General features: G+C 32.6%; 56 protein-coding genes, 6 pseudogenes, 1 riboswitch and 1 other annotated feature (1 of these 64 only partly in view). Of the genes and pseudogenes, 37 read left to right on the forward strand and 25 right to left on the reverse strand.

Annotated elements, in window-relative coordinates; genetic code table 11:
* Window positions 1–190 precede the first annotated feature (190 nt).
* The 8 genes and pseudogenes from BAU23_RS11490 to BAU23_RS11520 all read left to right on the forward strand — a co-directional run bounded on the left by BAU23_RS11490 (window position 191) and on the right by BAU23_RS11520 (window position 8,507).
* Window positions 191–790: an undecaprenyl-diphosphatase gene (locus BAU23_RS11490; protein ID WP_001011952.1), complete on the forward strand. Its 600-nt coding sequence runs from the start codon at window positions 191–193 to the stop codon at window positions 788–790.
* 237 nt (window positions 791–1,027) lie between these two features.
* Window positions 1,028–3,166: a penicillin-binding protein gene (locus tag BAU23_RS11495; RefSeq protein ID WP_000549367.1), complete on the forward strand. Its 2,139-nt coding sequence runs from the start codon at window positions 1,028–1,030 to the stop codon at window positions 3,164–3,166.
* 186 nt (window positions 3,167–3,352) lie between these two features.
* Window positions 3,353–3,609: a binding site (T-box leader), on the forward strand.
* 65 nt (window positions 3,610–3,674) lie between these two features.
* Window positions 3,675–4,913 (forward strand): MFS transporter, encoded by a 1,239-nt coding sequence (locus BAU23_RS11500; protein WP_000734560.1) that lies wholly within the window; start codon window positions 3,675–3,677, stop codon window positions 4,911–4,913.
* Window positions 4,914–5,021: 108 nt separating this feature from the next.
* Complete coding sequence (locus BAU23_RS11505) at window positions 5,022–6,047, forward strand: serine hydrolase domain-containing protein (RefSeq protein WP_000611146.1); 1,026 nt, start codon at window positions 5,022–5,024, stop codon at window positions 6,045–6,047.
* Window positions 6,048–6,051: 4 nt separating this feature from the next.
* A pseudogene (locus BAU23_RS30175) lies at window positions 6,052–6,248 on the forward strand (GNAT family N-acetyltransferase); the annotation flags it as partial.
* 209 nt (window positions 6,249–6,457) lie between these two features.
* Window positions 6,458–6,925 carry a DUF1453 family protein gene (locus BAU23_RS11510; protein ID WP_000353193.1) on the forward strand — a complete coding sequence of 156 codons (468 nt, stop codon included), beginning with the start codon at window positions 6,458–6,460 and terminating at the stop codon, window positions 6,923–6,925.
* A gap of 79 nt (window positions 6,926–7,004) precedes the next feature.
* Window positions 7,005–7,511 (forward strand): DUF3189 family protein, encoded by a 507-nt coding sequence (locus BAU23_RS11515; protein WP_071734479.1) that lies wholly within the window; start codon window positions 7,005–7,007, stop codon window positions 7,509–7,511.
* Window positions 7,512–7,700: 189 nt separating this feature from the next.
* Window positions 7,701–8,507 carry a DegV family protein gene (locus BAU23_RS11520; protein ID WP_000831936.1) on the forward strand — a complete coding sequence of 269 codons (807 nt, stop codon included), beginning with the start codon at window positions 7,701–7,703 and terminating at the stop codon, window positions 8,505–8,507.
* 75 nt (window positions 8,508–8,582) lie between these two features.
* Here BAU23_RS11520 and BAU23_RS11525 read toward each other — a convergent pair whose 3' ends face one another.
* Window positions 8,583–9,155: a DJ-1/PfpI family protein gene (locus BAU23_RS11525; protein WP_000684427.1), complete on the reverse strand. Its 573-nt coding sequence runs from the start codon at window positions 9,153–9,155 to the stop codon at window positions 8,583–8,585.
* Window positions 9,156–9,273: 118 nt separating this feature from the next.
* Window positions 9,274–9,693 (reverse strand): hypothetical protein, encoded by a 420-nt coding sequence (locus BAU23_RS11530; protein ID WP_071734480.1) that lies wholly within the window; start codon window positions 9,691–9,693, stop codon window positions 9,274–9,276.
* A 333-nt stretch (window positions 9,694–10,026) separates the two neighbouring features.
* Between BAU23_RS11530 and BAU23_RS11535 the strand changes: the two genes are divergently transcribed.
* Window positions 10,027–11,244 carry a methyltransferase domain-containing protein gene (locus tag BAU23_RS11535; RefSeq protein WP_033670435.1) on the forward strand — a complete coding sequence of 406 codons (1,218 nt, stop codon included), beginning with the start codon at window positions 10,027–10,029 and terminating at the stop codon, window positions 11,242–11,244.
* A 121-nt stretch (window positions 11,245–11,365) separates the two neighbouring features.
* Here the strand turns inward: BAU23_RS11535 and BAU23_RS11540 are convergent, their stop codons facing one another.
* Window positions 11,366–12,532, reverse strand: a complete 1,167-nt coding sequence (locus BAU23_RS11540) for an MFS transporter (protein WP_016129563.1) — start codon at window positions 12,530–12,532, stop codon at window positions 11,366–11,368.
* A 58-nt stretch (window positions 12,533–12,590) separates the two neighbouring features.
* Window positions 12,591–12,690, reverse strand: a riboswitch (purine riboswitch).
* Window positions 12,691–13,163: 473 nt separating this feature from the next.
* Between BAU23_RS11540 and BAU23_RS11545 the strand changes: the two genes are divergently transcribed.
* Both BAU23_RS11545 and BAU23_RS11550 read left to right on the forward strand, forming a co-directional pair.
* Entirely contained in the window at window positions 13,164–14,135 is a 972-nt protein-coding gene (locus tag BAU23_RS11545; protein ID WP_002076114.1) for an NAD(P)H-dependent glycerol-3-phosphate dehydrogenase, read from the forward strand.
* A 452-nt stretch (window positions 14,136–14,587) separates the two neighbouring features.
* On the forward strand, window positions 14,588–15,892 hold the full coding sequence (locus BAU23_RS11550; RefSeq protein WP_000445101.1) for an MFS transporter: 1,305 nt from the start codon (window positions 14,588–14,590) through the stop codon (window positions 15,890–15,892).
* Between the two features lie 187 nt (window positions 15,893–16,079).
* Here BAU23_RS11550 and BAU23_RS11555 read toward each other — a convergent pair whose 3' ends face one another.
* Window positions 16,080–16,871 (reverse strand): NmrA family NAD(P)-binding protein, encoded by a 792-nt coding sequence (locus tag BAU23_RS11555; protein ID WP_116733290.1) that lies wholly within the window; start codon window positions 16,869–16,871, stop codon window positions 16,080–16,082.
* Between BAU23_RS11555 and BAU23_RS11560 the strand changes: the two are divergent.
* A pseudogene (locus BAU23_RS11560) lies at window positions 16,839–17,141 on the forward strand (ester cyclase); the annotation flags it as partial. The gene BAU23_RS11555 and the pseudogene BAU23_RS11560 sit on opposite strands and share 33 nt — an antisense overlap.
* Before the next feature lie 195 nt (window positions 17,142–17,336).
* On the opposite strand, the gene BAU23_RS11565 reads toward BAU23_RS11560, so the two are convergent.
* A complete protein-coding gene (locus tag BAU23_RS11565; RefSeq protein ID WP_071734482.1) occupies window positions 17,337–18,035 on the reverse strand; it encodes a hypothetical protein in 699 nt (232 codons plus the stop codon).
* Between the two features lie 507 nt (window positions 18,036–18,542).
* Here BAU23_RS11565 and BAU23_RS11570 point away from each other — a divergent pair.
* Complete coding sequence (locus BAU23_RS11570) at window positions 18,543–19,343, forward strand: GNAT family N-acetyltransferase (RefSeq protein ID WP_071734483.1); 801 nt, start codon at window positions 18,543–18,545, stop codon at window positions 19,341–19,343.
* A gap of 46 nt (window positions 19,344–19,389) precedes the next feature.
* Window positions 19,390–20,265, forward strand: coding sequence for a glycerophosphodiester phosphodiesterase (locus BAU23_RS11575; protein ID WP_000723970.1), 876 nt, complete (start codon window positions 19,390–19,392; stop codon window positions 20,263–20,265).
* Between the two features lie 146 nt (window positions 20,266–20,411).
* Here the strand turns inward: BAU23_RS11575 and BAU23_RS11580 are convergent, their stop codons facing one another.
* Window positions 20,412–20,879 carry a DUF2306 domain-containing protein gene (locus tag BAU23_RS11580; protein WP_000021857.1) on the reverse strand — a complete coding sequence of 156 codons (468 nt, stop codon included), beginning with the start codon at window positions 20,877–20,879 and terminating at the stop codon, window positions 20,412–20,414.
* Between the two features lie 160 nt (window positions 20,880–21,039).
* Here BAU23_RS11580 and BAU23_RS11585 point away from each other — a divergent pair, with 160 nt between their 5' ends.
* Window positions 21,040–21,570 carry a DUF4269 domain-containing protein gene (locus BAU23_RS11585; RefSeq protein ID WP_000495204.1) on the forward strand — a complete coding sequence of 177 codons (531 nt, stop codon included), beginning with the start codon at window positions 21,040–21,042 and terminating at the stop codon, window positions 21,568–21,570.
* A 45-nt stretch (window positions 21,571–21,615) separates the two neighbouring features.
* Here the strand turns inward: BAU23_RS11585 and pdxR are convergent, their stop codons facing one another.
* On the reverse strand, window positions 21,616–23,049 hold the full coding sequence (gene pdxR / locus BAU23_RS11590; protein ID WP_000102200.1) for a MocR-like pyridoxine biosynthesis transcription factor PdxR: 1,434 nt from the start codon (window positions 23,047–23,049) through the stop codon (window positions 21,616–21,618).
* Window positions 23,050–23,205: 156 nt separating this feature from the next.
* Between pdxR and BAU23_RS11595 the strand changes: the two genes are divergently transcribed.
* The 16 genes and pseudogenes from BAU23_RS11595 to BAU23_RS11665 all read left to right on the forward strand — a co-directional run bounded on the left by BAU23_RS11595 (window position 23,206) and on the right by BAU23_RS11665 (window position 35,549).
* On the forward strand, window positions 23,206–24,117 hold the full coding sequence (locus tag BAU23_RS11595) for a DMT family transporter (protein WP_071734484.1): 912 nt from the start codon (window positions 23,206–23,208) through the stop codon (window positions 24,115–24,117).
* Between the two features lie 282 nt (window positions 24,118–24,399).
* On the forward strand, window positions 24,400–25,323 hold the full coding sequence (locus tag BAU23_RS11600) for a nucleoside hydrolase (RefSeq protein ID WP_000416765.1): 924 nt from the start codon (window positions 24,400–24,402) through the stop codon (window positions 25,321–25,323).
* 77 nt (window positions 25,324–25,400) lie between these two features.
* On the forward strand, window positions 25,401–25,865 hold the full coding sequence (locus tag BAU23_RS11605; RefSeq protein WP_001102666.1) for a GNAT family N-acetyltransferase: 465 nt from the start codon (window positions 25,401–25,403) through the stop codon (window positions 25,863–25,865).
* 261 nt (window positions 25,866–26,126) lie between these two features.
* Window positions 26,127–26,696, forward strand: coding sequence for a DUF4256 domain-containing protein (locus BAU23_RS11610; RefSeq protein WP_016129557.1), 570 nt, complete (start codon window positions 26,127–26,129; stop codon window positions 26,694–26,696).
* Between the two features lie 224 nt (window positions 26,697–26,920).
* Window positions 26,921–27,034: pseudogene (locus BAU23_RS30570) on the forward strand (cytochrome C biogenesis protein); the annotation flags it as partial.
* A gap of 35 nt (window positions 27,035–27,069) precedes the next feature.
* Window positions 27,070–27,516, forward strand: a complete 447-nt coding sequence (locus BAU23_RS11615) for an NUDIX domain-containing protein (RefSeq protein ID WP_000836818.1) — start codon at window positions 27,070–27,072, stop codon at window positions 27,514–27,516.
* A gap of 199 nt (window positions 27,517–27,715) precedes the next feature.
* Window positions 27,716–27,976 (forward strand): heterocycloanthracin/sonorensin family bacteriocin, encoded by a 261-nt coding sequence (locus BAU23_RS11620; protein ID WP_001001870.1) that lies wholly within the window; start codon window positions 27,716–27,718, stop codon window positions 27,974–27,976.
* Between the two features lie 111 nt (window positions 27,977–28,087).
* On the forward strand, window positions 28,088–29,116 hold the full coding sequence (locus tag BAU23_RS11625; RefSeq protein WP_000280014.1) for a serine hydrolase domain-containing protein: 1,029 nt from the start codon (window positions 28,088–28,090) through the stop codon (window positions 29,114–29,116).
* Window positions 29,117–29,147: 31 nt separating this feature from the next.
* A complete protein-coding gene (locus tag BAU23_RS30180) occupies window positions 29,148–29,291 on the forward strand; it encodes a hypothetical protein (protein WP_000787556.1) in 144 nt (47 codons plus the stop codon).
* A 281-nt stretch (window positions 29,292–29,572) separates the two neighbouring features.
* Entirely contained in the window at window positions 29,573–30,781 is a 1,209-nt protein-coding gene (locus tag BAU23_RS11635) for an L-lactate MFS transporter (RefSeq protein WP_000814376.1), read from the forward strand.
* A gap of 130 nt (window positions 30,782–30,911) precedes the next feature.
* Window positions 30,912–31,328 carry a GNAT family N-acetyltransferase gene (locus BAU23_RS11640; RefSeq protein ID WP_016129555.1) on the forward strand — a complete coding sequence of 139 codons (417 nt, stop codon included), beginning with the start codon at window positions 30,912–30,914 and terminating at the stop codon, window positions 31,326–31,328.
* A 186-nt stretch (window positions 31,329–31,514) separates the two neighbouring features.
* Window positions 31,515–31,958 (forward strand): NUDIX hydrolase, encoded by a 444-nt coding sequence (locus tag BAU23_RS11645; protein WP_000757617.1) that lies wholly within the window; start codon window positions 31,515–31,517, stop codon window positions 31,956–31,958.
* Window positions 31,959–31,988: 30 nt separating this feature from the next.
* Entirely contained in the window at window positions 31,989–33,119 is a 1,131-nt protein-coding gene (gene dnaN / locus BAU23_RS11650; RefSeq protein WP_016129553.1) for a DNA polymerase III subunit beta, read from the forward strand.
* A gap of 22 nt (window positions 33,120–33,141) precedes the next feature.
* Window positions 33,142–33,678, forward strand: a complete 537-nt coding sequence (locus BAU23_RS11655; protein WP_071734485.1) for an NUDIX hydrolase — start codon at window positions 33,142–33,144, stop codon at window positions 33,676–33,678.
* A 49-nt stretch (window positions 33,679–33,727) separates the two neighbouring features.
* Entirely contained in the window at window positions 33,728–34,648 is a 921-nt protein-coding gene (locus BAU23_RS11660; protein WP_071734486.1) for a hypothetical protein, read from the forward strand.
* 67 nt (window positions 34,649–34,715) lie between these two features.
* Entirely contained in the window at window positions 34,716–35,549 is an 834-nt protein-coding gene (locus tag BAU23_RS11665; RefSeq protein WP_016129552.1) for an alpha/beta fold hydrolase, read from the forward strand.
* Window positions 35,550–35,602: 53 nt separating this feature from the next.
* Here the strand turns inward: BAU23_RS11665 and BAU23_RS11670 are convergent, their stop codons facing one another.
* On the reverse strand, window positions 35,603–36,565 hold the full coding sequence (locus BAU23_RS11670) for an MBL fold metallo-hydrolase (protein WP_000731434.1): 963 nt from the start codon (window positions 36,563–36,565) through the stop codon (window positions 35,603–35,605).
* 296 nt (window positions 36,566–36,861) lie between these two features.
* Between BAU23_RS11670 and BAU23_RS11675 the strand changes: the two are divergent.
* The 4 genes and pseudogenes from BAU23_RS11675 (at window position 36,862) to BAU23_RS11690 (ending at window position 40,132) form a co-directional block, all read left to right on the forward strand.
* Window positions 36,862–37,815 (forward strand): annotated as a pseudogene (locus BAU23_RS11675) (LAGLIDADG family homing endonuclease).
* Window positions 37,816–37,968: 153 nt separating this feature from the next.
* Window positions 37,969–39,051, forward strand: a complete 1,083-nt coding sequence (locus BAU23_RS11680) for a hypothetical protein (RefSeq protein WP_071734488.1) — start codon at window positions 37,969–37,971, stop codon at window positions 39,049–39,051.
* A gap of 58 nt (window positions 39,052–39,109) precedes the next feature.
* Window positions 39,110–39,682 carry a histidine phosphatase family protein gene (locus BAU23_RS11685; RefSeq protein ID WP_016129548.1) on the forward strand — a complete coding sequence of 191 codons (573 nt, stop codon included), beginning with the start codon at window positions 39,110–39,112 and terminating at the stop codon, window positions 39,680–39,682.
* 54 nt (window positions 39,683–39,736) lie between these two features.
* Window positions 39,737–40,132, forward strand: a complete 396-nt coding sequence (locus BAU23_RS11690) for a RidA family protein (protein ID WP_016129547.1) — start codon at window positions 39,737–39,739, stop codon at window positions 40,130–40,132.
* 688 nt (window positions 40,133–40,820) lie between these two features.
* Here the strand turns inward: BAU23_RS11690 and BAU23_RS11695 are convergent.
* The 5 genes and pseudogenes from BAU23_RS11695 to BAU23_RS11720 form a co-directional block, all read right to left on the reverse strand.
* Window positions 40,821–41,519: pseudogene (locus BAU23_RS11695) on the reverse strand (YwqG family protein); the annotation flags it as partial.
* Window positions 41,520–41,597: 78 nt separating this feature from the next.
* Window positions 41,598–43,223: pseudogene (locus BAU23_RS29040) on the reverse strand (DnaJ family domain-containing protein).
* Between the two features lie 93 nt (window positions 43,224–43,316).
* Window positions 43,317–43,682, reverse strand: a complete 366-nt coding sequence (locus BAU23_RS11710; protein WP_016129543.1) for a hypothetical protein — start codon at window positions 43,680–43,682, stop codon at window positions 43,317–43,319.
* Between the two features lie 270 nt (window positions 43,683–43,952).
* On the reverse strand, window positions 43,953–44,324 hold the full coding sequence (locus BAU23_RS11715) for a YxiJ-like family protein (RefSeq protein ID WP_016129542.1): 372 nt from the start codon (window positions 44,322–44,324) through the stop codon (window positions 43,953–43,955).
* 11 nt (window positions 44,325–44,335) lie between these two features.
* Window positions 44,336–45,187, reverse strand: a complete 852-nt coding sequence (locus tag BAU23_RS11720) for a patatin-like phospholipase family protein (protein WP_000789305.1) — start codon at window positions 45,185–45,187, stop codon at window positions 44,336–44,338.
* A gap of 179 nt (window positions 45,188–45,366) precedes the next feature.
* On the opposite strand from BAU23_RS11720, the gene BAU23_RS11725 reads away from it, so the two are divergent.
* Window positions 45,367–45,744 carry a PH domain-containing protein gene (locus BAU23_RS11725; protein WP_000522461.1) on the forward strand — a complete coding sequence of 126 codons (378 nt, stop codon included), beginning with the start codon at window positions 45,367–45,369 and terminating at the stop codon, window positions 45,742–45,744.
* A gap of 121 nt (window positions 45,745–45,865) precedes the next feature.
* Here the strand turns inward: BAU23_RS11725 and BAU23_RS11730 are convergent, their stop codons facing one another.
* From BAU23_RS11730 to BAU23_RS11750, 5 genes are all read right to left on the reverse strand, one after another.
* The gene (locus tag BAU23_RS11730) at window positions 45,866–46,339 is read right to left on the reverse strand and encodes a GNAT family N-acetyltransferase (protein WP_071734490.1); all 474 of its coding nucleotides are present in this window, start codon (window positions 46,337–46,339) and stop codon (window positions 45,866–45,868) included.
* A gap of 1 nt (window position 46,340) precedes the next feature.
* Window positions 46,341–46,862 (reverse strand): YfiT family bacillithiol transferase, encoded by a 522-nt coding sequence (locus BAU23_RS11735; protein ID WP_000999074.1) that lies wholly within the window; start codon window positions 46,860–46,862, stop codon window positions 46,341–46,343.
* A gap of 16 nt (window positions 46,863–46,878) precedes the next feature.
* Window positions 46,879–47,406, reverse strand: a complete 528-nt coding sequence (locus tag BAU23_RS11740) for a GNAT family N-acetyltransferase (protein WP_071734491.1) — start codon at window positions 47,404–47,406, stop codon at window positions 46,879–46,881.
* A gap of 62 nt (window positions 47,407–47,468) precedes the next feature.
* Window positions 47,469–48,791 (reverse strand): FAD-dependent monooxygenase, encoded by a 1,323-nt coding sequence (locus BAU23_RS11745; RefSeq protein ID WP_071734492.1) that lies wholly within the window; start codon window positions 48,789–48,791, stop codon window positions 47,469–47,471.
* An 81-nt stretch (window positions 48,792–48,872) separates the two neighbouring features.
* Entirely contained in the window at window positions 48,873–49,652 is a 780-nt protein-coding gene (locus tag BAU23_RS11750) for an undecaprenyl-diphosphate phosphatase (RefSeq protein WP_001104270.1), read from the reverse strand.
* A 132-nt stretch (window positions 49,653–49,784) separates the two neighbouring features.
* On the opposite strand from BAU23_RS11750, the gene BAU23_RS11755 reads away from it, so the two are divergent.
* The gene (locus BAU23_RS11755) at window positions 49,785–49,991 is read left to right on the forward strand and encodes a hypothetical protein (RefSeq protein WP_000267716.1); all 207 of its coding nucleotides are present in this window, start codon (window positions 49,785–49,787) and stop codon (window positions 49,989–49,991) included.
* A gap of 49 nt (window positions 49,992–50,040) precedes the next feature.
* On the opposite strand, the gene BAU23_RS11760 is transcribed toward BAU23_RS11755, so the two are convergent.
* The 7 genes from BAU23_RS11760 to BAU23_RS11790 all read right to left on the reverse strand — a co-directional run.
* On the reverse strand, window positions 50,041–50,421 hold the full coding sequence (locus BAU23_RS11760) for a nucleotide excision repair endonuclease (RefSeq protein WP_071734493.1): 381 nt from the start codon (window positions 50,419–50,421) through the stop codon (window positions 50,041–50,043).
* A gap of 77 nt (window positions 50,422–50,498) precedes the next feature.
* Complete coding sequence (locus BAU23_RS11765) at window positions 50,499–51,062, reverse strand: GNAT family N-acetyltransferase (RefSeq protein WP_000282959.1); 564 nt, start codon at window positions 51,060–51,062, stop codon at window positions 50,499–50,501.
* Window positions 51,063–51,101: 39 nt separating this feature from the next.
* Entirely contained in the window at window positions 51,102–51,674 is a 573-nt protein-coding gene (locus BAU23_RS11770) for a YybS family protein (protein ID WP_001079054.1), read from the reverse strand.
* Window positions 51,675–51,871: 197 nt separating this feature from the next.
* On the reverse strand, window positions 51,872–53,302 hold the full coding sequence (locus BAU23_RS11775; RefSeq protein ID WP_071734494.1) for a PQQ-dependent sugar dehydrogenase: 1,431 nt from the start codon (window positions 53,300–53,302) through the stop codon (window positions 51,872–51,874).
* Between the two features lie 91 nt (window positions 53,303–53,393).
* The gene (locus tag BAU23_RS11780; RefSeq protein ID WP_071734495.1) at window positions 53,394–55,112 is read right to left on the reverse strand and encodes an alpha-keto acid decarboxylase family protein; all 1,719 of its coding nucleotides are present in this window, start codon (window positions 55,110–55,112) and stop codon (window positions 53,394–53,396) included.
* Between the two features lie 379 nt (window positions 55,113–55,491).
* A complete protein-coding gene (locus BAU23_RS11785) occupies window positions 55,492–57,363 on the reverse strand; it encodes an ABC transporter ATP-binding protein (RefSeq protein ID WP_071734496.1) in 1,872 nt (623 codons plus the stop codon).
* On the reverse strand, window positions 57,360–57,671 hold the 3' end of the coding sequence (locus BAU23_RS11790) for an ABC transporter ATP-binding protein (protein WP_071734497.1). Its footprint extends 1,935 nt past the window's final position; 312 of the gene's 2,247 nt are visible here — the last part of the coding sequence; the start codon falls outside the window, past its right edge; its stop codon occupies window positions 57,360–57,362. Before BAU23_RS11790 ends, BAU23_RS11785 begins: the two co-directional genes overlap by 4 nt.

The following is a 57,671-nucleotide window of genomic DNA, read 5'->3' on the forward strand; positions in this document are numbered from 1 at the left end:
ATGTTTTACAATCTTTATACATACTTAGCTCTTGTAAATAGTTACACGATTGTCAAATGAATAGTAATAAAATGAGAATTAGATGAGAAAAGTTTAAGCCCATTTTCATATTGATGTTGTATACTGTGTAAATCAAGAACACTTGTATCTTTATTTAAAGTACAATGAGTAATAATAAGGAGAGAGTACTATGAATTTCACAGTATTTCAATGGATTAATAACTTTGCTGGATCATCCAAGCTATTAGATACGCTAATGATCGCTATTACAAATAGTGTTCCATATGTAGCTATTCTATTCATGCTTATCCTATGGTTCAATAATGGAAAGAAAGAGAATGCAATTAGAAAACAATATACAGTGTTATATACGACACTTTCAGTCAGTATTGCATTATTAGTAAATGTTCTTATACATGCGGTATATTACCATCCGCGTCCTTTTATAACACATCATGTAAATCAATTAGTACCGCATGCAGCAGATTCATCATTTGTAAGTGATCATTCTGTGCTTGTATTTTCGATTGCTTTCGTATTTATTCTTAGAGGAGAAAACCTTAAATATATCGCGTTAATATGGGCAATATTAGTAGGTGTATCACGCATGTACGTAGGCGTTCATTATCCTCTAGATATACTTGGTGCTGCGTTCTTAACATTTATTACAAGTGGATTAGTAATGCAAAGTGCACGTATATTTGAACCGTTAGCAAGTTTTATTTTTAAAATGTATGCACTAGTAGCAAAACGGGTGCCTTTTTTAGCGAAATATAACCATATAGCTTAATCTGAAGAACCTACAAAAAGTAGGTTCTTTTTATTTGAAATTTCTTAAATTTCACTTACCGTATTTTTTATTTTTAAAAGATAAATTAATAAAAAACAAGTAGTAACATAGCTAGTTTTCTTATAGTTATAGAGGAATTACTAAAAAAACTTCGAAAAATATAGTATCTAATATAATAAAGAACATATCTAGTAACACATCTTTGCATTAATACATTGGAAAAGAAAGGAGATAAATATGCATAAACTTCAAACGAATAAAGGCGCTCGATATATGATGATTGCTTTTATTGTTTTGTTTCTTACTATGCTTTTACGCATATTTTATATTCAAGCGGTAGGAGTCGTGCATGATGTTAATGTAAAGGATCTTGCGAAGGAGCAACAAAACATAAATGGAGTTTTAGAGGCAAATCGCGGGACAATTTATGATCAAAACGGTAAAGTATTAGTCCAAGACTCAACGACATATCGCATCGTTGTAAACTTAAAAGGAAAAGATAAATTAAAAGATAAAGAAGATACTGCACAACGTTTAGCAGATGCGCTTGAAATTGATAAAGAGGAGATCATGAAAAATTTTCATGAAGGACGTACGCAAGTTGAAATTGGTAAAATTGGACGTAACTTATCTAGAGAAGCGAAGGAAGAAATTAAAAATTTGAAAATACCAGGTGTATCGTTTACAACAGAAAAAGCCAGAGTATACCCAAATGAAGATTTCGCCTCGTATATACTTGGTTTTGCAAGACCAGACGATAAAGGTAATGCGGTGGGGAAGTTTGGGCTTGAAGAAAGTTTAGATAAATATTTGCGCTCTACAAATGGTAATGTTTCATATGTAGGTTCACGAAAAGGAATCCCACTTACAAATGATATAGGAAAAGTAGAACCTGCTAAAAATGGGAACAACGTATACCTTACATTAGATAAACAAATTGATAGTTTTTTAGAAGAAGCGATGAATAAAGCTGAGCAACACTATGATCCTTCTATGTTAGTAGGTATTATAGCAGATCCAAAAACCGGGCAAATTTTAGCAATGTCTAGTAAGCCTAGTTATAATCCTAACAAAGGAGACATTGAATATTTTTTAAATGATCCAATTGCGAACGCATATGAGCCAGGGTCCACAATGAAAATATTCACATTAGCTGCCGCAATAAATGAAGGTGTATACAACGGAAAAGAATATTTCCAATCAGGAAAGTACGCAGTTGGTTCAGCAGAAATCAAAGATCATAATGGCGGATATGGATGGGGCTCAATTACATTTGATGAAGGGTTTGAAAGGTCATCAAACGTCGCCTTTTCTATTTTAGAAGACCAATTACTGAAACCAAATAAATTTAAGCAATATATGAATAAATTTGGGTTCAATCAAAAAACAGGTATAGATTTGCCCGGAGAAAGTAAAAATACATTATTGTTAAATACTCAAATTCAACAAGTTACTACTTCTTTCGGCCAAGGATCTACTGTAACTCCTATTCAAATAATACAAGCAGCCACAGCTATAGCAAATGATGGGAAAATGATGCAACCTTATATTGTTGATAAGGTTGTAAATCCAACAAATAAACAAGTTATTATGGAAAATCAACCTAAAGAAATTGGGAATCCGATAAAAAAAGAAACATCAGAAAAGGTTAGGGGCTTAATGGAGCGAGTAATAACTTCATCAAAAGGAACGGGAACGATGTATAAAATTGATGGGTATTCAATTGGCGGTAAAACAGGAACAGCGCAAATCCCTAATCCTGAAAATGGACGATATATGGAAGGGAAAGAAAATTATATTTTTTCTTTCTTAGGGATGGCTCCGATTGATGATCCGCAATTAGTTGTATATTTAGCTATTAAACAACCGAAATTAAAGGGCGATGAGTACGGCGCTCAGCCTCTTTCTGAAATTTTTAAACCAGTTATGAAAAATAGTCTAGAATATTTAAAAGTGAAACCATATACAGAAAAACAAATGACTGATGCAACGAAGCAGGCTGAAATAAAAGTACAAAATTATGTGAACCAATCGATAGATACAATAAAAAATATTATAGAAAAAGAAAAACTTCAGCCAGTATTATTAGGAGAAGGAAAGATAATAAAACAATATCCGCAGCCTGGCGAAATAATGAGTGAAGGAGATCGTATATTTCTAGTAGGGAATAATGTGGAAATGCCTAATTTAAAAGGTTGGTCAATGCGCGATGTTATGTATTTCTCCAAGCTTCTGAAATTAGATTTAAAAACAATAGGCACAGGGTATGTAACCGGGCAAAGTATTGAAAAAGGACAAGTTATACAAGAAGGAGCTACTTTAAAAATAGATTTAGAACCACCTCTAGAACCATTAGCAGAAGCAAGTGCAGATTAATATAGAATTTCGAAAGAGCCTAGAACATAATGGGCTCTTTTTAATAAAATTACAAGCAATTTCACGCACCGTATTTTGTATTAAATAAAAAAACACAAAAAATTATAAGGGATGCTCCGTTTTAAAAAACAGATTATTCTTTTAAATTATTTACAATATAAAACCTCTATGATAATATGGATAAAATTACATGCAATGAAGAGAAGAGTAAATAAAATGTATTTTTCACAGAGAGCTCCATTTAGCTGAAAAGGAGCAAAAATCTTTTATTGAATCAAGCCTCTGAGCAGCACACCGGAACCTTTAATTAGGGGGTGGAGTGACGGTAGCTCCCGTTATAGAGCTAAGGTATAGGCATTTTGAAATGCAGTACCTGATAAGGTTAATATGGCGACATATTAACAAACTAGGGTGGCACCGCGATGATAAATCTCGTCCCTAAGACTTTAAGTCTTGGGGGTGGGATTTTTTTATTGATTTAAAACAAACTTGAAAGCGGGTGCCTAAAGTGAAAAAATTACTTGAAGATTGGAAATATCCTTTATTACTACTGTCCGGAGTTGGTATTGCAAATTTAGGTGCATGGATTTATTTAATTGCATTAAATATACTTGTATATAATATGGGAGGATCGGCTTTAGCGGTCGCTACTTTATATGTAATTAAGCCATTTGCGACATTATTTACAAATGCTTGGTCAGGAAGTTTGATAGATCGTTTAAATAAACGGAAGTTAATGATCCACCTTGATATATATCGCGTAATACTTATCGCTATGTTACCTTTACTTCCATCTCTTTGGAGTGTCTATCTCTTAGTATTCTTTATTAGCATGGCTAGTGCAATTTATGAGCCAACTGCTATGACATATATGACAAAACTAATTCCAGTAGACAAAAGGCAACGTTTCAATTCACTACGTAGTTTAATAGGATCTGGCGCTTTTTTAATTGGCCCAGCAGTGGCGGGGATATTATTAATAACTGGTACACCAGAGTTTGCTATATATATGAATGCTATAGCATTTCTGTTATCAGGGTTAATTACATTACTTTTACCTAATCTTGATAAAAGATACGAATCTAATACATCAAGTGATAAGTTATCTCTAACTGTACTAAAAAAAGATTGGAACATAGTTTTAAATTTCAGTAAAAAATCTACGTATATCGTATGTGTATACTTCTTATTCCAGGGGATAATGGTATTAGCAACAGCTATTGATGCCCTTGAACTATCGTTTGCGAAAGAAATTTTACTACTAACAGATAGTAAATACGGTTTCCTAGTTAGCATTGCTGGTGCAGGTATTATTTTAGGGGCAATAATAAACACTATTTTGTCAAAAAAATTAGCAACTGCATTTCTTATTGGAGTAGGATCACTATTCATCGCGATCGGTTATATGGTCTATGCTTTTTCAAATGGATTTTTAATAGCTGCAATTGGATTCTTTATACTATCTTTCTCTATGGCGTTTGCAAATACGGGGTATTACACATTTTATCAAAATAATGTTCCTGTTGATTTAATGGGGCGAATTGGTAGCATTTACGGGCTTATCATTGCAATTATAACAATTTTTGTAACGATACTCTTCGGAGTAGCAACTCAATTTCTGTCCATTCAATTTGTAGTAACTGTAGGCGCATTTATAATGCTATTAATTACTATCATATTGTGTGTATATACTTTATTACCTTCAAGGATCAAAGTATATACAGCTGAATCCATAGATTCAAAATAATCTTTCTTCCTTTTTAAAATTAATGGCACGTAATAAGAGGGTTCTTCCATCTCTATATTGAAAAATAATTAGGTGGAAGAACATTATTGAATGATAAGGGTGGTTGTCATGATCAATACAAATAATGAGGTTGCGAAAATTGTAAAAGAATTACACCAAGAATTAGAGTTTTCCGGGGTAATTTTAATTAAAAGAGAAAATGACATTATCTACGAAAATTCATTTGGATATGCTAACCGAAGTGAAGGTATAAACAATACACTACAAACAAGATTCGGAATCGCTTCAGGATGTAAAATATTTACTGCAATTGGCATATGTCAACTCGTTGAAAAAGGTTTACTTTCTTTTCATACAAAATTAAAAGATTGTTTAAGTATTGAATTTCCAAACTTCGATCAAGACATTACAATACATCAACTTCTAACGCATAGCTCTGGTATTCCAGATTATTTTGATGAAAGTATTATGGCTAATTTCGAGGATATTTGGAAAAAAACACCTATGTATCTATTAAAAGGTTTAAGAGACTTTTTACCATTATTCCAAAACAGTAATATGATGTTTGCCCCAGGAAGTAAGTTTCACTACAACAATGCCGGTTTTATCATACTCGGATTAATTATAGAACAACAGTCCGGGCTTGAATTTACGGAATATATAGAAAGAAATATATTTGTTCCAGTTGGAATGAATGATTCGGGTTATTTTTCTTTAGATAATTTACCTAAAGATACAGCCATAGGATATATAAAAGATGTAAATGATCAAAAATGGAGAACAAATGTATATTCTATACCTATTAAGGGAGGCGCTGATGGCGGTGCCTACGTTACTGCACCAGACATGTTGAAATTTTGGAAGTCTCTATTTAATAATGAAATATTAAGCCACCAATATACAAATTTACTTTTAACCCCTCATATTTTAGTGAATAATAGTCAGTCTTACGGTTATGGAATATGGATTGAGAAAAAACAGAATACCATTTTTAAATATCATGTAATGGGATATGATCCTGGCGTTAGTTTTCGCTCAGCCGTATACCCAGACTTAGGAATCACATTAGTTATTCCATCAAATAAAGGGGCAGGACCTGAAAAATTAATGGTAGAAATAGAAGGGGTTTTGTAATTACATGGCTATAAAAATTAGAGCATCTAAAAAAGAAGACGAAATAAGCTGGGTACGTTGCCGTTCGTTATCTTTTTTAGGTACAGCATATTCTGACAATGTACTTAGAGAGAAAGAAAAATATGAAATCCAGCTATTGAACTAGTAGCTATATATGAAGACCAAGTAGTAGGTTTGATAGATATTGAATATGAAATAAAAGTTTAAAACAGTTTAGGAATGTACTAATAAAGCTACTAAAGACGTATGAGTAAAAAGTACGTCTTTTTACTTTTATAAATTATGCTTCAGGCTGATGGGAAACCACATTCCATATTATACAAATTAAAGTAGCTATCGTATTTCAAGTATGGTATGAGCAGAGACGAATATAATTTTCAAAGGTAAACAAGTATATAGGAGGACTCTAAATGGATATTCTATTTGTTATTCTACTTGTTATTCTTATAATTGTATTAGTGCAAGGTAAGGAATACAAAGTGAATATTAATCGTATTTGGCTCATTCCGGCTTTGCTGTGCTTTGTAACAATCCAGTCTATTATTCATATGGGACAATTAAATATATTGCACGTACTACTATTCGTTGCAATGCTCGGAATTGGATTGGGTCTTGGAGTTATTAGGGGAAAAGCTTTAACATTTCGATTAGATAGTGAAACAGGTCATGTATTACGAAAAGGAAATTGGTTAAGTACAATTATTCTTCTTGTTATTTTAGGTGCGAAAATTGTAATTAAGCAAAGTATGTTTTCTGGCAGTACTCACTACACATTAATGGTTGTAACGAATGCCTTTTTATGCATCACATTAGGTACAGTAATTAGTAGACGATATTATATTTGGAAAAAATATAATATGTTAATACAAAAAGTGTAAATACATTTATCCCTTGTTTAACAATGCTGTGAACGGAAATACTAAATAATATTGAACTTTTACAACAAGGGATGATAATATGATATTCATTTACACAGATTTTGGCGGAACACATTCAACTGCACTCGCTGCAGCTTACCATTTGAATAAATTACCAACCGATCGGAAGTTAACGAAAGAAGAAATTTTAAATGTGGAGTACTTTAATAAATTGAAAACAGAAGATATGGGGAAGATTATTTTTCATGGACAAGATGAATATGGGAATCCCGTATATACAATTGGATGCGGAGCATCAAAGGTCGTTGTACCTGCGATGAAGCATTTAGGAGAGATTTTGCAAAAACATTATCAAAGTCATGAAAAGATTATTTTTTCTAATACATCACCAACAGTTCCTTTACCCATGACTTTTGGTGGACTGTTTTCTAGAAGGTTCCACATCGACTTTATCGGTGTACCCTTACTCGTATGGGGAGCAAAACTTAGCTGTGATAACATACAAAGACTTGTTAGTTATACGAAAGAAGCTGGCCGATTGACGAATGATTATGTTGTAATTTTAGATAACGAAAGATTTAAGTAATGTTACAAAAAGACCGCAAAATTTCGCGGTCTTCTTTTTTGACAAATAGACAAAAAATATTCACATTTATTATACATCTTCTATAGCCAAAATATTAAAGTCCTGTTACTATTACAGGGGATATTCTCTTTTCATAAGATAAATATATAGAAAAGTCAGAAAAGAGGAATTGAATAAGGGAGGAACAACATGAAGCGTGTTGCTTGGATTACTGATAGTACAACTGCGAGTTTTACAACAGAAGGAGATAATTTTGTTATCCCAATTGAAGTTATTATTGATGGAGTGTCGTATAAAGATTGCGAAGAGGGAGTTCATGAACGTCTTTATGAAGCGTTAAATGACGGAAGAACGGTTACTACTTCACAACCTAACATAGGAGAAATGGTAGAGTTATTTACAAAATGTAAAGAAGAATATGAAGAAGGCTTTGCAATTGCTATTAGCGGAAAAGTAAGTGGGACCTATCAAAATATGAAGCTAGCTGCTGATATGGCAGGTTTCCCTTTAACTGTATTAGATAGTGAAACGACAAGTTATCCAATGGATGAACTTATGAGAAAAGCTAAGACGTTATACAATGATGGTATGACTTTACAAGATATACACAAAACATTAGTTGATGAAAAAAGAAGACCTTATTATGTATTTCCAAAGAGCTTAAAAGGTTTATATGCAAGTGGTCGTGTAAAGGGAGTTCAATTTTTACTTGGAAGTTTATTAAGTGTCAACTTAATCTTAGAAGTAAAAGGCGGAGAACTTTTACTTGAAAAGAAAGTGCGTAAAATACAAAAATGTAGAGAATACATTAAAAATGAGCTTGAAAAAGAATTACCAAAAGTACTTCATATGTTCTATGCTAACGATAAAGATGGAGCTGAAGAATGGATTTCAGATATTAAACAATCATTTCCTGAAATGGATTTCAAACTGTATCCATTACCGATTTCATTTGCTGTTCATGCAGGTGAAGGTACAATAGCAATTAGTTATTAAAAGGAAAAACCCGTGAATGATTCGCGGGTTTTTTTATTTGAAAATGGGACACACCACGTCGCCATCAAGTTGAAATTAAAAATATAAACCTTTACCTACTGGCTGAACCGTTTCTAGCACAGTATTAACCATTTCTTCATTAATTAGAGTTCTTATGATCCAAGCTGAGAGATCTTGAGCAGCAAAACAACCCGCAGCAGTCGAGATATTTCCTTCGTTTACGAAACTTTGTTCAATAACGTCTACATCAAATTCTTTAAGCTGTTCTACTGCGGATGGATATGTAGTTGCTTTTTTGCCAGTTAGCAATTTTTTAGCTCCTAGTAGTAGTGAACCAGAACACATAGATCCTATTAATTGTCTTTGAGGATCTACATGAATACTAGTAATATATTCTTGGTTTTTATATAAATCTTGTACCCCTTGGCCACTTGCAAATATTACAGCGTCAGCAGAAGGAATATCTGATATGCTTCCTGTCATGGGAATACGTAAGCCAGACATGGATATATGAGTTTTTTCCGTTCCTAATAGTTGGACATTCCAATCAGAAATACCGCCAACTAAACGTACACGATTTAATAAATCCCATGGTAGAAAAACATCTATATCAGTAAACTTATCGAAACAGACTATTGCAATTTTCATTTTCTAATCCTCCATTACTTTTGTTAACAGTACCAATTAACTTTTCTAATACTTGAGCTACACCATTTTTATCATTAGTATCGGTAATTTCAAACCTGTTAATTAAAGAAGGAGGGAACTACCTCCACCATTCTTTAACAGTAATTTTATGTGATTTTTCATTTTTATCTATAATCTCTACAAAACAATCATATGTTTCTAGTTTAGCACTGGAAACACCAATGTATGGATCTTCAATATTGAAAATTATGCTTGCTGTTGCGGAAAAAACATTATCTAAGGGAATATTTCCACTTTTTAAAAGACGTTCGAAGTCTTTCAATAAATCATCTAAAGACTCCTTTATTATTGGAATTTCAAAAACTTTGGGTCTAATACTTTTTTCTAAAATATTTATGACAATGCTATCTATATTTTTCTCTTCAGCAATATTATATAAATGTTCAATAACATATCCGTTTTCTCTATAATTCATTAAGCTTAAATAACTGTGAACAGTATCATGTCCTATCCCTTTTAATAATTTTAACCTTGCCATTTTAGCACCTCGTGTACATTTTGTTTAAGATATATTATAAGTAACCTTCTACAGTAATCCTGCTCCAATGGTTCAATAAAAGTAATGCTATGATGTCCGTTTACATGTATATTTCATTAAGTAGAAGGTTATAAATCTATTTAGGTTTAATAATTTTAATACTGATAATTTCCCATACATAAAACCAAAAGTTGCATGTTATATTTTGGGGCCCACCAATATAAATAATACCATTTTTTCATACCGTGAATAATGTTTTATAGAGAGATGAAAGGGTTTTTAAAGATAAAAATAGAAATCTATATAAAAAAATATTTAAATGGTAGTGATATTATGAAAATCGGAAAGTTTGGAGAAAAAAATAATATAAGTATAGATACAATTAGACATTATATGGATATCGGACTAATTATTCCTGAAAAGAAAGGTGGCCATTATTTTTTTGATGAGTATTGTCAAAAAGATATAGAGCTTATATTAGAGTACAAATGGCTAGGTTTTAGTTTGAATGAAATTAAAGAACTTTTTCTTTATCAAAATTTAGCGAAATCTATGAATTACGAAAAAGATACTCTTTACCAATCTTTATTTAAATCGAAATACGAAACGCTTGAACAAGAAATACAAGTTTTAGAGGAGAGAAGGGATAAATTAAAAGAAGTGTTAAATGATTTATCGCTAACAAATGAAACTCCGAATTCTATTATTGGGATAGATTTAAGCGTACTTCATTTATTTACATGTTTTAAGTGTAGTAAAAACCTAATTCTTCAAAATGGAATTATTAATTGCAATCAAATTACAGAGGGAAAGTTAATTTGTAACTGTGGGGAAGAATACATTATTACTTCAGGTATTCTAACAGCTGGCAATTTATTTAAAGCATATGAGCGATCTTCATTTGAAAGTTCTATTTCAGATTATATTCATGAAACTGATACTGCATATTTGGAAAATATGCATAGAGAAGGAGAATGGGCGAAAAAGAAACTAATGCAATTAGATTTAAATAACAAAATACTACTTGATATAGGATCGGGTCTTGGGTTCTTTTTGCGAAATATTTATGAAGAACTACCCGAGGATTGCTTATTTATTGCAGTTGATCGAGATTTGAATAAACTACTATTTTTAAAAGATGTATTAGAAAGAAGAAATCCGAAAAGAAACATTCTCTTTATCTGTGCTGATTTTTTAAGTATACCTATTCAGAATCAGTCTGTTGATATTGTAATTGATCAGTCTGGTACTAGTAATTATAGTTTTGAGCATGAGAATTTTTTACTTCACAAATTAAATTCTCTTTTAAAACCTGATTGTTATTTATTAAGTTTATTTATTTTATTTAAAAATTTTAGCATAAACAGCCAAATTGAAACTAGGTTTCGAGAAAATTTTACACTTTCAAAAGTAACGAAAGAAATCCAAAATCTACAGTTTCAATTCATTGATGAAAGAACTTCAAATTATTTGAATCGAGGCGGAAAGTACGAGGATTTCTTTGTTCAAGGAGAAGAAATTTATACATATTCATTTTTAGGAAAAAGATGAAGTTAACCCCATCGTTACCTGATTGTGTGACATAGAAAAGTTGTATTTTGTTTTTTGAAATTTAAGTCCGGTTTAATAACCGGACTATTTACTAATACAAGCGATTTACCTCTTCTTTTACTTATAAATGGCATTCTCTTGTCAACGTATGTCTAGTAATAGAAAAGATAGCTAAACCTAAAGATAGAAGGACTAGAAATCCGCCAACCCAGGCCATGTTAGCGACATCATGCACTTGTTTTAAAGCTATACCTCCAACTGCAGACCCGAGTGAAATTCCTATTTGTAGAGCGGAATTATTAAAGCTTTGCTGTATATCTGATGTGTCTGGGGCAGATTGTATTAAATAACTTTGTTGAGGTGGTGCAAGGCCCCAACTCAATGCAGCCCAGACTATCATAACAGGAATAAATAGGCTAATAGAAACTGTAGTGAACGGTAATATAAATAGGATTAAAGCAAATAAAGTAATAACTATTACAATACTTTTTTGAGCACCTATTTTATCTGATAATACACCACCGAAAGCTCCACCACTTACTGCAGCTATACCAAATACTAAATAAAATATACTAATCCAATAAGGGCTCAGGTGAAACTTCTCTTCTAAAAAAGGAGTAAAATAGGCATATAAAGTATAGTGTCCTGCTAACATAAACATAGTAGCTAGATGTGCAGATCCTAGTTTCGGACTACAAACAGCTTTTAATTGGATAGATAAAGGAGTTCGGTTTTCTTCTCCAGGTATTTTCTCTAAAAATACCGAAATTAAGATAATGGATCCCAATGATAAAATAGCTATACATAAAAAAATTACTCTCCAACCGAATGTGTTTGAAATTAATATTCCTAATGGTACCCCTAGAACAAGCGAAGAACTAATGCCCATATAAATTAATCCCAACGCTTTTGCTCGGTAAGAGGGATTAACGATTTTAGCTGCAATTGTAAGTGAAAGTACTACCACTAAAGCAGTACTCATAGCAGTCAAGATTCTTGCTATCATCATAAAAGTAAAGTTAGGGCTAAAATAAGTGAGTATATTACCAATTAGAAAAATGTAAAGTGAAATAATATACAATTTTTTTCTTTCCACTTTACTTGTGAAAATTAATAATACAGGACCTGCTAAAGCATAAGTAAGGGCAAAAATTGTAATTAGTTGACCAGCAGAACTTAAAGAAACACCAAAATCTTTAGCGATGTCTGGCAATATCCCTCCAACAATTAGCTCAACAAGACCTACTGCTATTGTTGCTAAAGCTAATATAAAAACTTTAAAATTCATTTTTTGTATTCCCTTCTCTAAATTATTTACCTTAGAACAAAAAAACTCCTGACTACAAACGCTAAAAGACGCATTTTGTAGTCAGGAGTTAATGGTTCCTGGTAGAGACCCCCAAGCCATATTCTTGGAGTTATACATGATTTCTCATATGTAATTAATCAATGTAATAGAAGATAACATATTACTTTTTACATTTCAATAAAAAAATTCATCATTTGTATACGTGACCTTATATGAAAGAGATAAAACGAGATTTCTAATAATCTTATTGTTCTACCTTTCGATGGCTAGTGAGATTTAAAAGTTTCAAAGTAATAAGCGAAATAATAAATAAAATGCTTAAGGTAGTTTTTCAAAATGCAGGAGAGATATAAGGTTAAACCTCTATAATGATTTCAGAATGAAAATATGATGTATTTTATGACAACCGAGTTATTTTTATCATTGCGGTAGTACACCATCAACCTAGAAAATTACAATTCTCCCAAAACGAAGATTCTTTCCATTGTTGACTACTGATAATATCATCTTATGTTAATTAGAGATGAAGGATATTTGTTAATGTTTATCCAATATTGAACAATATAAGTAAAACCATTCATTTCATAATAAAAAAATTATAAAGACAAAGGTGAGATTATTGAATATTTCAGTTCTTGGTTGTGGACGTTGGGGTACTTTTATAGCTTGGTATGCTAACAAGATTGGTCATAATGTAATGTTGTGGGGGAGAGAAAATTCAAGAAATTACATTGAATTAAGTGAAACAAGAAAGAATGATTATCTTAAGCTCTCAGAAGATCTCGAGCTAAGTAATTCTCTACATAAAGCAATTTCATTTGCGGAGATTATTATTATATCAATTAGTGCACAGGAATTACGTTCTTTTGCTAATCAACTAAACTTAATTGATGAAATACAAGGAAAAACCTTTATTTTATGTATGAAAGGACTTGAAGCAACAAGTGGAAAGAGGCTTTCTCAAGTATTTAGTGAAATTGTTGGGAAAAATACCAATATAGCCGTTTGGATAGGACCTGGACATGTACAGGATTTTGTAAATGACATTCCGAATTGTATGGTGATTGGATCTGAGAATATTGGTATCACTAAGAAAATTGTACAGGAGTTTAATAGTGATTTAATAAGGTTTTACTATGGACAAGATTTAATCGGCAATGAAATAGGAGCTGCTACAAAAAATGTTATGGGAATCGCCGCAGGAATGTTGGATGGATTGAATTACAGCAGTTTGAAAGGTTCACTAATGGCTAGAGGGACCAGGGAACTTTCACGTTTGGTTACAGCTATGGGAGGAAATGATTTAACGATATATGGATTGAGTCATTTAGGGGATTATGAGGCAACATTGTTCTCATTACATAGTCACAATCGAAAATTCGGAGAAGCGTTTGTCTTAGGTCAAAATTTTGATAAATTGGCAGAAGGAGTTTCAACGGTAAAAGCATTGAAAGAACTATCTAAACAATATGATGTCGAACTTCCAATTAGTAACGCTTTATACGAGATTTTGTTTGAAAGTAAAGAGGCAAAAGATACATTAGAAGAACTTTTTTTAAGACCTGTTAAATTTGAATTCTAATGATAAGCACTCGTTTATTGAAAAAACCAAATTGATTTACTTTCGCTAACGAAGATTATATAAATAACAAACGTAATTATTAAACGGCTATATAAAGCAAAAAAGACGTTATCCTTTCTATAGAATTATAGGAAAGGATGGCGTTTTTTATATGTCTATTTCTGTATCTAATCAATTACAACGATTTAATCAAGCGACTTAATTCAAAAAATAAAATCCGTTTGAGTTTATTTCGTTTGCAAATCTTTAAAGCACCTACATATAGATTTTCGAAGAAAAAGAAGAAATATCACTTATCATTGACGTTACATGAGCTTAGCTTGATGAGCATGGGGTTAACCCCATCTTTTTAAATTTTTCTTTTAGAAGTTTTTAATAATAGCATATTGATATTGGGTTGACCCAAGAACTTACACTGTACGTAATACAAAGTTCAGTGGGAGGGAAAAGTTATGGAGAGTTTACGATTACATGTAGAAAATAAAAAAAGTAATCAAGAACTAAAAAATATTTGTCTCTATTCAATTGCGAAAACAATATCTATATTTGGTAGTTCTATTTATAGTTTCGCATTAGGATTATATGTTTTACAAATAACTGGATCTGCGTTAAATTTTGCGATTACACTCATTTTAGGAACGATTCCAATGATTGTTATGAATCCATTTGCCGGTGTAGTTGCTGATAAGGTTGATAAAAAGAAACTGGTTGTTTGTATGGATTTACTAAGTGGATGCTTATTAATAATGGTTTATATATTAAGCAGCAATTATGGATTAAACTTATTCATCATTTATACAACTACCTTTCTTATGACGGTATTTACAACATTTTTTGGAATAGGATTAGAAGCCGCAAAACCAAATATCGTCTCTAAAGAGAGGCTTATGAGTATTAACTCTATAAGTAAAATTATCGATTCTGTATCTTTAATTCTCGGTCCTATGTTAGGTGGCATCGTTTTTGCAGTCTTTGATATTAAGATTTTTATAATTATAAACGGTATTTCATTTATTCTTTCGGGTATATCCATATTATTTATTCATTTTAAACTGTTCGATTTCAACATAAATGAGGAATGCTCAAAAAGGAGAATTAATTTTATTAAAGATATAAAAGAGGGGTTTTCATACTTAATTGAAAAGGAAAGCTTAAAGAATACGTTTCGAATTTTAATTTCACTTAATTTCTTCTTAGGGTTTGCTGTAACTGTTCCATTGCCATACATTATTAATACAGTTCTCAATCTTAGTTCTAAGCAATTTGGTATCATTCAAGGGACTTTTCCAGTAGGGATGATAATTGGTGCAATTTTAGTAAAAAAGATAACTGATCGTTTTTCTTACTCTTATCTTTTGAAAAAGCTAAGTTCTATGCTGGCAGTTTTTATGATTATTTCAGGAATTCCAGTTTTATTCAAAAGTTTTGAAGTAAATGATTTTGTATACGTTATTACGTATTGTGTTGTTATGTTCTTTTTAGGGCTTATTATAGCGCTAATTGATATTCCTTTAATTTATTTCATGCAAAAAGAGATTCCTGATAAATATAGGGGAAGAGTGCTTAGTATTGGATTAAGTTTAGGGAAAATGATGCTTCCTATAGCAATGGCACTATCAGGTCTATTATTAAATTATATTCCAGCCTACACTATTCCAATTGTAGGAGGGATAGTATTTCTTATTTTGAATAAGGCTTACTCAAATAAGTTGAATTTAGAAATTCATTCAAAAGATTATAATGTTTTGCGTAGCTAAGTGAATGTGTTAAGTACCAAAAAAGATGTTTATTTTGCAATAAAGACCATTAAAAAATAATACTGTTGTTTAAAAATACTTCTTTAACTACAGTGATAGATGGGCGAAGTAAAGGCAGTAATAAAGAAGTGTCATTCCAACTGTGGACTGGCACTTTGTTAAATACAAAATTTATTATTAGATTTTTCTATTTTGTATTTAACAATAAATGAGTTAATGCTTGTTTTAATGGTGTAGCCTGACGTTCTAATAAGAAATCTAAATGGGTATGTGTTGATTCTAATCCTCCTTCACGAATCCCTTTTTGAGTCATTACTAACATTGGAAGGTAGGCTGCAGGTACTCCGGCACCTTTTAATATTTGTTCATAAGAAGAATCGTCTACTTCTAATAAAGGAACTTCTTTTCCTAATACTTCATTTAATGTATCAACAAATTGCTGTTGTGTTAAATTCTCACCAGAAAGTTCATAAATTCTATTTTTGTGACCATTAGCTACCAAAACATTCGCTGCTGCTTCAGCTAAATCTGGACGATATACCCAACCGATTTTCCCTTCTCCTGCAGAAGTCACCCAAGGGGCACCAGCCATACAGCTTTGAATTGTACCAAGTTTATTTTCTACATACCAGTTGTTACGCAGAATCACATAAGGAATACCTGATTCAATAATTGCTACTTCACGTGCTCTATGCATTCCTGCTAGGAAGAAGTCATTTCCTTCTGCTCTTGTAACACTTGGATAAATAATTTGTTTTACACCTGTTACTTTCGCAGCCTCTACTGCATTTGTATGCTCACGTATAACTGTATCAAAGTCACCAAATGTTGACATGATGAATAAACGATCAACATCTTTGAATGATGACAACAAGGTTTCTTGATTTTCAAAATCCGTTACACGTACTTCTAAGTTTTGTTCCTTATAGCTAAGTGCTTTTTCAGAGTTTGCAGAGCACCTAAAGATTATGCTGAACATGTAAGAGAGATGATTGAAGTATATGGAAATTTCTCTTTAGAAATTCAAGAATTTTTAGTACAAGGAAGTAAAGTGTATGTACGTTGGAAACAAGTAGGTACACATCTAAGAGAAACCGATGGATATCAACCTACAGGACTCCCAATAGTTCAAATGGCAAGTGCGGTGTATAGAATAGAAGATTGGAAAATTTCAGAGTATTTGATTCAAATTGATAGGTCAGGAATTCAAAATCAATTTGATTTCAATAAAAATATTAATAATATTTAGTAGCTAATTTTTAAGAGTAATAGAAAAATAAAGCACTATACAAAATTTGTTAACACAATCGTTCGATATGGGATTTCCCGTATCGCGAAATCCGTAAAAATCAAACAACTTTAAAGAGCCTTTCTGCATTTTATTGCAGAAAGGCTCTTATGTTTTTATATCAAAATTAAATAAATTTATTATCATTACACTTTTCTATCGTAATTCAGCTGTCTTTCTAATAACAATCTTATCAATATCATCCTCTTCATCACCAATAAATAATCCACGTTCTTTTAAATATGTTTCGAAGTATAAATCTGCTTCTGCACGTTCATCGTATGGCTTTACAGAAAGAACGAAACCTAATTTATTTTGCTCCTCTAAATGAGAAGTGGAGATGTAAGCCGGTACATTGTGGCGTAAAAAGAGCTCTTTAACTGGAATGATCATATCTTTCATTAATTTCGTTAACATACCCATTTCCAACTCAAAATTAAAGCGATCTATACTAGATAAATCCGCGAATACTACACCAATAAAACCTGTATTAAATACTTCTTGATATTCAATATCTTCGTCACCATAAAAATTCTTTTCAATTAAATAATTTATAAAGTAAGAAACACCATCACTTTGTTCAAAAGGTTTTGTTGAAAGAACGAAGCCGATTTTCTTTTGTTTATGTAAATACACACATGACATGTATGCAGCAATATTATGTTCTTTAAATAATGCACTCGTTGCTCCAGATAGACCATCTAGTACGTGGTGCACAATTTGAAGTTTTTTACGAGCGAAATAATAGGATTTCTTTTGTAACTCCAATGTATCAATAAAGACAGAGCCGATAAAGCCTGTATTTGAAATAATAGGTGTTTGCTTTTTTCTTCCTCTGCGCTTTGCTTGAGTCATTGTTAAAATCATCCCTTCATGTACAATTAAAATAAAAAGAACGTTTGTTCGTATATTTATATTTTACTATTAAAACGCTCTAAAGTAAAGGGTTTTTGACGAAAAAAACAACAAAAAAGACACCTGAAAAGGTGCCTTAAACGCTGTAGGGAAGAGGGTTCATCCCAACTATTTATATTATGATACAGAAACAATCTCTTCTGTATCTTCTACATCTAAATGACAGTCCATAGTACGAACATCTTGATCCTCATGACTTCCGAAATAAATAGTAATTTTCATATGTATCGCTCCTTTATTCTAGGAATACCTAAAATAATTACTAGTAATGTTAATATTTATTATATACCACTTTTTTCATTCCGACAACGTTATATCATTTTTAATTCTTTTAGGACGCAAAGAGTGATTTATAGAGATATTTTTATAGAAATAGGTAGATTTCTTATATGTTATATTTAATACTGAAGGATTCGAATACGAAATTTTATGACAGGAGCAAAATGAATGAATTATAAGCAGTTACTAATAGACAATTTTACATATAAAACCTCATACATTGCGCGGCGGGTAATTGGAATGGATGTAAAAGAAACGAAGGATTACATTACTGTCGACTGCGGATTACCTGCAGATACATTTAATATTATTACACTACTAAATAGTAATGTAACGAAAGGGATCGAGAAATTATATAAGGAGGTAGAATGCTATAATCAAAAGAAATTTCCAATGAGTGTTTGGTTTTGGGATGATAAGCAAGAACAGACTATAAAAAGCGAATTAATCAAACTTGGTTTAAAAGAAGTAGAACAGAATATCGCGATGGTAGCAGACTTAAGAAAAATTCATCCAATAATAGACATTCCAGTAAGTTTTACAATAGAAAAAGCAACATCGCCAGAACAAATACAACAATTTGGCGAAACGTTAGCAGCTTTATTCGGTACATCAACAGAAGGTACTCACGTACAAGCATACTATAATCAAATTGCTTCTTTAGATTTATGGAATAGTGATGCCATGAAACTATACTTAGGCCTTTATAAAGGGAAGGTAGTATCTGTTGGCTCTTTAGTTTGTACGGAAGATAGCGTCGGTATTTATGATATAGCGACTAAAGAAGAAATGAGAGGAAAAGGATTTGGTTCTATTATGTTCAATTTCCTGCTTCAAGAAGCAAAACAACTAAAAGATACTTACTGCATTTTACAAGCTTCACCTGATGGAATAAATATTTATAAAAAATCTGGCTTTCAAGCTGTAGGACAAATGACAGTTTTTGAAAATCGACATTTAATTGAATAATTCATCCAAATCAAATCGCTTTAAATATAGGAGTAAACATACCGTTATGAAGAAAATATCTATAATTACAATTATCTGTTTCTTTTTTGTAATTAGCACTTTTGTTTTTCAGCAAGTAAATGAACAAAAATATACAAAAGCTATTAATCAATCAAATCATATTAAAAATATTGCGCATAGAGGGGCTTCTGCATATGCACCGGAACATACATTAGAAGCGTATCAATTAGGACAGCAATTAAAAGGTGACTATATAGAAATAGATCTCCAAATGACAAAAGACGGACATTTAGTAGCTATGCATGATGAAACATTAAACCGTACAACAAACGGTACTGGTTTTGTAAAAGATCATACATTAGATGAAATAAAACAACTGAATGCAGGTTCTTTTTTCAATAAAAAGTATCCAAATTTAGCAAAGAAAGAATTTGAAGATGCTAAGGTTCCAACACTAGAAGAAATTATTGAAACGTTTGGACGTAATGCAAACTATTATATTGAAACAAAATCGCCAGATGAATATCCTGGTATGGAAGAAAAGCTATTAGAGATTATAAAGCACTACGAAATAAGTGATAAAGTAATTATTCAATCATTTAGTGAAGAAAGTCTGCGAAAGATTCACAGTTTAAATGACAATATACCGTTAGTACAATTATTATCATATAAAAAAGCAGTTCAATTAACAGACTCAGAAATAGAAAAGTATAAAACATACTGCATTGGCCTAGGCATGAACTACAAATATATTGATGCAGTCTATGTGAAAAAAATAAAGAAACATGGATTAGAAGTTCATCCATTTACAGTAGATAATGAAAAAGATATGGAAAAGTTACTAAAATGGGGTGTAGACGGGATGTTTACTAATTATCCGGATCGTTTGCATTCAGTATTAGATTTGAAAAGTCAAAATTAAAAAGTATTATTCTTAAGGGAGTAATAAATAAAAAAGAATCCAATAAACATATTGGATTCTTTTTTATTTCTATACGCCAAACTTGATATAATACAATATTGATGATTATTTTTCATAAGTTTTGTCAGAAAGTAATCAAAATGTAATTAATTTTTTCTTTGTTTTTTATATTTTTTTGATACACTGACTACGAGCGGAATACCGATTAACGTCGGCAAAAACCAAAACCATATTGGCGGCAGTAAATTTATAATAGGAATATGGATGCCGATATTTACTAAAAGTGCGGTGACGGCACCTATATAAGAACCTAACATACCTCTAATGTGGTGATGGAGCCAATTTTTCCAACGCCTTTTTCTTGCAAGGTATCCATAAATCGCGAATGAATAAGAGAAAATTGCTACATAAAATAAATATGCGATTTTATCCCAGTTTATAATGGATAATATAATTGCAGTAAGGGTGATGACAACATAGGATGCATGATATATTTCACCCCACTCCGTATGTTTTCCTTTCTTCTTTTGAGCAACCATCGCTACAATACCGGTGATTAAGCATATTGTTCCAAATAGTATGTGTATGGTTAAAAGAATGCTGAAAATGCTCATAATAATTCCTCCTTTTTTTATTTTTATAGTATTGCAGTATAGGAGAAAAGTTGAAAAATATAGTTAGTTCGGCTTAATATTTTGAAATAAAGGTACTCTTAGAACAAATTTTTTTAAATTAAGTGAGGCTCGTATTACGTTAAATGAAGGAGAGACTTCTATGTTTACATCTATTACATATTTACAATCGGGGAATAACAAACAACAAAAAATATATGATGTTTTGAATGAGCTAAACATAATGGAGGATTTAGCTTTATATAGCCCAGTTCTTTGCGGGACAATCCCTATAAGAATTGATACTCCTCAATCTGACTTAGATATTGTAATGGAAGTATATAACTTTGATGTTTTTGAGCAGGAAATGAGATCTTTATATGGCTCTTATGAAGGATTCAAAATAAAAAAGAAAAAAATTAAAGGTACTGAATCGATAAAGGTGAATTTTAAATTTGAAGGTTTTGATTTTGAATTATTCGCTCAGCCTAAGCCAGTGCGTAACCAAAATGCATATAGACATATGATAGTAGAGCACATGCTATTAATGCAGCATCCGCATATAAGGGAAGAAATTATTCGCTTAAAAGATCAAGGGCTAAAAACAGAACCGGCTTTTGCTCAAGTATTAAACATTGACGGTGATCCCTATAAAGAACTTATTTTATTAGGACAGGAAATGAGATTATGGTAAAAAAGGCACATAAAAAATCCTCTTTATAAAAAGAGGATTTTTTTATTATGCCATTAACTTACGAATCAAATTACTTACTATAATAATACCTTGAGTAATTTGTTCAGGGGAAGAATACCCATAAGATAAACGTATAAACTGATCTGATTCTTCCTCATAAATACGTCCCGGGTTAATAAGAACTCCCTTTGATTGAGCCTCTGAAAATAGTTTTTTCATCGAAATGTTAGGCACCACCCTTAGCCATATAAAAAATCCACCACTAGGGATATCCCATGTAGTAATGTCAGCGCAGTACGTATTTAGTGCTTGTATCATTATTCGTCTTCGTTCTTTTAGGTGAATCCTTACGTTCGCTACGTGATCCTCATAACCCCCTTTACTTAACCATTCCGTCGCAACTCTTTGAGATAAAGAACTTGATCCATAGTCAGTTTGCATTTTTATATCTGACAATCTCTCGATAACAGGCTCTGGTCCGATGATCCATCCAATTCTAAGTCCTGGGCTAAGTGTTTTAGATAGACTACCGATATATAATACATGTCCATGTTTATCCATCGACTTTAAAGGAGGAGGCGGTAGGTCATCAATCCATAATTCACGGTAAATATCATCTTCAATGATAGGCAATTGTTCTTTTTCACATATTTTTAGTATTTCTTTTCGTCGATCCTCGGACATTAATACACCCGTCGGATTTTGAAAACAAGGAATCGAATATAAAATATTTTTCTTTTGACTATAATTAATTCTTCTTAACAAATCATTAGGGATAATTCCATGTTGATCCATCTGTATTCCAGAAAGGTGAATATTAGCCGATTGAAATACGTGAAGAGAATATAAGTAAGAAGGCCGTTCAAGTAAAACAGTTGACTCTCTATGTAAAAGACCGATTGATATTAATTGTAATGCCTGTAATGCACCAGAGACTATTAATATAGAACTCGGTGATGTATTTATTCCAAATGATTTTACATAATTACTTATTGCTTCACGTAAAGGGAGATATCCTTTTTGTTCTTCATATCCGAAATAATCTAGTTCCTCACATACGTTACGCATAATGAATTGCATAGTTTCTAATGGGAAAAGATGCGGTGCAAGTTCTCCTTTACTAAGATGAATCAATTTTTTATTTGCTTCTGCTTCATTAATCTCTCGGACCATTAGCTTACTTGGCTTATGAATACCAGCTTTTACATATTCACTCCAATCGGGCGGGGGATTGGTAGCTAATAATGACCATGTATTATTTATTACAATTGTTCCCGACCCGATTTGCCCTTGAATTAAACCATCTGCCATAAGTTCTTCTAGTGCAGTTATTACAGTACTACGATTTACATGAAATAATTTCGCTAACTGCCGCTGGCTAGGAAGCTTACTTCCAATCGGCCATTCTCCATATTCAATTTTTCCTTTCATATAGTCTATTATTTGCCGATATTTAGGCAGTTTTTTATCAGTAGACATATTAAAAACTCCCTCATTCATTTTAAAAATGCAAAGTGGTTGGTTTTTTCGAGGAATAACTGGTTGAAGACATTGTATCAACTATTAAATATGATGAAAAGAAATAATTGGTAATTAGAAAATGGCTGGTTTATTGGAGAGGGAGAGAGAGAAAGTATGCATAATAAAAAATGGGATTTTCGTATTGTATGTGCTCACATTTTTACGATTATTATATGGGGAACAGCTTTTCCAGGAATTCGGATGGGGCTTGAAGCTTACACGCCTGAACACCTCACATTGCTACGATTACTAATCGCTTCTTTAATTCTTTTTCTGTTTTCACTTATATACAAATTACGTTTACCTGATTTGAAAGATATTCCAGTAATATTTATATTTGGCGCTCTGGGATTTACGATTTATCATATTGCACTCAACTACGGTGAAAAGAGTGTGAATGCTGTACCTGCTAGTTTCATTGTATCGATAACACCGATATTAACGGCAATTCTTGCTTCTGTTTTTTTGAATGAAAAAATGAAATTTAATGGTTGGATCGGTGGTGTAATTAGTTTGATAGGAATTGCTTTTTTATCATTAAGTCAAGGTGATTCTATTCAATTGAATAGTGGGGTATTACTTATATTATTAGCGGCATTTTCAGAAAGTCTATTTTTCGTTTTCCAAAAGTCTTATTTAAAAAAGTACGGTTTCTTACCATTTACAATATATACAATTTGGTCTGGTACGGTATGTATGCTTATTTTTTTGCCCGGGATTTATGAAGAAATCGTAGCAGCTCCTATAGAAATTACTTTGAGTGTTATATATTTAGGTGTGTTCCCGACAGTACTTCCATATATTGCATTAGCGTATATTACATCCCATTCCGGTGCTTCTGAGGCAACAAGTTCTCTATATTTAACACCAGTTACTGCATGTTTTATTGCTTGGGTATGGTTAGGCGAGGTACCAACCTTTGTTTCGATTGTTGGAGGGATAGTTACTATACTTGGAGTTGTGATTGCTCATTTAACATTTAATAAAGATGATTATAAGCAAATTGAGCGTGAAAAAGTATGGTAAGACATTCTTACGAGTATTTGCAATTTGAATGCAAAATTTCGGATTAATAACAGGCTTTCAATTCAATAAATATAGTGAAAAAGATTTATATTAAAATCAGCTAGTCCAATATTTGTACGAGATTTAATTAAACTGTTAGATCATTTATCTGCAAAAGAACTAGCATAATGCTAGTTCTTTTTATCAATACATTACTCACCATTAATATTTGCTTAGAATTGTATAGATTTAAATTTTTTCCACATATACATAATTATCTTACCTATGAAAGGAGTGCATTTCTTGGAGAAGGTTTTATTTTTTGGAGACCCAGGTATTGATGATTCGTTTGCAATTATGTATGGCTTACTGCATCCTGAAATTGAAATTGTTGGTATCGTAACTGGATATGGAAATGTTGAACATATACATGCCGCTCATAATGCCGCATATATTTTGCAGTTAGCAAACAGACTAGATATTCCTGTAATTAGCGGAGCAACAAAACCACTTACAAATGAAATTACAACGTATTACCCTGAAATTCATGGACCAGAAGGATTAGGACCCATACATGTACCGGAAAGTGTGTTATCCATTCCGATATACAATTTTGGTAGTATTGCTTCGATTCTTGTAAAGTATGGAGAAGATCTAACAATTGTCGATGTAGGAAGATCTACCTCGTTAGCAATTGCGTTTAATTTATGGAACGACTTGATGTTAAATGTAAAAGGAATTTATTTTATGGGTGGTGTCTTTTTAGAAGCAGGGAATGTTACTCCATTAGCAGAGGCAAACGTGTACGGAGATCCTATAGCAAGTCAAATTGTATTTCAGCAAGCGAAAAATATAACGTTATTCCCTTTAAATGTAACAAATAAAACGGTTTTAACCCCAAGTGTATTTACTTATATTTTAGCTAATACAAAAAATCCATTTAAACCGATTATGAAACCCATGTACGATTATTATTTATCAGCATACCAAAAGCTCAATCCATCTATTGAAGGACCATTATTACACGATGTACTTGCTATAAGCGGTTTGGTGAATCCTACTTTTTTAAATTACACATCCCGAAAAGTGACTGTGGATATATGCGGTGAAACGAAGGGACAAACTTTTGCTGATTTTCGCCCACACTCTAAATCTGAAGGGGCTCGTATAGCGTTACAATTAGATGAGGAAAAATTTATTCAGGATTTTATGAAAATCATGTTATAAGTTGATGTCGAAAAAGGGAATCATTTCACTCCGTTGAATATAAAAGATAAATTCTCTTTTTAAAGGAGCTTAAAATAGTGAACGTCCAATTAAAAATTGTTACGAGAGAAAATTGGGAAGATGCATTAAAGTTACAAGTTAAAGAAAATCAAATGCAATTTGTTCCGGCAGTGGCAGTATCACTTGCTAAAGTATACATAAAACCAGATGGTGAAAATGTCGAATATATTCCATTCGCTATATATGATGGTGACCTTATAGTCGGTTTTATTATGCATGCTTTTGTACGTGAGTCAACAGATATGTATTGGATTAACGGATTTATCGTTGATGAAAAAGAGCAAGGAAAAGGATATGGAAAAGCTGCATTACAGGAAATCATTAACTTAATAAAAAATAACTTTAAAGAGTGTGAGGAAATTAGATTAACTGTTCATAAAGATAATATTTCTGCAAAGAAACTATATGAATGTTATGGTTTTAAACCGTTAGGAAATGTATATGACGGTGAGGAAGTATATCGCTTATTGTTGTTGAAATAAAGATGTACTGTTTTGAATAAAGTTACATCTTGTATTTATAGTGAACAGGCAAAGAACATCTAGAATTGAAAGATCGATTAAGAAACTGTTTGGAAACAATAAGTTGTTCCGTTAAAGGGTCAAATTGCGGAGAATTGGTTGTACCAATTCATATAAATTATCACAAATTGAATTCACGCAATTATTTTAACATTTTATTATAAAACAGTATTTATATATACTTAAACTATCATTAATAAAAACATCAATGGAGGAACTAATATGAAAGAGAGCAATAAAAAAGAGTTGTCACTAGAGCAACGTGAAGAATTACTACAAACATTGAAAGATCGTTTTGAGAATAATATGAACCGTCATAAAGGTTTAGAATGGGCTAATGTTCAAGAAAGGCTGAATGCTAATACTGAAAAATTGTGGTCGCTTAATGAAATGGAAAGAACTGGTGGAGAACCTGATGTTGTAGATTTTGATAAAGAAAAAAGCGAATACATTTTTTATGATTGTTCAGCAGAAAGTCCTAAAGGTCGTAGAAGTGTTTGTTATGACCTTGAAGCGCTAGAATCAAGAAAGAAACATAAACCAGAAAATAACGCTATTGATATGGCAACTAGTATGGGCATTGAACTATTAACGGAAGAAGAATATCGGGCGTTGCAAAATCTCGGGAATTTCGATTTAAAGACATCGAGTTGGGTGCAAACACCTTCTGATATTAGAGAACTTGGAGGTGCCCTTTTTTGCGATTATCGCTTTGGACACGTCTTTGTGTATCACAATGGGGCAGAATCTTACTATGCCGCAAGAGGCTTTCGTGGTTCGTTAAGAGTCTAAAATTTGTACAGGCAGGTAAATTTGAAGTAGAGAATAGATTTGCTTATGGAATAGTAGTGATTGCATACTTTAGCTACGGCTTCGATTTTGAGGCCGCAAAGAATAGGGCTAATCGAACCTTATTGTAAAAGAATGAATCAACTAAAAATAGCAAGAGTATGTTTCGATGATTTATTTTCATAAACATACTCTTTTTTAGAATCGTTTATCAAAAATATTAGTTTCAATTAAATTGTAAACTAGAAGATGTAAAATGTTATCTTCTAGTTATTAATAATGTTCATCCATATGAAGCACCTATGATTAATATTATCCCGCTTTTAAATGACAATTTTTGAGCAAGTATAAAGTGAATGATTAGGAGGAATACAAAATGAAAAGTAAATTCCATCATATTGTACGAGCTATCATGATAAAAGATGAAAAATTACTAGTTGCTGAATACATAGGACATCACTATTTTTTACCCGGAGGCCATGTTGAAATTGGGGAATCAGCAGAGAATGCACTAATAAGAGAGTTACGCGAAGAACTTGGAGTAACTTGCAGTATAAAACAATTTTTAGGTGTCATAGAAAATAAATGGCAAGCTAAAGAAACCCTCCACCATGAAATTAACCACATTTTTGAAATAGATTCAAATGAGTTGAAATCAGATTTTACTCCAATATCTAAAGAGTCCCATTTAGTATTTCACTGGATTGATTTTACTAAAGAAAATATAAACTCCTATACAATAATGCCGACACCTTCAGTAAAAGAATTACTAGAAAGAAAATTAAGTGATGAACTATTAACTTGCTGGATTAGTAACTTTTAGTTATCTCTATTTATATTAATTCCGTCCACTAAAAGAATGTAAAGAAAATAGGCTCATGAACAAGGTACATCACCTAGTGTAAAGTCATATTTTGTTGATGTACGCATTTAGTCTATAGCCTTATTTCTACTTTATTTTTAAAAGGAAATAAACTTAAAGATATGGACGGAATTTACATTTGTAAATGGAGGGTTTCATAATGAATGAGTTTCAACAAGAACTACAAGCGTTAAACCTTAATGCTTATCAACCTGGTAATGTTGTGTATTGGGATCAGCAACAAAATCAATATCCATATTATTACATCCAAGACGATGCACGTCGTTGTGGCGGATGCGGTGGACGTTGTGGTGGCTGTGGTGGTCGCTGTGGTGGTTGTGGCGGCGGACGTTGCGGTGGTTGTGTAGGTTGTGTTGGTTGTTTCAGCTGTTCTAATTGCTGGAACTGGTGGATTATTTAAGTACAGAATAATATTTCACATGAAAGAAAAGTGTAAATACCAGTTTATGTTGTGTTAACGCTTTTCTTTCATGCTATCATTTTTTCGTTTTCATTTTAGGGGGAAATTTATTTGTACAAATATGAGAAATTAATTTCATGGGTAGAAAATATTAAAGAAACAAATCAAAGTTCTGCGGCTGCACTTTGTATTATGAAAGATAATAAAATTGTACTAGAGCACTATAGTGGAAAGCATTCAAATTCTCCTATTAGTAAAAAAGTAAACATATCTTCACAGTTCAATGTCGCTTCCGCAAGAAAAAGCTATTTAGGATTAATGGTAGCTTATGCAGTTTATGAGGGGAAAATAAAATCTCTTGATGACGAGGTAGTAAATTATTTAAAAAAACATGATCCTTCATTACTCGGTAAGACAACGATAAGACACTTAGTAACTCATTCACACGGTTTAAATGAAACCGATGAGGGGACAGTTTTTCGTGAATTTGAGCCGGGACAAGCTTGGGCGTACAGAGATATTAATGTAAGAATGGTAACGCAGCTTATTTATCAGCTGTATAATAAGAGTTTTCCTGAATTATTAAAGGAGCGTGTATTCCTACCTGCCAACTTCAATGAAACTAGATGGAGAATTGAGCATGATGAAAATTTAGTTAAGGTTATTGTAAATCCAAATGAAGATGCTGTAGAAAGTGTCGGTGCAGTAGATGACGGATCCGAGAAAAATTTATTTGTCTCTGCGAGAGAATTTGCATACTGGGGGAACCTGCATTTAAATAACGGGTACTTAAATGGTAAACAAATTGTGCCAAAAGAAGTTATAGAACTTGCTACAAGCATACAAAGTCCAGCGTATAAAAATAAAGAACTACCTCAAAACGGGTTGTTTTGGTTCGTTCAAAATGAACCTGCTTTACTTAGCGAACTTGGTGAGCGAGTTCCGAAAGGTTCCTATCAAATATTAGGAATTACAGGACCCACGATATTAGTCATTCCAGAATATAATGTCGTCGTTGCTAAAATGTACAATAAAAGATACAACTATGGTGGAGACAATTATTTATATTATTTACGTGAATTTAGCAATTTAGTCGCTGATGCATTTAGTAGCAGTATAAATAATACGATTAGGGCATAACTACTCCTATAATAAAAAGGAGTGAACAATAATGAAAAATGAAGTGAATAAAAATAAAAAACAAAACATAAAGGATGTAAACACAGAACAAAATGCGATTTATAGCGATCCGAAAGATGCAGCAAATATGCAAACTGTACCGCAACCGAAAGACTTCGAGGAAGTTGAATATTAATTTTCTCTCCGACTTATTTATGAAAGAAAAATACGTCTTAAGTCTCATCACTTTCAGCAAATTATTTGATAACATATATACATAAGCATTTGAAAATGTCTTATCTTAACAAAGCTTTCTTTAAATACATCCGTATATAACCTACAAAAAGGCACTTCTTGATGAAGTGTCTTTTTGTGTAAACTAACTTAATTTCCATTTTCCGTACGGTATCGTGCAATTTATCATGGATATACTAATTGTGAAAATTCATGTCATGATAAAAGAAGGGGACAGTTAGTATGAAACAATCATCTATAAATCCGTTGCTAATTGTTCTAGGTACAATCATTGTTCAAATTGGCCTAGGTACAATTTACACATGGAGTTTATTTAACCAACCCCTTGTAAGTAAGTTTGGATGGAACCTCAATTCAGTCGCGATTACTTTCGCAATTACGAGTTTTTCTTTATCATTCTCAACTCTATTTGCAGGAAAGCTACAACAAAAATTTGGACTCCGTAAACTTATCGCTACTGCAGGAATTGTTTTAGGACTCGGTTTAATACTTAGTTCACAAGTTTCCTCATTACCATTACTTTATTTATTAGCTGGTGTTGTCGTCGGATATGCTGATGGAACAGCATATATTACCTCACTATCTAATTTAATTAAATGGTTTCCAAACCGTAAAGGACTTATTTCTGGTATATCTGTTTCGGCATATGGAATGGGAAGCTTAATCTTTAGATATATAAACGGAAATCTTATCAACAGTCTTGGGGTATCACAAGCATTTTTATATTGGGGTATTATCGTCTTACTATTAGTATTGATAGGATCATTCTTCTTACGTGAAGCAATTGTAAGTAACACTACGGCTGAAACATTACACAATGATTATACGCCGCGTGAAATGATGAAAACGAAACAAGTATATCTCTTATTTTTCATGTTATTCACATCATGTATGGGCGGACTGTATTTAATCGGTATGGTAAAAGACATCGGTGTGCAGCTCGTTGGTCTTAGTGCAGCGACTGCCGCAAATGCCGTCGCAATGATCGCAATCTTTAATACAATAGGTAGAATTATTCTTGGAACGTTATCAGATAAAATAGGCCGATTAAAAATTGTCTCTGCTACATTTATTATTATTGGATTATCCGTCTTCACTTTAAGTTTTATTCCACTAAATTATGGGATTTATTTTGCTTGTGTAGCAAGTGTTGCCTTTTGCTTTGGTGGTAATATCACTATATTCCCAGCCATTGTCGGGGATTTCTTCGGATTAAAAAACCATAGTACAAACTACGGGATTGTTTACCAAGGTTTCGGATTTGGTGCGCTTGCAGGATCATTCATTGGAGCACTACTTGGCGGATTTCAACCAACCTTCATTACAATCGGTGTTTTAAGTATTATCTCCTTCATTATTTCTATATTAATTCGTCCACCGAATGCAGAGAAGAAAAAGGAAATAAAACATTTACATCGAAAAATAGCTTAATTCAAAAAAGGGTCCTAATGTCAGGGCTCTTTTTTATTACGCTAACTTTGCTTCTTTACTAACTCATTAAAGACAGGACAATATCATTATAAAATTGAATAGATAAGTAAAAAGGAGCGTGATACTTAAAATGAAAATAGCGCAGCAGTGGGTACAAGAAGATAGTGATTACATAAGAGAGAAAGTAATTGAATATAACCAAAAACATCTTTCAAATGAGGAAAAAACACCTTCAGAAAAGGTAAGTTTTATAGTAAGGAATGAAAAAGAAGAAATAATCGGAGGGGTAACAGCTATAACATTTTGGCATCAGTTGCATATTGACTTTCTGTGGGTGTCTGAAGAATATAGACACGAAGGCTATGGTAGCAAATTAATGAAACTTATTGAAGAATTTGCAATCGAAAAAGAATGTCGACTGATAAAATTAGACACTTTTAGTTTTCAGGCTCCAAACTTTTATAAAAAACATGGATATAAAGTGATCGGAGTCAGTAAAGATCATCCTAAAGGACATCATCACTACTATTTAGAAAAAAGGTTGTAAAAAACATATTAAATTTATAGTTGCTATCGCTTAGTATCTTTTAACCGAATCGATTTTTAACATTTAGAGGGCATGTTTTGATTATTCTTTTTCAAAGCACGTTCTTTTTCTTTTTTGTGAATAAAAATAATTTAATGGTAGAATGAAATAAAGACAGAAAATTCGTATCATTAAAGGGGATTAAACATGAAAAAGGTGAATGTTACATACGCGCTTTTATACGATGAAACTCACGAAAAGCTCTTAATGGTTAAAAACAAAGGGAAAAATGGCTCTTATTACACTTTACCAGGTGGAGCAGTAAAATTAGGTGAAACGTTAGAAGAGGCAGCAATTCGTGAAGTGAAAGAAGAAACCGGACTAGATATATATGTAAATGGGGTTTGTTCCATTAGTGAAGCGTTGTTTGAGGAAAGGGGACATCATGCAATCTTCTTTAATTTTTTAGGAGAAATAATCGGAGGGGAAATCTGTATATCACGACCAAAAGAAATTGAAGAAATTATCTGGATGGAATTACATAAAGCAGAACCTTATTTACGTATACCAGAACACTTAAAAGGCCTTTTACAAAAGAAAGAAACAATACCTTATATTTTTAATGGAACTATTATTCATCAATCTTCATAAATATATTATTACATTTAAGGCGGGGGAAAAATGGAGTTTATCGTTAATCATAAACAATTTACACAAGCTCTTTCAGAAGTAAGTAAAGCTATCTCAACAAAAAATTTAATTCCTATATTATCTGGAATAAAAATAACAGCAAATCCATCCGGAATTACTTTAATCGCAAGTAATTCGAATATTTTCATTGAAAAATTTATACCTAGTTCAATTGAAGGTGTACAAATTACAACTATTGTAAAAGCAGGAAGTATTGTCGTACCAGCGAAATATTTCATTGAAATTATTAAGAAAATGCCAAGTGATATTTTAATAAAAAGCATGAATGAGCAATTGATTACAATTCAATCAGATGAAATTACTTTAAACTTAAATGGATTCTCGGCGAACGAATTTCCAAATGTACCATTTATAGACGAACATGCAGAAATACAAGTAGAAACGGAACAGTTGATTGAAGTATTCAAACAAACTGTCTTTGCAGCTGCTAAAAATGAATCTAGACCCGTTCTTACTGGCGTACATTTTGTTATTGATCATAACAAATTAATTTGTGCTGCTACTGATTCGCATAGACTGGCTTTACGTGAAATACCCATTTCTTCACATGCGAAATTAAATTGTATTGTACCAAGTTCCACTATTAGTGAACTACTAAAATTAATGAACAGTAATTCAAATGTAGTATACATATATCTTTCAGAGAGTCACATTATTTTTAAATTTGGTACAATTACGTTGTATTCAAGGCTTATTGAAGGTAAATATCCTAATATATCCGGCCTAATTCCAAATGAATCCCAAACGGTTATTAATATAGATAGAAAACAGATTTTACAAGGTGTAGATCGGTCAAGTTTATTAGCTAGTGAATGGGCAAACAACAACGTTAACTTAGAAATCATCGACGAATCCACAATACAAATCTCTTCTAATGCTTCTCAGATTGGTAAAATATCCGAGACACAACAAATAGATACTATTCTCGGTGAAAAGCAATTAAATATATCTTTTGATGGACGATATATGGTCGATACTTTAAAAGCAATAAAAGAAGATAGAGTTACTTTAAGTTTTGGTGGTTCCATGAGGCCGATAGTAATTGAAGCAGGTGAACAATCTGCAGCAGTATATTTAATATCACCTGTTAGAACTTATTAAGAAGAAAGGAATGAATTAAAAAATGTACAAGCATACTTTATGTTTTATAAAAAGAAATGAAGAAATACTTATGCTAAATAGAGAATATGATCCTGTAAAAGGATTATGGAACGGTGTAGGAGGGAAGATAGAAAAAGGAGAAACACCGTTAGAAAATGCAATTCGTGAAATAAAAGAAGAAACAAATATAGATGTGGAACAAAATCAAATTCAATTTAAAGGCATTATTAAATGGGAGGATTCCTCATATTCTGGTGGCATATATGTCTATCTAGTTGAGCTACTTAATGAATTTACATATCACACTCCAAAAAAAGTCTCAGAAGGAATTCTAGATTGGAAAGAGGTATCTTGGATTCTAAGTGACTATAATTACGGCGTAGGAGAGATGATACCTAAATTTTTAACTGAAGTACTTTATAATGAATTAATATTAGAGCACTCTTTCGTTTTATCAAATCATAAATTAGTAGAGTATAAGAATAAAGAATTAGCTAAGCAGAGCAGCCCAATAGATTCAATACATAAATTAGTGTACGCAGTAACAGAAAACAGCTAATGTAATCGAAGTGAAACTAAAGATAAAATTTAACGTGAGGGTGAGTATTATGAAGAAAATAATCGCTTTACTCTTAGGTATCGTTCTAATTATTTTTGCTTTTTTTCATTACAATAAAGAAAGTTTAGTTCAAAATGATAAATTGTTTGTTGAGGACTTTAAAGGTAAAAATGATTCATATAAAATTCAAGCAGCCATTAATAAAGCAGAATCAAGTAAAATTAAAACGGTTTTGCTCGATGATAAAAAATATAAAATTACTTCACCAATCATCGTTAAGCAAGGTGTTAAATTATTATTCGGTTATGGTACACAGTTTGTTGTTGAGGGAAACTTTAGGGTATTGGAACTAGAAAAAAATGCTTCGATTGAAGGAGCGTACATAGCTATTGATGATCCTAAATTTAATTCTGAAGTTATATATTTAGATGGTAAAAATAAGTATTATAACACTTGGAACAAAACACAAATAAAAGATATAAATATTATAAATTGGGCCGAAACAAATAAAGGAACAGGAATTTCTTTATTCACTGGTGAAAAAGAAAATGAAATCTCATTTATTAACTTCGAAAACATTAAAGTAGCAGGAATGGAAACAGGGTTAAAATTAGTAGCGAAAAAACCGAAATCTGGACATGCTTGGATAAATGCCAACCGTTTTATGAACTTCTCTCTAGAGGATTGTGTGAATATGATTTATATGGATAGTAATTTAACTACGCCAAATGAGATTAGCGGGAATCAATTTACAAATCTACAAATACAACCGTCAAGTAAAACAAAAAACATTTTAAGGGTAAGTGGACAGCATAACGAATTCAATGGAATGGTGTGGGATTTACAGAAAATTAATCACGAAAACGAACTCATTGAACTAACTGATAAGAGCATGAACACAGTAATTGAAATGTCCAGTGTACCAACAAATAGATTTTTAGATAGCGGAAAAGCTAATATAGTAAAGTAATATTTTTATTTATGAATTCACTTCTAAGAAGCAGTTAGAAATAAAAATTCTAGACAGGAGATTCAATATGTGGAAAACAAATATTATCAAAACTACTAGAGGCAAGTTCGAGTATTTTGTGAAGGGAGAAGGTCCGCCTTTATGCGTTACACATATGTATAGCGAGTATAACGATAATGGAAATACTTTTGCAAACCCGTTCACTGATTTTTATAGTGTATATTTAGTTAATTTAAAGGGTTGTGGCAATTCAGATTTAGCAAATAACGATTCCGAATATAGTATGACGGAAACTGTTAAAGATTTAGAAGCGATTCGGGAAGCTTTATATATTAATAAATGGGGGGTTGCTGGTCATTCGACAGGAGGGATGTTAGCTCTTGTATATGCGACTGAAGCACAAGAAAGTTTAACGAAAATAATTGTTGGTGGCGCGGCAGCGAGTATGGAATATGCATCTCATAAAGATAGTATATACTGTAGTGAAAATGAAAATTTTAATAGAATCGTATCAATTATGAATGCATTAAATGATGATAGTACATTACAAGAAGAAAGAAAAGCATTAAGTAGAGAGTGGGCACTTATGTCTTTTTATTCTGGAGAGAAGCTTGAAGAGGCATTAAAATTTCCGAATAGCGGAAAGACAGTTGGCAATCGGTTAAATTATTTTAGACAAGTTGAATATAAAAACTATGATGTTCGTCAGAAACTTGAATACGTAAAAATCCCAAGCTTTATATACTGTGGTAAGCATGATGCACAATGCCCCTACATATTTTCTCGTGAAATAGCAAATTTAATCCCGAACGCAGTATTAACTAAATTTGAAGAAAGTAATCATAATCCATTTGTTGAAGAAATAGACAAGTTTAATCAGTTTGTAAACAATACTTTATAATAAATAAAAGCGAATCTTTCTTCTATACAAGGGAGATTCGCTTTTTACTATAATTAGACTTTTCGCCACCAAGCATACCTAGGATAATCTTCAGATTTTAACGTAATAGATTCACCAATTTGTGGCGTTGTAATTTTAACTCCTAAACGTTCGGCTTCTTTCGTAACACGTTCTACTGGGTCACTCCATTCGTGTAAAGCTAACGTAAAAGCACCCCAATGAATCGGAAGAAGTAATTCTCCTTTAACATCAATATGAGCTTGTACCGTTTCTTCAGGCAACATATGAATAGCAGACCATCTCGCATCATATTGTCCACATTCCATTAAAGTAAGATCAAACGGACCGTATTTATTACCAATCTCCTTAAAGTGCGAAGCATAACCACTATCACCACTAAAGAAAATTTTAGTCCCTTGACCAAGAATAAGCCATGAACACCATAATGAACAATCTCTATCTGTCATACCACGTCCAGAGAAATGCCTTGCAGGCGCACAAACTAACTTAATATTATCAAGCATAATTTCGTCCCACCAATTATGCTCACTAATTTTACTAGGTGAAACACCCCATTTAATAAGATAACGCGCAACTCCAGTCGGAACATAAAAGTGCTTTGCACGATCTTTTAACTGCATAATACTTTTGTAATTCAAATGATCATAGTGATTATGCGAAATGATAATCGCATCAATTTCCTGAAGATCTTCACGTTCTAAAGAAAAAGCACCACTATAACGTTTACTATTAAAAACAGGGAATGGGGAAGAGGCATCGCCAAACATAGGATCTAACAACAGTTTTTTACCTTCTATTTTTAAAAGAGAAGCAGAGTGACCAAACCATGTAACACTCTCTAAAGACTCATTATCTTTATTCGATAATACAATAGGTAAATTCTTTATAGGACGCAGCTTTGTTTTTATTTTAAAGTAATCAGACATTAAACCTATAATATCTTTTGGTTTAAAACTTACATCAGTATGAATTTGATTTATATATTTCTTTTTCATTCGTTCTCCTTTTTACGTTTAACAATATACGTATGTTGTTATTGTTGCTAATTGTAGTTTAAACTATATCATTTTACCTTTCATCTTAAATGCAGTACATTTCATTAATTTGACATATTTATTATTTGTATTTATAAAATGAATTTCATTTAGCAGCAGCTAAAACTAATATGAAGTAAATGTAAATTGTTTTAATTTAGTAAATCCCTTCTTATACGCAACAAAGAACATATGTTTCGTTATATGTTATAGAAGCAAATATGTCTCTAAATAATAAAAGGAAGGAGAATTTGTAAATGCAAGCAGAAAGAAATAAGAAGTCAAAATGTAAACTATCAAAATCTGAAATAATGCAGCTTTATGCAGAAGGGGAGAGTACCTCAGAAATCGCGATGCTTGCTAATGTGTCTGCAAGGTATATTCGTATGGTTCTAACAGACAACAACGTTCCAAGGCGAGCTATAGGGAGCTGGAAGAGAAAGTATGGCATAATAGAAGATTATTTTAAAACATGGTCAAATAACATGGCTTATATATTAGGGTTTATAGCAGCAGATGGTGTCATACAAAAAGAAAATCAATGTGTCAGTATATCACAAAAAGAAAGTTACATTCTAGAAGATATAAAAATAGAATTAAACACCAACCAGCCACTTTATCAAAATAAAAAAACAGGCGTATATATGCTAAACATTAATAGCAAAACAATAAAAGATGACCTTATGAACATACACGGAATCATGCCATGTAAATCATTTAACATTGAATTTCCTTTTGTACCAGAAGAATATTTACATCATTTTATTCGTGGGTATTTTGATGGGGATGGTTACGTCAATTATGAAACTTATACAGTCAGTTTTGTAGGTGGATCATATAATTTTATGAATTCTTTAAATCAAATACTACAAAATCACAATTTACCAGCTTTATCCGGAAGAAAATCAATACAACTATTTTCAAATTGGATTTATAAAGACAAAGATATTTATTTGCATAGAAAATATGAAGTATTTTAGAAAGAAAGTCTAAGTTTAGACCAATTACAAGATCGAAAACTAAAACAAACTGCCGTTAAACAAAGAAAACGAAATTTCCTTAAAGAATATATGAAAACTAAATGTAATGCTACAGCTTGTTCTAATTTAGAAATAAGTGAATCAACTTTTAAACGTTGGTTAAAAAATGATAATCAATTTAACAGAGAGTTTGAAAAGAGTAATTTGATAAATCCAACTAGCGATAACTAAATATAACACTCTAGAAAACCTTAGTATAGGTATTAACATAGCCATACTAAGGTTTTTAATTTGAAATCATTAAAGGATTCTTATTTTTATTTATAGAACATAGTAAATACATAGATTTTACAATTAAATTACTAAAAAAGGAGGGATTTTAAAATGCTTGCTAATTATATTCCGGAGAAAATACTTAAAACAACTTATGAGACAAAAATGATTTCATCAGGTGACAATTATCCAACTTTAAAAATAAGCGGAACAAACCTTCAATATTTACTTGTAATGCTCCATCATGGAATTGAGTCAAATACTATAAAAACGAAGCTAAATTGGACGAACGAAGAATTCGAAAAACAAATACATGCATTAGAACTAGAAGGTTTATTGAAAAAGATAGGAGAGAGTTACTATCCAACGTGTATGGTTATAACAGCTACTGAAGGAGAAAAACTTTATAACCTATGTGAGCCTCTAATTAAACCTACACTTAACATAATTGAAAAGTATTCTAATCAAATTGATGCTATGACTAAAAGAATCGAGACATTTAATCATTTATCTAAAGAATCGTATAGTCTTTTACTTTATAGCGGTGTGTTATTAGATTCTGGACAAATAATTAACATTGAAGAAAACTATTTAGAAACAGAACGGCCTTTGAGAAACAATAAAAGATATTATTATGCGATTCTAGAACAAGAACAAACAGACAAAGAGGCCTTTGGAATGTATGGTAATACGTATTTGGATTTAGGGGAATATCAAATTGGTCTTTATGGAAACACTCGATATACAACTTTGAATTTAATAACTGCGAATAAAGAAACGTTTGAAGAATATTTTCACGATGCTATTATCGATATTAATTATACGAAAAAGCAATTAGTTGAAAATTTTGTAGCAGTAGATAGACAAGTAGACTTAAATTTAAATGTATTATACGAAGAATTAGGCTTATATAAAAATTCACAACCTGTTATCCCAGTGTTTACAGCCGCAGACTTATCTATACTTAACGAAATCGCGAACACGGTCAGTGAAGATTTGATTTTATTATGTAAAGAAAATGAGAAGCCTTTAAAAGAATACTTTGCAAGCAGCAGATACTCAAAAGAAATAACTTACGAAGAATTTTTTATTTGGTGGTATCACTTTTTCTATACAAAAGTAACTGAAGAATTAATTAAACACGGCGTAATTAAAATCAGTTCCCAAAAGGATCAGTCATATATAATGTATTAATGTATTAAACTATACGTATAGAATTTAAACTTCACATATGTAGCAGGAGGATATATGTATGACTGTTTTATGCTTAGTTAGACACGGGGAAACTGAATGGAATGCTATTGGAAAGCTCCAAGGCCACGAGAATATTGAGCTAAATAAAAACGGTAAACAACAAGCCGAAAGATGCGGTTTGTATTTGCGTGAAAAACAATGGGATATAATTATTTCTAGCCCTTTATCAAGAGCTAAGCAAACAGCTGAAATCATAAATACGTACATGTTAACATCAGTAAACATAATTGAAATGGAGAATTTTATAGAACGTGATTATGGCATGGCTTCAGGATTAACGACAGAAGAGCGGACGAAAATGTTTCCAAAACGTAATTATAAAAATCAAGAACCAAGAGAACTACTAAAAGCAAGAATTATAACCGGTTTAAATATAATCCTGAAAAAATACCCAGATAGTAATGTTATTTTAGTTACTCATAGTGCCGTTATAAACACAATTCTTGCTCTTATATCAAATAATGAAATTGGATCAGGAAAAACAAAACTTTTTACGGCCTGTATAAGTAGCATTTATTATCATCAAGAACAATGGAAAATACGTGAGTATAACAAAATTGACCATTTATAAACAAATAATAAAAATAAATATACAGAAAATACGATATTGAAGGAGAGAAGAGCCATGCAAAAGAAATTTATCAATCCAGAAACAATGCCAGCAACTTTTGGATACTCACATGTAGTTGAAGTTAGTGACGCTAAACGAACAATTTACATATCTGGACAAGTAGCGATCAATACCGATGGTCAAATAGTTGGCATTGATGATTTAGCTACACAAACGCGACAAGTATTCGAAAATATTAAAAGCGCATTAGAAACTTCGGAATTAAATTTTAATGATGTAGTAAAATTAACATTTTTCTTAACAGATATTTCTCAAATGGCCATTGTTAGAGATGTTCGAGATCAATACATTGATACTAAAAATCCACCAGCAAGTTCAGCTGTAGAAGTTAGAAAATTAATTAACGATAACTTATTAATTGAAATCGAAGCAATTGCTGTAGCAAACTAATTTTAAAAACTTATTCGTAATCATATCAATACAATTCGTTTAATGCATTCATTTTAAACGAATTGTATTTTTTATTGTCTTAAATATCATTTATATCTGGAGACATTATCATCAACAACTTATAAAACAACAACAAAACAAATAACCACACAAATCCATCACACAGAATGAATCCAAAGAAAAGGGGAGTCTAACAACTTCAATTAACATATAATAAGTTTATTACTTTTTCTAGTTAACATAATATATATTATAGGCAGTTATAGAGACAAAGTAATCTCAGGTATCAAAAACCAAGTAAACTATACTTAATGAGACGAAACAGAGATTTTTAGTGAGATTCACACAAAATCTTATCTAAACGGATTTCTACAGTTTTTATCATTTATTTCGCAATAAATCCATCTCAGCAAATCTTAATTGATTATTGTTTAAGATTTAACGAATTGAAATCATTTTTGATTGGCAAGAATTTTTTATGCGAAATATTTTTTGCTATATAAAATACAAATTAATAATTTTATTTTATATGTTACTTTATAAAATTATTGCTATTTACACATGTTTACAACTTTACATTATTTGTTGTTATTTCTGTTATTTACGCTTGACTTTTATTGCACTTATCGTTTCAACTCTTAGTTAACATAACGTTTATTTTTTAACATAAAAAAATCTCCCTCACCTTTGTATCGATTTGCAGCAATAATATATTATGTTGCTGGTACTTTTCTTCCCATTCCCTTGGATCTGTCTGTGTGAAAAATGGATAACCACCAATTTTATGTCCTTGATCTTTACATAAATCATCATACAGTTCGCCTAATTCTATGTTGTTTTCTTCATCAACGATTTCTTCCCAATCAATGTCATCGCTTATAATCTTTTCAAATCGATAATCTCTTAATGTTACTGGTTGATAACCCACTTCAAACTTTAGTTTCGCTGCTTCAGGTATGATAAAGTCATCTAATTCTAAAGTGTTTAAATAACTAAAATCAGTAATAACCTTATTTAAATCTTCTATAATTGTAGAATGATAAATAAGTCGAAAGTCATTTTGTCTTGTTAGATGATCAAAATCTGCTCCGAAAAGCTCATCATCAGCACTTACGAAAAATTGTAACATTCCCTTTTGAGGCATATATTCAACATGCGGCATTTCTTCAAAGTTTAACTGCGCAAGTAACATCATAGGTTTTCCATTTGAGTCTTTAGGATGCTCTTGGTTTATAGGTAAATACGGATAACCACCAAATTTGCTCTCAAAAAGAGTTGTCTCTGCTTTCGTTCCAGACACTTCAATATACGGTTTCACACTTTCTTCTAAAATACTACGATACTGCTCTAGTTCTTTCGGAATTTGAAGTTGATACGTATTCTTCATCACATTTTCCTCCCTTTAAAAGTGAATTAAAAATGCCTTACTTAATTATATAGCAAGAGATAGATTTATTGAAAATCGTTAAAAATCCGTTTTCACCCTTGTTTTTTGCGCACTTGGTGGACAAATTAAATTATGTTCTGAAACCTTTTTATTAATAATTCGAATTAAATTCGCTGCTTCTGCGCTATTTGTTGTTTCTTTTAGAGTTTCTTTTAGAACATCGATTTCCTTTGAAAGTTCAATCCATTTAGGCAAAACATGATTATTTTTCAAAGTTCTATAAAGTTGTTTTTCTGGATTGTACGAAAGTTCTTTATCTAGGTTTAGAGGTTTCCCTTTACCAGGTAAATCATTAAAAACCCCTTTCTTTTCTGCTTGCTTTATGATTGAGCTAATATGGTCTTCATAAGTAAATGACCAAACCTTTTCATCTTTAACTAAAATTTCTTGTTTTTTAAGGTTTTTATCTAGTTCATCTTGATTCATAGATTCATTCCCCTTTTCATTTTTTAGCGTTGTTTTTGTATGTTTCAATGTTATCAATCCATCAAATAACTTTTCTCGCCACCACACGCTGTCATGTCCACCTCGAAACTCTTCGTAAGTAGATTTGTACCCTTTTCCTTTTAAAGCTTTGTACAGGTGCCTATTAGCCGTTAAAAGAGGTTTGTTTTCGAGTTCTCCTTTTGCTATGTAAAAATGAGGTTGACTCGTATTGGAATCTATAGTTGAAATTTGATTTTCAATCCAAGGAATTTTATTTTCATAACCATCTTTTTTCCAATGAACGGATCCAGACATTGACAACACGTTCCCGAAAATGTGTGGATTTTGAACTGCTACATAACAAGCTGCTAAGCCACCAAGACTGAAACCGGCAATTGTTGTATGTTTCGCTTCTTGATGCACACGATACTTCGACTGAATCCATGGAAGTAATTCCTCCGTTAAAAATGCATTCATTTTATCGTTATAAGTTAGCTCTTCTAGCCGATTAACTGGTTCTATAGCAACAGCAATACAAGTTGGGATTTCTTTTGCGTGAATTAAATAATTGAGTGTTCTTTCGATTGAAAGGTTATTAATGAATGAATTCCCATCAAATACAATGAGAAGTTCTTGAAGATGTGAAGAGTGAGAATAATCATGAGGCGTATAAATATGAATTTTACGTGTGTTATTTAAAATCGTACTATGAAAAGAATATGTTTCAATTTTTCCGGATGGATAATGGTTTGAATGAAAACGACTGCTATACTGCACTTCCATTCCTATGTTTAACACAGACGCTTTATTGGCACCTTCTCCAAATGTATTTTCATTAAATTGGTCTAGTTGGTACTGTTCACTACGCTTTATCCAATCATTTTCGAAAACATCGTTTACTGAAAAATAGTACGTTGAAATAAAACTCTTATCCGTCCTAAACGTTGCATACCAAATATCTGTCTGTAACAATCGTTTTAATTGATTTACAGACAGATCTCAACCAGGAAAACTTCCGAATACATAAACGTTTTCAGTGTTTAGGTCCCCTAACCAAATATACGTTATAAGCTTATACTGACTATCTACAGGACACTGTTCTATTAGTGGCGTATTATTCGACTTTATTTCATGCAAAAAAGTATAAAAAGCTTTCTCGCTTCCATTCTTTAATTGATTATTAAGCTCCTCTAACTTAGGACTAATTATTGAAGTCACCCATCTTCCTCCTTTGTATTTCTTTCTTTTCACTAAATTGCTTTTATAAAATTAGGATTAGGATGTTTTGTATTTAGATGAGTTATTTATGAGCTATTTATTAGAAAGTTTATCAATTGCCTGAATAGAAAGTTCCAACGCTTTTATCCGTCTTGTTAAAAGTGTTTTTTGAGGACTACCAGCTTTAGACTTATCATAGGCCCTCTCGATTGATGGAAGCAAACCAGCAAGGACATTACGAGCTTCTGCTAACTCTTCTTGACTATATTGATGACTTTCTTGATTCCAAATGTTTTCTAGCACTGCTAACCCTACGCAAACAGCATTAAGTCTTTTTTTCACTAATGTAGTATTTGCACCTTTTTGAGTCATTTGTGATAGTGCATTTTCAAGTTTACGGATTGTTGACTGTAAAGATTTTATTGATTCCAATTTATCTATATTTGATACGTTTTCCATGTTAATGTTGTCCCTTCGCAATTATTTTGTTTAATGTTTGATAAAATAAGTACTTGATTTCACTCGAAATATTTTAACATAATTAACTAAATATATTCGAGTTGGACAATAAATTAAAGGAAAACGCTCACTAAACATCTCTCCCTCCCTTGCATCATTCTATATGTACTTCTTTCTTCGTATTAGAATCCCTATATAAACAAGGTATTAAAATTGTATTTTTTATGAACATAAAAACGCACAAGCAATGTAACTTGTACGTTTTTATTTTTATTCAGTAAGATAATACAGTAATAGTTTCCGGACCTTCTCATAATTCATGAAATCTCTATATAAAATGGGATACTTCACAATTTCTGTTTCTATAAAACGATATTGCGGAAACCATTCATAAAATGATTTCCTTAGCCACTTTATTTGATCAAACACAATCTCCTTTTCGTTGTTATTAAGTACGTAACTTAAAGTACCTGTTGTATGCATCCAATAATAATTTAAATCAGCGTTTATACAGTCCTCATCTGTAAATTTACTTTTTAAGTCTCGTTGCAATTTTCCTGTAGCACGATACGGAAACGGTTTATGCAGCGAGCTATGCATTTTCTGCAATTCATTAAAAATAATCTTTTTTCCTAATATCAACTTCTCCCCCTTTATTTCTCTATCCAACTTAATAATTTTTCATAATGATATTGAGCATCTGTATAGCCAAGGTTATATAGATTAACTAGTTTTTCTTTATTTCTTTCTATTCCGCTTATAGGAAGTTGTACGCTAGGTTGAATGACATAAAAGTTGTCTTTTTGTTCTATTTGATTCATATACGATATCGTCTCATTATAAAAACGATAATGTTCTACTAAAGATTCTGCGATATTCGGATATTTTCTATATAAAATTTTAGCCAGGCCTGAAAATTTGTTTCGCTGCTTCTCATACCCTCCTGGCTTTGTCATAATAACGACGTTCTTTTGATAACCATCAGTTTGAGCTTTTAAAACTGGTATAGGATCTATAATCCCTCCATCTAACAATTTTCGATTATCATAATCTACAGCAGGCGCTATAAATGGGACAGAGCTTGATGCACGAATGATTTTTAAAATATCATTTCCGTGTTCTATTTTATTGTAATAAACTGCTTTTCCTGAATCGCAATCAGTCGTTCCTATTACAAACTGTTCATTTGAGTTTAAGAAAGTTTGAAAATCAAATGGGACAATTTTGTTTGGTACTTCATCAAATAAAAAATCCATTCCAAATAATTCACGTTTTCTAATTAAGTTTCGATAAGATATATACCTGTGATCTGCTACTAGCTCTGTATTTACTTTCTTATTTCTTCCTTTTTGACGTGATAAATAGGTTGCGCCCATACACGCTCCAGCGGATACACCGACTACATACGGAAAGAATAAGTCCCTTTCCATAAAATACTCGAGTACTCCTGCAGTATATAATCCTTTCATCCCGCCGCCTTCTAATACTAAACCGATATTCTTCATGCTTAATCCCTCTACTTCTGTTTTCTTACTTACATGTTAGCACAAGATTTTAGGATGAGGTTATATAAAATAGTTGCAATAATAACAAAAAACTATTAAAGCAATGTCATAAACTCTTAGTCATTCGCGTGGTACAATATAAGAAACTCATTCCACATATTATAAAGGAGGAATTTCTTATGGGTTTATTTAGTGGTATTTTAGGAAACGCATCAAATGCGAGTACAGAAAGTGTAGAACGTGATTTAGAGAAGATTATGCTAGACGATGAGAAAGTTGAGCATGCTTATAAATTAATTCGTGATTTAATTGTATTTACAAATCGCCGTCTTATTTTAGTAGATAAACAGGGGATATCAGGTAAAAAAACAGAGTATCATTCTATTCCTTATAAAAGCATTACACAATTCAGCATTGAAACAGCCGGGCATTTTGATTTAGACGCTGAGCTTAAAATTTGGATATCTAGTTTGAGTACGCCGATTACAAAAGAATTTAAAGGTGACGATAGTGTTTTAAGCATTCAAAAAGCGTTAGTAACATATACGACAAAATAACGCACTTTTGTATTTTTATTCACTTTCAAAATTACTAACCCGAACATTTTGGAAGAATATACATTATTTTTGTATATTTAATCTCAAATAACATAAAAAGGTAAAGCATTTTTTAAATGCTTTACCTTTCTTTTTTGTAATAAATAAGTGTAGTTTTATCATTTAATTTCTTTATTACTTTTGTTCTTTTATAACCCATCTTTTCGTATAGAAAACAATTTCGTTCTTCCTCTAAAATCGTAGCAAGTTCAAAACTCCGTGCTTCTGGAAACATCTCTTCAATTAAAATAAGTACCTTCTGAGCGAGTCCTTTCCCTTGATAGTTTGGATGAATAAACATTGGACTGATCCAAAATTTATAAGGTATTTCCTTTTGGGATATACCTATCGCCCCCACAAGGTTTGAATCTATTATCATCTTATAAAAGTTACTGCCGGGATTATTTATCCTTAAAATAGTTTTTTCTATAGATTCATTTGCTGGATTTGTTTCATAGTCATTATATTTATTTAATAAAGGGCTAAATGAGTCTATTTGCATTTGAAATAAAACTTCTGCATCATTTTCTGTCGCCTTCTCTAAAGTAATCTCCATGTTACCAATTTAGTCGATTTCTTAATGAAGTGATATGAGCTGTATGATGACGTCCGTGCCATGCATATAGTCCAATTGCAGCAGCAAGTTTTGTTTCGCCAGTATCTGGATGGTTAAATGTCTTTTCTAAATCTTCAACTTCTAGAGAATATAAAAGGTTCACCCATCTTTTATGTAATGAATCTAGCATTACTAGTGAAACATCTACTGGTAATTTAGAATCGGGTAGTTCTGCCCACTTTTCTTCTTTATATGGTTTAATAGTTGGATTCTTTTCTGTTAGTGCTAATTTAAAGCGTATGTAGCTATTCATATGGCTATCAACAACATGATGAACTACTTGACGAACCGTCCATCCACCAACTCGATACGGTGTGTCTAACTGCTTCTGATCTAAATCTTTGATTGCTTTTGTTAGTTCATTAGGTAAATCTTCAATTTCTTGAATCCATGTATCAATCATTTCTTCAGTTATAGGACGTTTGTATGTAAATTGGCCAATTGGATAACGTAAATCATTCATGTATAAGTCCCCCTTATTATAAGCGCGAAGTATTTCTCCAAATATAATGTACAAACTTCACATGTTCTCCGTTTAATTCTACATAAGCTGTATCTGTTTCGTTATGATAAGAAGAAAATCCGCTTTTTTCTAGTACAATTTGTGATGCGAGATTATTTGTAGTTGTTTTAGCGTGAACCTCATTAATTTCATTATTTTTCGCCACGTCTAAAACTAGTTTTACAGCTGCTTTTGCAACTCCTTTTTTTGTAAACTTTTCTCCGACTCGATAACCTAACGAACTGCTTCGAGTTTCCGTATCTATATCTACTAAATTTATTCGTCCTACAATCTCTTTTTCTTCATTACGAATTAAATAAAAATAAGAATCTCCATCCGCCTGTTCTATTAATAAATCGTCTAGTAGTTTTTGGAAATATTCAAAATCAAAATATTGCGAGCTGCGATTTGGTACCATTGTTTCAAAAAAAGATTTATTCGTAAGTTCAAACGTAAATAAATCTTTAGCATCGTGTTTCTTTAATTGTTCTATGTATACTTTCATCTCGATTACTCCTTCTATATCTACTAACTGTTATATATTCTTTTTTATCAATTAATTTCCTGCTATTTCTTTCGCTTCAGTAACACAGCAAATAGCACTTTCGGATGAAATAGGTGAAATGGACTACGAATTAAATTCATCACTCTTACTAATCGAATATAAACGTCAGAGTCACTTGCAGATAGTTGATATATTTGTTTCGTATACCATAGCTGAAATTTTTGCTTTATCGTTAATTTTCTTTTTAGCTGAGGATGACGTGATATTTCCGTTGTAGTCATTTCCCAAGGAGTTTGTATGATATTAGCAGTTTCTTTATAAAACTGCTGTGTAAATGCTTTATCAAGCTTTCGTCTCCTTTGTAAAAGTAACTGTAATTGGTAAGCTTCCATAGCCGCAACTGAAACGCCTTGCCCGAAAACAGGATCAAAACGACAATGTGCATCCCCAACTACTAACAATCTTTCGGGTAGATTATTTACTAAATCAAATCGCCGACGTACTTGATAAGGAATTTTATATGTCTTTATATCAGTAATTCCCTCAGCTTTGTTTAGAAAATCTGTCACATTTGGGATTGATAGATTTTCAGCGAAATCATAAAACTCATCATCTGTTTGTGGTGCTTTCTCATTTGCGTATCCGCTGAAAGTAACAAAATAACGATTATCCTCAATCGTTTGAATAAGTACACCATACGGATTGTCCGGGAAACTTGGAGACATTAGCATATTACAGCAGTCTAATTTCTCATTTTCTTTGAGTTTAAACATTTTAGTTGCGTAGAATAAATCGATACGCACTTTCTCTTCTTGCACTTCGATATTGTATTCACGTAACCACGCTATACTTTTTGAACCGAATCCACTCGCATCAACAACAATATCCGCTTGAATTTCTTCTTGCGTGCCAGTCTCTAAACATTTAGCTTTTACTCCATATACTTTGTTAAGCTTTCCATCTACTAATAATCCTTCAACCAATGTTCCAAATTTAGTGTTAATATTTGAAATTTGATGTATTCGTTTTTGAATATGCCATTCAAGCAAAAGCCTACTTTGTTGAATCATATGTACTTCCCCTATGAACGGTTGTTTCCATAAGCCAAATTGATGCCATTTTAAATCACGAGTAAAGTTATTTACGATACTACCCGCTTCAATTAGTTCATTAGTGATAGTAGGAAACAATTCCTCAATTGCTTTTTCTCCACCTTTTAATAACACATGAGGATGATTACTTTGTGGAACTCTTTTACGCGTGTCTATTCCGTTCCATTTTTCTCCGGCCTCTAAAATGATTACTTCTTCAAAAGTAGTTGATAATGCTTTTGCTGCAAGTTTTCCTGCTATACTTCCGCCAATAACGATAGCCTTATTAAACATATTTTCCCCCTTAATGAAAAAAGACCCTGCCTTTTATGAATGAAACAGGATCTTAACTACATTGCTTCTTTATCATTATAATTAAAATACATGAGTGAATTGCAACGTTAAAATTAAAATACCTAATCCCCATACGTAATACGCGAATACTTTTAAGGAATGACGTTTTAAATATTGAATCATCCATGAAACTGCTATGTAACCAAAGAACGCTGCTGATAACGTTCCGACAATTAAAGGTGTACTAGAGATTGATTCTGCTTTCCCTTGATAAACATCTGCTAATTGCAAAATGATAGCTCCAACAATGGCTGGAGTTGATAATAAAAAAGAAAAGTAAGCAGCCGTTTCACGGTCTAGCTTCCTCCATAATGCAGCGACGATTGTCATACCAGAACGGGAAATTGCAGGGAAAATTGCAGCCGCTTGAAATGAACCGATGATAAATGCATCTTTATATGTAATGTCATCCATTTTTTTACGACCATTCTTTTGTTTATCTGCCATGTAGAGAAAGAAACCTGTCACTAAAAACTCCCATCCAATCGTAATACCTGTTTTTGAAATATCTTCAAAGAAGTCTTTAAATAACAATCCGATTACAACTGCAGGTATCGTCCCAACAATAAGTAGTAACATGAGTTTTGAAAATGGATTTTTAATTAAGTATATAAATTCCTTTTTGTAATAAATAAACACTGCAAGCAAAGTCCCAATATGCAGCATCGTATCTAAAAACAATCCTGCTTCATCTAATTGAAACAAATGCCTACCTAAATAAAGATGCCCTGTACTACTTATCGGTAAAAATTCTGTTAAACCTTGTATGATCCCTAATATAAAAGCTTCTAACCAATTCATGATGGTCCCCTTTCTCGTTTGCTTGTACCAATATATGAAGGTTCAATTTTCGATATGAAAAAAACTATATTTCTCTATGAATTTACTTTTATTTTATGGATATATATGTAAAAAGGAGTGAGGAGGGTTACTATGTGGCAACATACGAAATTCGGCAATGTATTACTGTGGGCAGGACCTATCCTTGTGTTTATAGGGTTATGTATGACAAATGTTATTTCAGATATCCCTTTTTTTGAAGGAAAACATAGAACGCTTGGAATTATAATTTTATTTATAGGGCTTTTCTGTTTAATTGCTGCTAATCATTTTAAAAAAGGAGAAAGAAATGAAGAATGAAACACAAAAAAACAATCCCAGTATATGTGCTAGGATTGTTTTTTGTTACTTATTTATAGAACACTTTATCAACGTTATATTTTGCTTTATATTCATTAATAATGTAAGTTTCGTAAATTTCTCTTTCTGTTGGATCTTCTACGATACATGCATCGATGCGGTATACTTCATCACGATGATTTTTGATTGGTGAAACATTGTCTTCAAAATGCTTTTTAATACGTTGTCTAATTTTACGAGCTTTACCTACGAAAAGAAGTTCGTCATTAATATTGAAAAACATAAAAATGCCGCCTTTATCTCTAGGGAACAAGTGGAAATCGATAAAACCGTTAATTGGAGTAATTAATGGCTCGTCTCCTTTAACAACTTGTTTACGTTCAGTAATTGAAACATCAGCTTCAGGAATATTAATTTTAATCAAGTTCATTCACGTCCTCTTTTATTATAAAGATAAATAATAGCATAAGTATGTAAGAAAAGCTATGTTAAGAGAGATATTTCATTTTATAATTCAAATATTATAGGTATATCATGTAAACTTTTTTTCCAAATCATATGATCGTTTGATTCGCCCCAATAATCCTTCAGCACATAACTAGGTTTTCCAAACTTTTTTGTCCATATACTTTGTGCTTTTTTGTATCCACTATCTAAACAGCACTCAGTTATTCCTCTGCTAAGTAATGTAAGATACATTGTATTTAGTAGTAAACTCCCTACACCTTTTCTTTGATACTCCGGAAGTATAAATACAGTTCCTATTTCATACAAATCCTTAAGTACACTGTCTGTACAACTATTAATCAATGTACTTGCTGGACCGATTTCAATTGTTCCAATGATTTTATCGTTACTTGTATCTATCGCTAATAAAAAGTAACGACTTTCTCCGTTACTCTCCAAATCATTTTTCAAATACTGTTTTTTCGTTTTAATTTCATTTTCTATGTCATCTAATAACTGTGATAACCCTTCATTTTTAAATGTATCAGTAATAACAAGACGAAAAAACAAATGTAGTTCATCTAAATCATCCGAATTTGGCCTTCTAATGTTAACGTTATACACGACTTGAATCTCCAATCTTTAAAAATATATGAGAAATTGTTAATACCATACTTTATATACTCTATTCAACATTATTCTACAAAGGCCTGCATAGATCCAGCAGTATAAAAAACTCAGTATAAATATTAATGTAATAGCTTTTATATCCATAATTGTATGAACAGTAGGACCAAGTACTGGAAAGCGGAATATATCGAGAACGATCATAATTCCTATAAGTAGACATATCGCCGAAAAGGAAACAACCCAAATCCTTCTCTTGAATTGTATAAAAGATACTCCTAACACTATACCTAATAAGCCTGTAGTAAAGGGAAAAACAATTAGTTCACTTGGCTCAATAATGAATAATAGGAAAATAGTAAGAATATAAGAGAGTATTCCCTCACGAATAGAATAACAAATAGCTAGAAAAATCGGCAGCGTCGCAAAAGGACTAATAAATAACCCGATACCAGGGATTAAGTTCCCCGCAGATTGAAAAATAGCAGCAAGTGAACCGAGTAATGCTGTAATGACTAACCTACTTGCAGGAGTCATCCTTCTTTTATAAACTAAGTTCACATCATGTGATATCATCAATTGATACCAATAGCTTCTAAAGCGATTCATCAAATTACCCCCTAAAGAGACCTAATTCACCACTTACTATTTTTATTCATATACGTATTGATTATGTTTTACTTTCTGATTGTTAGGAATCACTATACAATAGATGTTTATCCATAGAAGGTTTTTAAAAGGCGCTAAATCATGCGTTTGAAAAAGTATGAATTCCATATATTTTTAGACTAAGAGTTTATACCGTATTAAGGAACAATTTCAAAAATAGTACCTTTGTTAAAATCCGTTACTTTCATTGATCCATAAACTCCTAAATATAATCTAGTTTGATCTAAGTTTGTTCCCAAACTCATATAATAAGCTGCTTGAGCACCAAAATCATAATTGGTTTCAATAACATGAAAATCATTACGTTTCCCGTCTATAGCTGCTCTAGTAAAAGCTAACATTCCCTTTACTGGAGATTGAGATTCTTCTTTCTTAGCAAGATCTGTAAACACGACACTACCAGCTAAATTTTGAATTGCAGTTCCCATATATGGCTGGACTCCTGTAAGTGAAGTTCCTCCAAATTTATCTAGTCTGGAATCTTTATGAAAATAACTAATTAGAGGCTGAATACGCCTCACTGACGTTTGAATTGTTTCATTATAATAAGCCATTGTTCTCTCATCCAATGTCTGATTCTCAGAACAGTGCCTTATAAAAGACGTAGGGAATTCCCCTTCCCATCCTCGCCAACCAAAATTAATAAATCCATCTTGATTGGTAGTGGATCTCATTACATGCGTTTGAACAAGTTCGGTAACCGGCATTGGTTTATAATGAGTAAACGAAAAAATGGACTCTACTATATCTTGTCCGACATTTCCGGCATATTTGATATATTGATTATAAAACCTTTGGAATGAAATACCTGTTATATTACGAACCCCTTTCGCAATTACCGTAAGCGTTTCTTGTATAGATAATGGAAACTCATTAAAGCGCGTAACTACTGGAGGGTTATTTATAAATGTATTTTTACTTACATCGATTTCAATTATTTTACCAGCTATTTCTAAATCATTCTGGCTTAGATTAAATGGATCATAACCCGATCCACCATCTCCATTTGTAAAAACAAGTTTTCCAGTCTCGGGTGAAAAGTTTAAACTATTAACACCGTTATGATTAAAAAATGGCCGTTTTATGTTAAGTAATGTTCTTCGTTTTTGAGGTTGACCGTTTGATTGTAAAATCCATTCTTCAATTGTATCAATATGATCATATTGGGTATCTCTATTTATCCACTTTAAATTTAAAGTTTTCGGGTCACAAGGATTCGGTTTAAATTGTTCTGTAAGTGCACCTGGTCCTTGAGTCCCAACCATTGAATAATGGAGATAAAATAAGCCATTATGATTAAATTGCGGATGAAACGCTAGTCCTAGCAATCCGCGTTCATCATAACCGCTACTAGAAACACCTTCTTCAAACGTGCCTAATTTAATAATTCGCGGACTAATATTTAAAAATGTTTTTATTACACCGTCTCCTATATAAAAAATCTCTCCTAATTGGGTTGCAATAAATAGTCTTTCAGCCGATTCACCTGGAAGTATGGCTGTTTTTATTACAGTTGGTAAATTTATGTTATGAACGATTGGCCGTAAACTAACCTTAATTTTTGTCAACTTACTTTACACCCCTTTAATTGCGTTTTATTAAAAGAGTATGATTAGAACTGTTCGATTAGTATTCAATTAGGGACTAGGGAATTGAATACTATTTCTGACTGCGCTGCTTTTCTTGCTTCTCCATATAACTACGCATCCGTCGCATATATTCAGGTGCGTCCATTGGATTCCCTACGATCATTTCAATTATACAGAGTCTTTTGGCGCTTTCCTTTTCAGCATGGATTATAGCCTGATCAAGCTCTCCATAGGTCCGGACCGTAACGGTAAACGCGTTACCTCCAAAAGCTTCTGCCAGCTTGGTGTAAGACCATCGAGGGATTTGGTTGTACTTTTGATTCTCTGTTTTGACATTTAAATATCTCTCGATTGTATAACCATCGTTGTTCAAAACAAAGATTATGGGCTTGCAGCCGTAATAGAGCATAGAACTGATTTCCTGTGCCGTTAGCTGCAGGGCACCGTCACCTGTAAACACCAATACCCGGCGTTCCGGCGCGGCCATAATAGCACCAAACGCCGAAGGGATTGCGTAACCGATGGACTGCCATCCACCTTGTCCAATATATGTTACATTACCCGGCAGTCTTATCTCTCCCATTCCATAATAAAACGTTCCGGTCTCGGCGATTACAATATCCCCCTCTTTCAGCATGCGCTGAAAACGCGGATAATAGCCGTCCGCCATTAGAGGTCCGTCGGCAATAGTTGTGAATTGCTCATAAGGGAATGACAATTTTTTTGTCAAACCTTTGCCCGTATAACCCACCTTCTGAACGGCAAGTAGCATGTCGGCTGCAAGAACATTCGGATATTCCGCCTCAGCGATTTTAACTATATCTGGTTGAATATTGACAGTTATCAGCGGGTTCAGCTTTGCGGTAAAACTTGCGGTGTTTGTGTCCGCCCATACCATGCCAATCGCAATGATACAATCTGCATTCTCCACCGTACTTTGGACTTCAGTCCTCCCGAAAGAGCCTAGATACATTCCGATATAATTTGGATGGGTCTCATCGAATCCTCCCTTCCCGTACATCATCGTTACAACAGGCACATTCATTGCATCGGCCAGTTGCCGAGTTGCTGTCTGAAGGCCGAAACGCATCGTTTTCACATCCACCAAGATAACTGGCCGGTTGGCACGTTCCAAAAGCGGACGGACATGATTCACTGCAGCCTGAAGGGTATTAGGGTTGGATGTTGGACGTGGTGGTACCGGTTCTGTCCAAACTTTAATCGGCTTGGTCACTAAATCATTAGCCACAACCAGGTATACAGGCTTTTTCTTTTCCTTAGCAATGCGAATCGCAGTCTGAATTTCAATCTTGGCATTTTCCGGCGTAAGCACCGTGGTATATGCCGTAATCTGCTCATACACCTTGCGAAAAACGTCAAAATTTCCATCCATTAAGGTGTGATGCATCAGCTTATGCTCTTTTTGATCCTTCTCAGGAGGCGCACCCACAATGTGTATTATTGGTACATGTTCGCTGTTGGCTCCCGCTATCGCATTGCATGCGCTGAGCTCCCCGACCCCAAATGTCGTAATAAGAGCCGATATTCCTTTAATTCTTGCATAGCCATCTGCAGCGTAGCCCGAGTTTAGTTCGTTTCGTCCTTCTATAAAACGGATGCCGTTATAACACTCCAAAGTATCAAGAAGTGTAAAATTATAGTCCCCTGCGACACCAAAAATTTCGGTAATGCCCTCGAGTTTCAGGCAATCGAACAAATACTGGCCAACCGTTTTTTGAGCAGGTCCCCTTTGTAAACCAAAGTTGCCCGTATTAATCATGTTGTCCATCGCTTGCTCACTCCTTATCTATTTCTTGGGCTTGTTCTGTTTTATAGTACCCTTTTTGATAATGCCCATTAATTAAACCGATTATCCGTTGGGCAATAATTAATAGGGAAGAAATGCTCCTTATCTTTGGAGATAGTTATAAAACAAGAGAAGGAGGAGAAACACTAAAACATTACAAGAATGTATTAATTAATCTTCTAATGTTCTTTTTAAATTGTTTCCCTTTAAAATATTCCATTTATCATGCTCCTCACTCTGTTTTGCAAATGTCTAGCTTACTTTTAAAAACTTTGTAACAGAACCTTAAAAATAATAAAAACCCACGAAGAAAATGCATTTTCTTCGTGGGTTTAGTTATTTAAATGGACTTTCACCTAACTCAAGAAGCATCCGCACCTTCAAACTGACTATTATAAAGCGAAGCATAGAAACCATCAGCTTTCAATAACTCTTCATGATTACCTTGTTCTACAATATCCCCGTCTTTCATGACAAGGATTAAATCTGCATCACGTATTGTTGATAATCTATGAGCGATAATGAAGCTTGTTCTACCTTCCATAAGGTTTTCCATCGCTTTTTGAATCAGTACTTCTGTACGAGTGTCAATGGAGCTTGTTGCTTCATCGAGTATTAATATTTTCGGATCCGCTATAAGGGCACGTGCAATTGTTAGTAGTTGCTTTTGTCCTTGGGATACGTTGCTTGCTTCTTCGTTTAGTTCCATTTGATATTTATTTGGTAATGTTTTTACGAAATTGTGAACGTGAGCTGCTTTCGCTGCTTCAATTACTTCTTCGTCTGTAGCATCGAGTCTACCGTAACGTATATTCTCCATGATGGAGCCGTTAAATAGCCAAGTGTCTTGAAGTACCATACCAAACATGTTGCGCAGGTCTACTCGCGTGAAGTCTTTTATATCGTGACCGTCGATACATATTGCACCGCTGTTTATGTCATAGAAACGCATTAACAGTTTTACAATCGTTGTTTTACCAGCTCCGGTTGGTCCGACGATCGCTACCTTTTGTCCAGGTTTAATGTTAGATGAGAAATTATTGATGATGATCTTATCTGGATTGTATCCAAATTGAACATCTTGGAAGGTAACTTCTCCTTGAACTTTTTGCAGCTTCACTGGATTTTCTGCTTCTGGCACTTCCTCTTCTTCTTCTAAAAATTCGAAGACTCTTTCTGCAGCTGCTGCAGTGGATTGAAGTACGTTCGCGATTTGCGCTACTTGAGCGATGGGTTGCGTAAAGCTTCTAACATATTGCACAAATGCTAGAATGTCTCCAACTGCGATGGTTCTCTTTACCGCAAGCCATCCACCTAAAATAGATACAGCGACGTAACCGATATTACCGATAAATGTCATAATCGGCATCATCATTCCGGATAAAAATTGAGATTTCCATGCGGAATGGTAAAGGGCATCATTTACCTTTTCGAATTTTTTTACTTCTTCTTCTTCTTTGTTAAAGGCTTTTACGATATTGTGACCACTATAAATTTCTTCGACCTGACCGTTTACGTGTCCTAAATATTCTTGCTGGGATTTGAAGTATTTTTGTGATCGTTTTACGACTGCCATGATGAGAATCATCGATACTGGCAATATTAAGAGCGCCACTAATGTCATTTGCCAGCTGATTGATAACATCATGATAAGTACACCGATGATTGTAATAACGGATGTGATGATTTGCGACATACTTTGGTTTAAAGTTTGGCTCACCGTATCTACGTCATTTGTAATTCTCGATAATACTTCGCCGTGCGTTGTTTTATCAAAGTATTTCAGCGGCATACGGTTAATTTTTTCATCGATTTCTTTTCTGAAGTTATAAGATACTTTTTGAGCTACCCCAGAAATAATGTACCCCTGGATAATACCAAACACAGTGCTCAGTATATATAATCCAAGGAGTAAAATGACAATGTTTCCGATATAGGTAAAGTCAATGGCCGCACCAGGTGCTCCTGATACTTTGCTTACAAGTCCTTCGAAAAGTTTTGTTGTCGCGTTTCCTAAAATTTTTGGACCAACGATTGTAAAGGCTGCACTACCGATTGCGAAAAGGATAACGATTAAGATTGATAATTTATAGGGCTTCAAGTATTGAAGGAGTTTATTCATCGTTCCTTTGAAGTTTTTTGCTTTCTCAATCTTTCTCATGCCGCCCATATGACCGCCACCGCCAGGACCAGGGCCGCTTTGTTTTGTATTTTCTATTTTTCTATCACTCATGATGACAACTCCTCTCTTGAAAGTTGTGATAAAGCAATTTGCTTATAAACTTCACAGTTTTCCATAAGCTCTTCATGAGTACCAGTTCCAACTATTTTTCCTTCGTCAAGTACAATAATCTTATCGGCATTCATGATTGTACTGATTCTTTGAGCAATAAGTAAAATAGTACTTCCTGTAATCTCATTGTTTAAAGCTCTGCGCAATGCTGCGTCTGTCTTAAAGTCAAGAGCTGAGAAACTATCATCGAATATGAAGATTTCCGATTTTTTCGTAAGAGCACGCGCAATAGAAAGTCTTTGTTTTTG

The organism is Bacillus nitratireducens, assembly GCF_001884135.1.
GTDB classification, from domain to species: Bacteria; Bacillota; Bacilli; order Bacillales; family Bacillaceae_G; genus Bacillus_A; species Bacillus_A nitratireducens.

What these genes read in the sequence shown, in the direction of transcription:
- BAU23_RS11490 (WP_001011952.1), top strand. Translation starts at nt 191, where the DNA reads ATGAATTTCACAGTATTTCAATGGATTAATAACTTTGCTGGATCATCC.
- BAU23_RS11495 (WP_000549367.1), top strand. Translation starts at nt 1,028, where the DNA reads ATGCATAAACTTCAAACGAATAAAGGCGCTCGATATATGATGATTGCT.
- BAU23_RS11505 (WP_000611146.1), top strand. Translation starts at nt 5,022, where the DNA reads ATGATCAATACAAATAATGAGGTTGCGAAAATTGTAAAAGAATTACAC.
- BAU23_RS11510 (WP_000353193.1), top strand. Translation starts at nt 6,458, where the DNA reads ATGGATATTCTATTTGTTATTCTACTTGTTATTCTTATAATTGTATTA.
- BAU23_RS11515 (WP_071734479.1), top strand. Translation starts at nt 7,005, where the DNA reads ATGATATTCATTTACACAGATTTTGGCGGAACACATTCAACTGCACTC.
- BAU23_RS11520 (WP_000831936.1), top strand. Translation starts at nt 7,701, where the DNA reads ATGAAGCGTGTTGCTTGGATTACTGATAGTACAACTGCGAGTTTTACA.
- BAU23_RS11525 (WP_000684427.1), bottom strand. Translation starts at nt 9,155, where the DNA reads ATGAAAATTGCAATAGTCTGTTTCGATAAGTTTACTGATATAGATGTT.
- BAU23_RS11530 (WP_071734480.1), bottom strand. Translation starts at nt 9,693, where the DNA reads ATGGCAAGGTTAAAATTATTAAAAGGGATAGGACATGATACTGTTCAC.
- BAU23_RS11535 (WP_033670435.1), top strand. Translation starts at nt 10,027, where the DNA reads ATGAAAATCGGAAAGTTTGGAGAAAAAAATAATATAAGTATAGATACA.
- BAU23_RS11540 (WP_016129563.1), bottom strand. Translation starts at nt 12,532, where the DNA reads ATGAATTTTAAAGTTTTTATATTAGCTTTAGCAACAATAGCAGTAGGT.
- BAU23_RS11550 (WP_000445101.1), top strand. Translation starts at nt 14,588, where the DNA reads ATGGAGAGTTTACGATTACATGTAGAAAATAAAAAAAGTAATCAAGAA.
- BAU23_RS11555 (WP_116733290.1), bottom strand. Translation starts at nt 16,871, where the DNA reads ATGTTCAGCATAATCTTTAGGTGCTCTGCAAACTCTGAAAAAGCACTT.
- BAU23_RS11565 (WP_071734482.1), bottom strand. Translation starts at nt 18,035, where the DNA reads ATGACTCAAGCAAAGCGCAGAGGAAGAAAAAAGCAAACACCTATTATT.
- BAU23_RS11570 (WP_071734483.1), top strand. Translation starts at nt 18,543, where the DNA reads ATGAATTATAAGCAGTTACTAATAGACAATTTTACATATAAAACCTCA.
- BAU23_RS11575 (WP_000723970.1), top strand. Translation starts at nt 19,390, where the DNA reads ATGAAGAAAATATCTATAATTACAATTATCTGTTTCTTTTTTGTAATT.
- BAU23_RS11580 (WP_000021857.1), bottom strand. Translation starts at nt 20,879, where the DNA reads ATGAGCATTTTCAGCATTCTTTTAACCATACACATACTATTTGGAACA.
- BAU23_RS11585 (WP_000495204.1), top strand. Translation starts at nt 21,040, where the DNA reads ATGTTTACATCTATTACATATTTACAATCGGGGAATAACAAACAACAA.
- pdxR (WP_000102200.1), bottom strand. Translation starts at nt 23,049, where the DNA reads ATGTCTACTGATAAAAAACTGCCTAAATATCGGCAAATAATAGACTAT.
- BAU23_RS11595 (WP_071734484.1), top strand. Translation starts at nt 23,206, where the DNA reads ATGCATAATAAAAAATGGGATTTTCGTATTGTATGTGCTCACATTTTT.
- BAU23_RS11610 (WP_016129557.1), top strand. Translation starts at nt 26,127, where the DNA reads ATGAAAGAGAGCAATAAAAAAGAGTTGTCACTAGAGCAACGTGAAGAA.
- BAU23_RS11615 (WP_000836818.1), top strand. Translation starts at nt 27,070, where the DNA reads ATGAAAAGTAAATTCCATCATATTGTACGAGCTATCATGATAAAAGAT.
- BAU23_RS11620 (WP_001001870.1), top strand. Translation starts at nt 27,716, where the DNA reads ATGAATGAGTTTCAACAAGAACTACAAGCGTTAAACCTTAATGCTTAT.
- BAU23_RS30180 (WP_000787556.1), top strand. Translation starts at nt 29,148, where the DNA reads ATGAAAAATGAAGTGAATAAAAATAAAAAACAAAACATAAAGGATGTA.
- BAU23_RS11635 (WP_000814376.1), top strand. Translation starts at nt 29,573, where the DNA reads ATGAAACAATCATCTATAAATCCGTTGCTAATTGTTCTAGGTACAATC.
- BAU23_RS11640 (WP_016129555.1), top strand. Translation starts at nt 30,912, where the DNA reads ATGAAAATAGCGCAGCAGTGGGTACAAGAAGATAGTGATTACATAAGA.
- BAU23_RS11645 (WP_000757617.1), top strand. Translation starts at nt 31,515, where the DNA reads ATGAAAAAGGTGAATGTTACATACGCGCTTTTATACGATGAAACTCAC.
- dnaN (WP_016129553.1), top strand. Translation starts at nt 31,989, where the DNA reads ATGGAGTTTATCGTTAATCATAAACAATTTACACAAGCTCTTTCAGAA.
- BAU23_RS11655 (WP_071734485.1), top strand. Translation starts at nt 33,142, where the DNA reads ATGTACAAGCATACTTTATGTTTTATAAAAAGAAATGAAGAAATACTT.
- BAU23_RS11660 (WP_071734486.1), top strand. Translation starts at nt 33,728, where the DNA reads ATGAAGAAAATAATCGCTTTACTCTTAGGTATCGTTCTAATTATTTTT.
- BAU23_RS11665 (WP_016129552.1), top strand. Translation starts at nt 34,716, where the DNA reads ATGTGGAAAACAAATATTATCAAAACTACTAGAGGCAAGTTCGAGTAT.
- BAU23_RS11670 (WP_000731434.1), bottom strand. Translation starts at nt 36,565, where the DNA reads ATGAAAAAGAAATATATAAATCAAATTCATACTGATGTAAGTTTTAAA.
- BAU23_RS11680 (WP_071734488.1), top strand. Translation starts at nt 37,969, where the DNA reads ATGCTTGCTAATTATATTCCGGAGAAAATACTTAAAACAACTTATGAG.
- BAU23_RS11685 (WP_016129548.1), top strand. Translation starts at nt 39,110, where the DNA reads ATGACTGTTTTATGCTTAGTTAGACACGGGGAAACTGAATGGAATGCT.
- BAU23_RS11690 (WP_016129547.1), top strand. Translation starts at nt 39,737, where the DNA reads ATGCAAAAGAAATTTATCAATCCAGAAACAATGCCAGCAACTTTTGGA.
- BAU23_RS11710 (WP_016129543.1), bottom strand. Translation starts at nt 43,682, where the DNA reads ATGGAAAACGTATCAAATATAGATAAATTGGAATCAATAAAATCTTTA.
- BAU23_RS11720 (WP_000789305.1), bottom strand. Translation starts at nt 45,187, where the DNA reads ATGAAGAATATCGGTTTAGTATTAGAAGGCGGCGGGATGAAAGGATTA.
- BAU23_RS11725 (WP_000522461.1), top strand. Translation starts at nt 45,367, where the DNA reads ATGGGTTTATTTAGTGGTATTTTAGGAAACGCATCAAATGCGAGTACA.
- BAU23_RS11730 (WP_071734490.1), bottom strand. Translation starts at nt 46,339, where the DNA reads ATGGAGATTACTTTAGAGAAGGCGACAGAAAATGATGCAGAAGTTTTA.
- BAU23_RS11735 (WP_000999074.1), bottom strand. Translation starts at nt 46,862, where the DNA reads ATGAATGATTTACGTTATCCAATTGGCCAATTTACATACAAACGTCCT.
- BAU23_RS11740 (WP_071734491.1), bottom strand. Translation starts at nt 47,406, where the DNA reads ATGAAAGTATACATAGAACAATTAAAGAAACACGATGCTAAAGATTTA.
- BAU23_RS11745 (WP_071734492.1), bottom strand. Translation starts at nt 48,791, where the DNA reads ATGTTTAATAAGGCTATCGTTATTGGCGGAAGTATAGCAGGAAAACTT.
- BAU23_RS11750 (WP_001104270.1), bottom strand. Translation starts at nt 49,652, where the DNA reads ATGAATTGGTTAGAAGCTTTTATATTAGGGATCATACAAGGTTTAACA.
- BAU23_RS11755 (WP_000267716.1), top strand. Translation starts at nt 49,785, where the DNA reads ATGTGGCAACATACGAAATTCGGCAATGTATTACTGTGGGCAGGACCT.
- BAU23_RS11760 (WP_071734493.1), bottom strand. Translation starts at nt 50,421, where the DNA reads ATGAACTTGATTAAAATTAATATTCCTGAAGCTGATGTTTCAATTACT.
- BAU23_RS11770 (WP_001079054.1), bottom strand. Translation starts at nt 51,674, where the DNA reads ATGAATCGCTTTAGAAGCTATTGGTATCAATTGATGATATCACATGAT.
- BAU23_RS11780 (WP_071734495.1), bottom strand. Translation starts at nt 55,112, where the DNA reads ATGGACAACATGATTAATACGGGCAACTTTGGTTTACAAAGGGGACCT.
- BAU23_RS11785 (WP_071734496.1), bottom strand. Translation starts at nt 57,363, where the DNA reads ATGAGTGATAGAAAAATAGAAAATACAAAACAAAGCGGCCCTGGTCCT.